The sequence below is a fragment of the Aquimarina algicola genome, from assembly GCF_006443095.1.
Classification (GTDB): Bacteria; Bacteroidota; Bacteroidia; order Flavobacteriales; family Flavobacteriaceae; genus Aquimarina; species Aquimarina algicola.
This window is the reverse complement of record NZ_VFWZ01000011.1, coordinates 229,841-277,159: the sequence shown is the minus strand read 5'-3', so window position 1 is coordinate 277,159 and position 47,319 is coordinate 229,841. Positions and strand designations below refer to the sequence as shown.

At 32.6% G+C, this 47,319-nt stretch carries 44 protein-coding genes, 1 tRNA gene and 1 rRNA gene; 24 read left to right on the top strand and 22 right to left on the bottom strand.

Annotation, left to right across the window (positions count from 1 at the left end; translation table 11 throughout):
* Positions 1–87 (top strand): 5S ribosomal RNA (gene rrf, locus FHK87_RS25830); the annotation flags it as partial.
* Positions 88–407: 320 nt separating this feature from the next.
* Here rrf and FHK87_RS25825 read toward each other — a convergent pair.
* Entirely contained in the window at positions 408–1,550 is a 1,143-nt protein-coding gene (locus tag FHK87_RS25825; protein WP_140597778.1) for an acyl-CoA dehydrogenase, read from the bottom strand.
* 464 nt (positions 1,551–2,014) lie between these two features.
* On the opposite strand from FHK87_RS25825, the gene FHK87_RS25820 reads away from it, so the two are divergent.
* The 8 genes from FHK87_RS25820 to FHK87_RS25785 all read left to right on the top strand — a co-directional run bounded on the left by FHK87_RS25820 (position 2,015) and on the right by FHK87_RS25785 (position 8,799).
* The gene (locus FHK87_RS25820; RefSeq protein WP_140597775.1) at positions 2,015–3,241 is read left to right on the top strand and encodes a Glu/Leu/Phe/Val dehydrogenase dimerization domain-containing protein; all 1,227 of its coding nucleotides are present in this window, start codon (positions 2,015–2,017) and stop codon (positions 3,239–3,241) included.
* A gap of 26 nt (positions 3,242–3,267) precedes the next feature.
* Entirely contained in the window at positions 3,268–4,737 is a 1,470-nt protein-coding gene (nhaB, locus tag FHK87_RS25815; protein ID WP_140597772.1) for a sodium/proton antiporter NhaB, read from the top strand.
* 76 nt (positions 4,738–4,813) lie between these two features.
* Positions 4,814–5,500, top strand: a complete 687-nt coding sequence (locus tag FHK87_RS25810) for a MotA/TolQ/ExbB proton channel family protein (RefSeq protein WP_140597794.1) — start codon at positions 4,814–4,816, stop codon at positions 5,498–5,500.
* A gap of 1 nt (position 5,501) precedes the next feature.
* Positions 5,502–5,894 (top strand): ExbD/TolR family protein, encoded by a 393-nt coding sequence (locus FHK87_RS25805; RefSeq protein ID WP_140597770.1) that lies wholly within the window; start codon positions 5,502–5,504, stop codon positions 5,892–5,894.
* Positions 5,895–5,896: 2 nt separating this feature from the next.
* Positions 5,897–6,784 carry an energy transducer TonB gene (locus FHK87_RS25800; RefSeq protein WP_140597791.1) on the top strand — a complete coding sequence of 296 codons (888 nt, stop codon included), beginning with the start codon at positions 5,897–5,899 and terminating at the stop codon, positions 6,782–6,784.
* 16 nt (positions 6,785–6,800) lie between these two features.
* Positions 6,801–8,018 (top strand): bifunctional folylpolyglutamate synthase/dihydrofolate synthase, encoded by a 1,218-nt coding sequence (locus FHK87_RS25795; protein WP_140597769.1) that lies wholly within the window; start codon positions 6,801–6,803, stop codon positions 8,016–8,018.
* A gap of 87 nt (positions 8,019–8,105) precedes the next feature.
* Positions 8,106–8,180: transfer RNA gene (locus tag FHK87_RS25790), tRNA-Val, on the top strand.
* 202 nt (positions 8,181–8,382) lie between these two features.
* Complete coding sequence (locus tag FHK87_RS25785; protein WP_140597768.1) at positions 8,383–8,799, top strand: DUF983 domain-containing protein; 417 nt, start codon at positions 8,383–8,385, stop codon at positions 8,797–8,799.
* A gap of 118 nt (positions 8,800–8,917) precedes the next feature.
* Here the strand turns inward: FHK87_RS25785 and FHK87_RS25780 are convergent, their stop codons facing one another.
* Positions 8,918–10,195 (bottom strand): UDP-N-acetylmuramoyl-tripeptide--D-alanyl-D-alanine ligase, encoded by a 1,278-nt coding sequence (locus FHK87_RS25780; protein WP_140597767.1) that lies wholly within the window; start codon positions 10,193–10,195, stop codon positions 8,918–8,920.
* A gap of 78 nt (positions 10,196–10,273) precedes the next feature.
* Positions 10,274–11,950, bottom strand: a complete 1,677-nt coding sequence (gldJ, locus tag FHK87_RS25775; protein WP_140597766.1) for a gliding motility lipoprotein GldJ — start codon at positions 11,948–11,950, stop codon at positions 10,274–10,276.
* Between the two features lie 694 nt (positions 11,951–12,644).
* On the opposite strand from gldJ, the gene porV reads away from it, so the two are divergent.
* The 8 genes from porV (at position 12,645) to FHK87_RS25735 (ending at position 24,056) form a co-directional block, all read left to right on the top strand.
* Positions 12,645–13,793 carry a type IX secretion system outer membrane channel protein PorV gene (porV, locus tag FHK87_RS25770; RefSeq protein ID WP_140597765.1) on the top strand — a complete coding sequence of 383 codons (1,149 nt, stop codon included), beginning with the start codon at positions 12,645–12,647 and terminating at the stop codon, positions 13,791–13,793.
* 103 nt (positions 13,794–13,896) lie between these two features.
* Complete coding sequence (cdd, locus tag FHK87_RS25765) at positions 13,897–14,379, top strand: cytidine deaminase (protein WP_140597764.1); 483 nt, start codon at positions 13,897–13,899, stop codon at positions 14,377–14,379.
* Positions 14,380–14,527: 148 nt separating this feature from the next.
* A complete protein-coding gene (gene pdhA, locus FHK87_RS25760; RefSeq protein ID WP_140597763.1) occupies positions 14,528–15,529 on the top strand; it encodes a pyruvate dehydrogenase (acetyl-transferring) E1 component subunit alpha in 1,002 nt (333 codons plus the stop codon).
* 3 nt (positions 15,530–15,532) lie between these two features.
* Positions 15,533–17,158, top strand: coding sequence for a pyruvate dehydrogenase complex dihydrolipoamide acetyltransferase (locus FHK87_RS25755; protein WP_140597762.1), 1,626 nt, complete (start codon positions 15,533–15,535; stop codon positions 17,156–17,158).
* 85 nt (positions 17,159–17,243) lie between these two features.
* Positions 17,244–18,215 (top strand): M20/M25/M40 family metallo-hydrolase, encoded by a 972-nt coding sequence (locus FHK87_RS25750; protein ID WP_140597761.1) that lies wholly within the window; start codon positions 17,244–17,246, stop codon positions 18,213–18,215.
* Positions 18,216–18,268: 53 nt separating this feature from the next.
* Positions 18,269–18,949 carry an SDR family NAD(P)-dependent oxidoreductase gene (locus tag FHK87_RS25745; protein ID WP_140597760.1) on the top strand — a complete coding sequence of 227 codons (681 nt, stop codon included), beginning with the start codon at positions 18,269–18,271 and terminating at the stop codon, positions 18,947–18,949.
* Between the two features lie 257 nt (positions 18,950–19,206).
* Complete coding sequence (locus FHK87_RS25740) at positions 19,207–22,491, top strand: SusC/RagA family TonB-linked outer membrane protein (protein ID WP_140597759.1); 3,285 nt, start codon at positions 19,207–19,209, stop codon at positions 22,489–22,491.
* 11 nt (positions 22,492–22,502) lie between these two features.
* The gene (locus tag FHK87_RS25735; protein ID WP_226294427.1) at positions 22,503–24,056 is read left to right on the top strand and encodes a SusD/RagB family nutrient-binding outer membrane lipoprotein; all 1,554 of its coding nucleotides are present in this window, start codon (positions 22,503–22,505) and stop codon (positions 24,054–24,056) included.
* A gap of 119 nt (positions 24,057–24,175) precedes the next feature.
* Here FHK87_RS25735 and FHK87_RS25730 read toward each other — a convergent pair whose 3' ends face one another.
* The 3 genes from FHK87_RS25730 to FHK87_RS25720 all read right to left on the bottom strand — a co-directional run bounded on the left by FHK87_RS25730 (position 24,176) and on the right by FHK87_RS25720 (position 27,064).
* A complete protein-coding gene (locus FHK87_RS25730; protein WP_140597757.1) occupies positions 24,176–25,474 on the bottom strand; it encodes a serine hydrolase domain-containing protein in 1,299 nt (432 codons plus the stop codon).
* Positions 25,475–25,751: 277 nt separating this feature from the next.
* On the bottom strand, positions 25,752–26,216 hold the full coding sequence (locus FHK87_RS25725) for a hypothetical protein (protein ID WP_140597756.1): 465 nt from the start codon (positions 26,214–26,216) through the stop codon (positions 25,752–25,754).
* The gene (locus tag FHK87_RS25720) at positions 26,213–27,064 is read right to left on the bottom strand and encodes a hypothetical protein (protein ID WP_140597755.1); all 852 of its coding nucleotides are present in this window, start codon (positions 27,062–27,064) and stop codon (positions 26,213–26,215) included. Before FHK87_RS25720 ends, FHK87_RS25725 begins: the two co-directional genes overlap by 4 nt.
* A gap of 196 nt (positions 27,065–27,260) precedes the next feature.
* Between FHK87_RS25720 and FHK87_RS25715 the strand changes: the two genes are divergently transcribed.
* The 5 genes from FHK87_RS25715 to FHK87_RS25695 all read left to right on the top strand — a co-directional run bounded on the left by FHK87_RS25715 (position 27,261) and on the right by FHK87_RS25695 (position 32,006).
* Positions 27,261–28,118 carry a DUF4349 domain-containing protein gene (locus FHK87_RS25715; protein ID WP_140597754.1) on the top strand — a complete coding sequence of 286 codons (858 nt, stop codon included), beginning with the start codon at positions 27,261–27,263 and terminating at the stop codon, positions 28,116–28,118.
* A 162-nt stretch (positions 28,119–28,280) separates the two neighbouring features.
* The gene (locus tag FHK87_RS25710; protein ID WP_140597753.1) at positions 28,281–28,877 is read left to right on the top strand and encodes a SprT-like domain-containing protein; all 597 of its coding nucleotides are present in this window, start codon (positions 28,281–28,283) and stop codon (positions 28,875–28,877) included.
* A gap of 20 nt (positions 28,878–28,897) precedes the next feature.
* Entirely contained in the window at positions 28,898–29,464 is a 567-nt protein-coding gene (locus FHK87_RS25705) for a hypothetical protein (RefSeq protein WP_140597752.1), read from the top strand.
* A gap of 13 nt (positions 29,465–29,477) precedes the next feature.
* The gene (locus FHK87_RS25700) at positions 29,478–30,554 is read left to right on the top strand and encodes a mannose-1-phosphate guanylyltransferase (RefSeq protein ID WP_140597751.1); all 1,077 of its coding nucleotides are present in this window, start codon (positions 29,478–29,480) and stop codon (positions 30,552–30,554) included.
* 6 nt (positions 30,555–30,560) lie between these two features.
* On the top strand, positions 30,561–32,006 hold the full coding sequence (locus tag FHK87_RS25695) for a DUF389 domain-containing protein (protein WP_140597750.1): 1,446 nt from the start codon (positions 30,561–30,563) through the stop codon (positions 32,004–32,006).
* Positions 32,007–32,133: 127 nt separating this feature from the next.
* Here FHK87_RS25695 and FHK87_RS25690 read toward each other — a convergent pair whose 3' ends face one another.
* Positions 32,134–32,370, bottom strand: coding sequence for a hypothetical protein (locus FHK87_RS25690; RefSeq protein WP_140597749.1), 237 nt, complete (start codon positions 32,368–32,370; stop codon positions 32,134–32,136).
* A gap of 182 nt (positions 32,371–32,552) precedes the next feature.
* The gene (locus FHK87_RS25685; RefSeq protein ID WP_140597748.1) at positions 32,553–32,792 is read right to left on the bottom strand and encodes a hypothetical protein; all 240 of its coding nucleotides are present in this window, start codon (positions 32,790–32,792) and stop codon (positions 32,553–32,555) included.
* A 266-nt stretch (positions 32,793–33,058) separates the two neighbouring features.
* Between FHK87_RS25685 and FHK87_RS25680 the strand changes: the two genes are divergently transcribed.
* On the top strand, positions 33,059–34,366 hold the full coding sequence (locus FHK87_RS25680) for a dicarboxylate/amino acid:cation symporter (protein ID WP_140597747.1): 1,308 nt from the start codon (positions 33,059–33,061) through the stop codon (positions 34,364–34,366).
* 253 nt (positions 34,367–34,619) lie between these two features.
* Here FHK87_RS25680 and FHK87_RS25675 read toward each other — a convergent pair whose 3' ends face one another.
* From FHK87_RS25675 to FHK87_RS25615, 13 genes are all read right to left on the bottom strand, one after another.
* The gene (locus FHK87_RS25675) at positions 34,620–35,585 is read right to left on the bottom strand and encodes a DUF6843 domain-containing protein (RefSeq protein WP_140597746.1); all 966 of its coding nucleotides are present in this window, start codon (positions 35,583–35,585) and stop codon (positions 34,620–34,622) included.
* 206 nt (positions 35,586–35,791) lie between these two features.
* Positions 35,792–36,313 carry a flavodoxin family protein gene (locus FHK87_RS25670; RefSeq protein ID WP_140597745.1) on the bottom strand — a complete coding sequence of 174 codons (522 nt, stop codon included), beginning with the start codon at positions 36,311–36,313 and terminating at the stop codon, positions 35,792–35,794.
* A 74-nt stretch (positions 36,314–36,387) separates the two neighbouring features.
* Entirely contained in the window at positions 36,388–36,708 is a 321-nt protein-coding gene (locus FHK87_RS25665; RefSeq protein ID WP_226294426.1) for a winged helix-turn-helix transcriptional regulator, read from the bottom strand.
* A 160-nt stretch (positions 36,709–36,868) separates the two neighbouring features.
* Positions 36,869–37,822 carry an XAC2610-related protein gene (locus FHK87_RS25660; RefSeq protein WP_140597743.1) on the bottom strand — a complete coding sequence of 318 codons (954 nt, stop codon included), beginning with the start codon at positions 37,820–37,822 and terminating at the stop codon, positions 36,869–36,871.
* A 225-nt stretch (positions 37,823–38,047) separates the two neighbouring features.
* Positions 38,048–38,512, bottom strand: coding sequence for a RidA family protein (locus FHK87_RS25655; protein WP_226294425.1), 465 nt, complete (start codon positions 38,510–38,512; stop codon positions 38,048–38,050).
* Between the two features lie 42 nt (positions 38,513–38,554).
* On the bottom strand, positions 38,555–38,992 hold the full coding sequence (locus FHK87_RS25650) for a cupin domain-containing protein (protein WP_140597742.1): 438 nt from the start codon (positions 38,990–38,992) through the stop codon (positions 38,555–38,557).
* Positions 38,993–39,138: 146 nt separating this feature from the next.
* Entirely contained in the window at positions 39,139–40,125 is a 987-nt protein-coding gene (locus FHK87_RS25645; protein WP_140597741.1) for a GNAT family N-acetyltransferase, read from the bottom strand.
* A gap of 62 nt (positions 40,126–40,187) precedes the next feature.
* Positions 40,188–40,556: a hypothetical protein gene (locus FHK87_RS25640; protein ID WP_140597740.1), complete on the bottom strand. Its 369-nt coding sequence runs from the start codon at positions 40,554–40,556 to the stop codon at positions 40,188–40,190.
* Positions 40,557–40,958: 402 nt separating this feature from the next.
* The gene (locus tag FHK87_RS25635; protein WP_140597739.1) at positions 40,959–41,195 is read right to left on the bottom strand and encodes a hypothetical protein; all 237 of its coding nucleotides are present in this window, start codon (positions 41,193–41,195) and stop codon (positions 40,959–40,961) included.
* Between the two features lie 13 nt (positions 41,196–41,208).
* Complete coding sequence (locus tag FHK87_RS25630) at positions 41,209–41,859, bottom strand: hypothetical protein (protein WP_140597738.1); 651 nt, start codon at positions 41,857–41,859, stop codon at positions 41,209–41,211.
* Positions 41,860–41,944: 85 nt separating this feature from the next.
* The gene (locus FHK87_RS25625; protein WP_140597737.1) at positions 41,945–42,304 is read right to left on the bottom strand and encodes a hypothetical protein; all 360 of its coding nucleotides are present in this window, start codon (positions 42,302–42,304) and stop codon (positions 41,945–41,947) included.
* Positions 42,305–42,393: 89 nt separating this feature from the next.
* A complete protein-coding gene (locus FHK87_RS25620) occupies positions 42,394–43,158 on the bottom strand; it encodes an ABC transporter ATP-binding protein (protein WP_140597736.1) in 765 nt (254 codons plus the stop codon).
* Positions 43,158–43,895 (bottom strand): MlaE family ABC transporter permease, encoded by a 738-nt coding sequence (locus FHK87_RS25615; protein WP_140597735.1) that lies wholly within the window; start codon positions 43,893–43,895, stop codon positions 43,158–43,160. The genes FHK87_RS25620 and FHK87_RS25615 overlap by 1 nt, the downstream gene beginning before the upstream one ends.
* Before the next feature lie 113 nt (positions 43,896–44,008).
* On the opposite strand from FHK87_RS25615, the gene pafA reads away from it, so the two are divergent.
* Positions 44,009–45,649 carry an alkaline phosphatase PafA gene (pafA, locus tag FHK87_RS25610; protein ID WP_140597734.1) on the top strand — a complete coding sequence of 547 codons (1,641 nt, stop codon included), beginning with the start codon at positions 44,009–44,011 and terminating at the stop codon, positions 45,647–45,649.
* A 558-nt stretch (positions 45,650–46,207) separates the two neighbouring features.
* Here pafA and FHK87_RS25605 read toward each other — a convergent pair.
* Positions 46,208–47,272, bottom strand: a complete 1,065-nt coding sequence (locus FHK87_RS25605) for a flavin monoamine oxidase family protein (protein WP_140597733.1) — start codon at positions 47,270–47,272, stop codon at positions 46,208–46,210.
* Positions 47,273–47,319: the final 47 nt, after the last annotated feature.

Genomic DNA, 47,319 nt, shown 5'->3' with positions numbered 1-47,319 from the left:
GCTCACCTCTTACCATTCCGAACAGAGTAGTTAAGCCCGTTAGCGCCAATGGTACTACAATCGTGGGAGAGTAGGTCGCCGCCTTCTTCAAAACCCTTCATTACTTAAAATGAAGGGTTTTTTTTAGTTTATACATTTTTGTTAGAAGATGATAAAGTTGATTTTATGACACTGATAGCAAAGCCTGAATAAAATAGATATTAAAGAAGATTCATTTGGCGCATGTAATTACGTATTATCAATACCATGCGTATCGACAAGATAATGGTCTGTGATGAATTTGATTTATTTTTAAAATATTTTATACTACCGAGCGAGTGCTATCTATAATGATTATTTTATATATAATACTAATAAAAAAAGCTGCCTTTATATAGGCAGCTTTTCAAATATTAAGTTCAATTTTCTTAATCTTTCAAAATACTTCTGGAGATCACAATTTTTTGGATTTCACTTGTTCCTTCATAGATTTGAGTAATTTTTGCATCTCTCATTAATCTTTCTACATGATATTCTTTTACAAACCCATTACCACCATGAACTTGTACAGCTTCTACAGCCACTTCCATTGCTACTTCTGAAGCATAAAGTTTTGCCATTGCTCCAGACAGATCATAGCTTTCATTGTTATCTTTATCTAATGCAGATTTGTATACGAGCATTCTTGCAGCTTCAATTTTGGTGTGCATATCAGCTAATTTAAAAGCAATGGCCTGATGATTCATAATCTCTGTTCCAAATGCTTTACGAACTTTAGAATATTCTTTAGCTAGTTCATATGCGCCTGCTGCAATACCAAGTGCTTGAGCAGCTATACCTATACGACCACCGGCAAGGGTTTTCATGGCAAATTTAAAACCAAAACCATCTTCACCAATACGATTCTCTTTAGGAACTTTGACGTCATTAAAAATAAGTGAGTGAGTATCACTACCACGTATTCCTAATTTGTCTTCTTTAGGGCCTATCTCAAAACCTTCCCATCCTTTTTCAACGATAAAAGCGTTGATTCCACGATGTTTTTTTTCTCTATCGGTCTGTGCAATTACAAGATAGTAATCTGCGGTTCCTCCATTAGTGATCCAGTTTTTAGTTCCATTTAGAATATAATGGTCACCTTTGTCAATTGCAGTAGTCTTTTGCGAAGTCGCATCACTACCTGCTTCCGGTTCAGATAAACAGAAAGCTCCAATAGACTCTCCTGTGGTTAATTTTGTAAGATATTTTTCTTTTTGTTCAGGTGTGCCATATGTATCTAGACCCCAACATACCAAAGAATTATTTACGGATACAATTACAGAAGAAGAAGCATCTATTTTTGATAATTCTTCCATTACCAATACATAAGAAAGAGTATCCATTCCGCCTCCTCCATATTCAGGAGAAGCCATCATGCCTAAGAAACCAAGTTCTCCCATTTTTTTTACCTCTTTCTCAGGGAATTCTTGCTTATTATCTCTTTCGATAACTCCAGGTAATAATTCAGTTTTTGCAAAATCACGAGCAGCGTCTCGTATCATTAATTGTTCTTCAGATAATTTAAAGTCCATATTTTTTTATTATTTACTGTGCGTGCATAACACGTAATTTGTACTTTTTTGTAAAAAAAAATCGATATAAGATCTATTTTTTTATTAATCCTACAAATATAAGCTATAAAATAATAGTTTTACTGTTTTTTTTCTTTTTTGGTAAAATCGTTGAAAAAATGAAAATGCGTACTACTTTTTTATGTTAATAACGTAGTTCTGACAATCTTTGTTTTTGCGGTAGTGAGCTGTTATAATGCGGTTAATAATTTTGTTTTTATTTAAGCTTTAGAGATATTAAGTTTTTTATATTTGTCTGAATACATTAAGATCCGAATTCAATTTATTGTAATACTTCAATAATATGACTCAGCGTTGACCTTCGTGAAGAAGGGAATATATAATTTTTATGAAAACAAGAAATAGAAATAGTGTCACTTTCTGTGTCAAGCGAAGTCATTAACTCAATAGATTGAAAAAAGATAATGAAAGAATTATTAAAAAAATACGAACAAAAAAAACCTGAAATAGTTTTTAATTGGAAAGATTCAGAAACAGAAGCTGAAGGCTGGACAGTAATCAACTCATTAAGAGGAGGCGCAGCCGGTGGAGGAACAAGGATGAGAAAGGGGTTAGATGTGAATGAGGTGGTTTCTCTAGCGAAAACTATGGAAGTAAAGTTTACCGTTTCTGGTCCAAGTATAGGGGGTGCAAAATCAGGGATTAATTTTGATCCAGATGACCCAAGAAAAAAAGATGTGCTAAAAAGGTGGTATAAAGCAGTTTCCCCTCTTTTGAAAAGTTATTATGGTACTGGGGGAGATCTTAATGTTGATGAAATTCATGAAGTAATCCCTATTACAGAAGAATGCGGAGTTTGGCATCCTCAGGAAGGAGTGTTTAATGGTCATTTTAAACCTTCAGAGGCAGACAAAATCAATAGGATAGGTCAATTACGACAAGGGGTAATTAAAGTTTTAGAAAATACTACATTCTCTCCTGATGTATTACAAAAATATACAGTAGCAGATATGATTACCGGGTATGGTGTTGCAGAAGCTGTTAGACACTATTATGATATTTATGGTGGAAATCTAAAAGGAAAAAGAGCGATTGTTCAAGGTTTTGGCAATGTTGGATCTGCAGCAGCTTATCATTTATCAGAAATGGGAGCAAAAATTGTTGGGATTATTGATCATGTTGGTGGTTTAATAAATGAAGAAGGCTTCTCTTTTGAAGAAATTAAACAATTATATCTTGACAAAAAAGGGAATAAGCTTTACAGTGAAAAACTTATTCCTTTTGAAGAACTAAATGAAAAAATATGGTCATTACCTACTGAAGTTTTTATGCCATGTGCAGCATCTAGATTAATTACCAAAGACCAAATCACAAAAATGATAGATGCAGGACTAGAGGTAATCTCTTGTGGGGCAAATGTTCCTTTTGCAGATACAGAAATATTTTTCGGTCCTATTATGGAGTACACAGATAATAAAGTTAGTCTTATTCCTGATTTTATTTCTAATTGTGGTATGGCCAGAGTTTTTGCATACTTTATGGAGAGAAAAGTACAAATGACTGATGAAGCAATATTTATGGATACTTCAGAGACCATAAAAAAAGCAATTCAACAAATTTATAATATTCAAACATCTAAAATTAACATAAGCAAAACAGCTTTTGAGATAGCCCTTAATCAGCTGTTGTAATATTAATCGCATAATTAAGTAAAACAATGTTCAAGTATTTTTTAGGCAATAGTCCGAAATGGTTTAAAGCAGTCATGATTGGCTTCTTAATTTTTAATGTGTTTTCTTATTATATATTAGGCCCGACGATTACGGCCTGGTTATTTATCGGAGAGTTTATTTTTACACTAGCTATGGCACTTAAGTGCTACCCTTTGCAATCTGGAGGGTTGTTAGCGATAGAGATTCTAGCTCTTAATTTGACTACACCCAAAAATGCATACCATGAGGTGGATCAAAATCTAGAGGTTGTACTTCTATTGGTATTTATGGTAGCCGGGATTTATTTTATGAAGCCCTTGTTAATGTATCTATTTAGCAAAGCATTTATAAAAATCAAATCCAAAATGATATTATCCTTGCTATTTGTTTTTATGGCTGCAGTGCTTTCTGCGTTTTTAGATGCGCTTACTGTTACAGCCGTTTTAATTAGCGTTGCGGTTGGATTTTATGGGGTATATCATAAAATTCATTCGGGATCAGGAGATTATGATGAAAGTGGTGTGCTTGATAGGAAAGAATTAAGCGGCGAGACTTTGGAACAATTCAGAAGTTTTTTAAGAAGTTTAGTAATGCATGGAGTAGTTGGTACTGCTCTTGGTGGCGTTTGTACTTTGGTAGGAGAGCCTCAAAACTTACTAATTGGTGAGCGAATGGGATGGGATTTTATAGAATTTTTCTTAAAAATGGCTCCTATATCACTTCCAGTATTAGTAGCCGGATTAATAACTACTATGGTGTTAGAAATGACTGGAGCATTTGGCTTTGGAGCTAAACTACCTGAAGTCGCTAGAAAAATAATAGAAAACTATACAAAAGAAGAAGATGCTAATCGATCAGATGCTGCAAAATTTGGATTAGTAGTACAGGGTATTTCTGCGATTCTTTTAATTATAGGTTTAGCTTTACATCTTGCTCCTGTTGGTTTTATTGGGTTGGCTTTAATCATCATACAAACTGCATTTATGGGAATTACAGAAGAACATCATTTGGGTCCTGCGTTCGAAGAAGCTCTGCCTTTTACAGGGCTATTAGTTGTTTTCTTTGTGATTGTTGCTATGATCCATGATCAACACTTGTTTAAGCCGATTATTGATTGGGCATTGTCTTTGGATACAGACTCACAACCTTATATGTTTTATCTGGCAAATGGAATTTTATCTATGATTAGTGATAATGTATTTGTAGCTACTGTTTATATTGGAGAAGTAGAGCAAGCGTTCAAAAATAGTGTGATTGACAGGGCACAATTCGAAAAACTAGCTGTAGCGATTAATACGGGTACAAATTTACCAAGTGTCGCAACACCAAACGGTCAGGCAGCATTTTTATTCTTACTTACCTCTTCACTAGCTCCTTTAATAGGATTGTCATATTCTAAAATGGTGAAAATGGCTTTTCCTTATACTATAGTGCTTGGAGGTATTGGATTGTTGGGAATATTGTATATATTGTAAATTGAAATACTTAACCTACAGAATTAACGTTACTATACTAACACTAAATTAACAAAATCAAATGACGTATTTATTTATGCTGGGTGCTTTAGCCCAAAATACCCCCAAGGTAGAAGAAGACCTAGAAGAAAAGAGCTTATCCATTATGGATTTGCTATTTAGCGGAGGAACTGGAGCGGTAATCATTATATCCATACTTTTTGTATTGCTTTTTGTAGCCGTTTACATTTATTTTGAAAGGTTATTTGCTATAAAAGCAGCATCAAAGTATGATGAAAGTTTTATGAGTAAAATTAGAGATAATGTTGCCAATGGAAAAATAGAAGCAGCAAAAATACTATGTGCTCAGACAAACAACCCGGTAGCTCGATTAACCGAAAAAGGAATTTCGCGGATTGGCCACTCTTTAGAAGACATAAATAAAGCTATAGAAAATGCAGGTAGATTAGAGGTGTATAAACTTGAAAAAAATGTAGGTATTTTGGCAACGGTTGCAGGTGCTGCACCTATGATTGGTTTTTTGGGTACAGTTATTGGTATGATTATAGCGTTTCATAACTTGGCTTCAAGCTCTGGTACTGCTGATATGGGAGTATTGGCAGAAGGGATTTATACAGCGATGACGACCACAGTAGGAGGATTAGTTGTTGGTATAGTTGCTTATATTGGATATAATCATCTTGTTGTTCGTACGGATAAAGTGATTCACAAAATGGAGGCAAACGCAGTAGATTTCCTAGACTTGTTAAACGAACCAGTTTGATATGAATTTAAGAGGAAGAAATAAAGTGAGTCCGGAATTTAGTATGTCATCAATGACAGACATTGTATTTCTGTTATTGGTTTTTTTCTTATTGACATCTCCGGCGATTACTCCAGAAGCTTTGGATTTGATTTTGCCTAAAGCCAAAGGAAAGAGCTCTAATGTTCAAAATATATCTGTTAGCATTACCAACAAATTACAATATTATGTAGATGATGAACGGATAAGTCAAAGTAGGCTTGAGTCAACATTGCTGTCTCGATTACAAGGCAAAAATGACCCTACTATTATTCTAAGGGCTGAAGAAGGAGTTCCTATAGAGAAAGCCGTAGGAGTAATGGATATTGCTAATAGGAATAAGTTTAAAGTGATTCTGGCGGTAAGGCCCGAATAATGATGATTAAATTTGATACTAAACATAAAAGAAAATCCTTGGTGTTGACAATTATTGTTCACATAGGGATTATTTTTTTATTATTTTACCTGAGTTTAAGTTATTTAAAACCCGAAGATGAAGAAGGGGGGATCGCTGTAAACTTTGGTACTACTCTTACAGGTTCCGGAAATGTCCAACCTAATCAACCTATTAAAACATCTCCTAGAAATACAGCTCCCGAAGCTTCTGAATCCGTTCCCGAAGAACAAGTAGAGTCACCAGAAATCAAAGATGAAGTTATTACTCAAGACACAGAAAATGCTCCTGTAATAGAAAAAAAACCTAAGAAAAAACCGGAAAAAAAGGTTGAGAAACCTAAAAAAGATCCGACAAAAGAGCAATTGGTTAAGAATTCTAATAATACATCTAAGCAGAAAGAACAAAAGAAAAAAGCTGATCCTAAACCAGATAAATCTACTTTAGATATCTTGAATAGTTTTTCTAATGGTCCAAAAAATAATGGAACGGCCAAAGGGGGTGAAGGTAATGATAATTCACCTGGGGATAAAGGTAGTCCCAATGGCGATCCTAATGCGCGATCTTATTATGGGACAGGAAAAGGGTTAGATGGAGATGGAAACTATCGTCTAGGAGGTCGTAAGGCCTTGAATAAAGAAAAAATTGTTCCGGATTGTAATGAGTTTGGTATAGTGGTAGTAAAAATTGAGGTAAATCAATCAGGAAAAGTAATCAGAGCTACGCCCGGAGTGAAAGGAACTACAAATAGTGCTTCTTGCTTGATGGGACCGGCAAAAAGAGCTGCGCTTGCTACACGATTTAATAGCGATACTAAAGCACCTACAAAGCAAGTAGGAACAATTGTTTATCAATTTAAACTCTCAGAATAATATATAAAATTTGAATATGAATTACAGGGAAACTCTTGATTGGATGTTTGCCCAATTGCCAATTTATCAACGACAAGGGGCAAAAGCATATAAAATTGATCTCACCAATACAATTGAGTTAGCAAGCTACTTACAAAACCCTGAAAAAGAATTTAAAAGCATTCATGTAGCCGGAACAAATGGAAAAGGATCTACTAGTCATATGATTGCTTCTGTTTTACAAGAAGCAGGGTACAAAGTCGGTTTATATACTTCACCACACTTAAAAGATTTTAGAGAACGCATTAGAATTAATGGCAATAAAGTATCTGAGAGTTATGTAGTTGATTTTATTGCAAAACATAAGCACTACTTTGAAACTCATCATCTCTCTTTTTTTGAAATGACAGTAGGTATGGCTTTTCAATATTTTGCAGTATCAGAAGTAGATATCGCAATTATAGAAGTTGGTTTAGGAGGAAGACTTGATTCTACCAATATCATTACTCCCGAAGTTTCTATAATTACTAACATAGGACTAGATCATACCCAGTTTTTAGGAGATACTTTAGAAAAAATAGCTGCAGAAAAAGCTGGGATTATCAAAAAAAATGTCCCTGTTGTTGTGGGTAGGGTAATTCCTGAAACAGAAAGTGTATTCAAAGAGAAATCAAAACAATATAATTGTGATTTATATTTTGCTGAGAAATATGATGGAAAGCTTTATACCTCTGATTTAAAAGGCGATTACCAAAAAGAGAATATAAGGACATCTTTACAAACTATTAGATTGCTAAAAAATAAGGGATGGGATATCGATGATTCTGCTATTGAAAAAGGATTAGGTAATGTAGTTTTGAATACAGGATTGCTTGGAAGATGGCAAATACTTCAAAAAGAACCAAAAGTTATTTGTGATACAGCACATAATGAAGATGGCTTATCGGTAGTATTAAAACAGTTGCAAGAAGAAAAATTTGATAAACTTCATGTCGTATTAGGGGTAGTAAATGATAAAGATTTAGATCCTATTTTATCATTATTTCCTAAAAATGCTTTGTATTATTTTACTAAACCAGACATCCCAAGAGCAATGGACGAAGAAAAATTAGAAGAAATTGCAAAAAAAAATAATTTGTCAGGAAAAAAATATTCTTCTGTTAAATTTGCGTATGATGCTGCTTTACAGGAGGCTATAAAGAATGATTTGATTTATATAGGAGGCAGTACATTTGTTGTAGCAGAAATAATTTAAAATTTCTTTAAAAATCTTTTGGTAGACTATAAAACTGTGCTATATTTGCATCCGCAATCAGGAACAAGGATTGTGAAAAAAACATAGGGGCGCGTAGCTCAGTTGGTTCAGAGCACTTGGTTTACACCCAAGGGGTCAGGGGTTCGAATCCCTTCGCGCCCACTTCGTTAAAAACCTGAAGATTAATCTTCAGGTTTTTTTGTTTTTACTAGATTTAAGTATACAATTAATCATTTTGTTGACTAGTCTAACAGTGCTAAAAAATCATTGTTATTTATAGAGTACTTTAAATTTATATTGAGATCATTTTCTTATTTTTAATATCTTAAATATACAGTATCTTTATAATACCAAATCCATTCTTATGTTTGCCAAAGGAAACAAGTTGTATAGTGTTTTTAGAGGAGTATGTCCAAAATGTCATAACGAGTCTATGTATGTAAATAAGAATCCATATTTTACAACAAAGCTGTTTCTTATGCATTCTCGATGTTCTCACTGTGATACCAAGTATAAAATTGAACCTTCGTTTTTCTTTGGTGCAATGTATGTGAGTTATGGTATTGGAGTTGCTGTTGGGGTGGCTTGTTTTGTTATTAGTTATCTTTTCCTGAATTTAAGTTTACTAACATCTTTTTTTGTGATAACTGCAGTTTTAATACTGTTATTTCCGATTATAGCAAGGTTAGGCAGAAATGTATGGATTAATCTCTTCATGAAATATGATGCAGCGTTGGATCAGAAAGAGACACATACAAAGACTACAGGAGTTGTAGAATAAAAAATATAATTTACACATTGAAATTTGAAGGATGAATAGCGGAAGTGAGCGTCTAAATTTACCATACGTTATCTATGTATTTGTATCCAGAAAAACAAAAAGTAAATACAATAGTACTTTAAAAAAGGTCTAAAATACGTTCTAATTTCATTCCTCTTGATCCTTTGATTAATATTGTTGATTTCTCTGAATTCAAATAAAACTGACTTTTGAAATCATCATATGATTCGAACTTTTTAATACGAATATCGGTAGTTGATGTTTTGTAAAAATTACTTCCTATTAAGTAAATGTTATCTGTATTTGTATTATTGATTAGGCTAGCTATTTTTTGATGTTCAACAGAAGCTTCTTCTCCTAACTCAAACATATCTCCAAGAAATACAATTTTGTGCGATGCATTTAATTGTTCAAAATTTTTGATCGCAGCCTCCATACTTGAAGGGTTAGCATTATAAGCATCTAGAATGATAGTATGTTTTGCTGTTTGTATAATTTGCGATCGGTTGTTTTTTGGAGTATAACCTTCAATAGCTTTTTTGATGTTCTCTTTGTTTATATCAAAATAAGAACCAATAGTAATGGCAGCAGCTATATTAGAGAAATTGTATGCTCCAATTAAATTGCTTTCGATTGTGATGTCGTTAAAAGAGATGGTGACATTAGGATTGGCTTCAATAAATTTTACACAAACATTTCCGGTATTAAATTCAGAGAAGGTATAAGTGCTGATATCTTTAGAAGCTTCAACTAATTTTTTGTCCTCTAAATTGAGAAAAACTATTTTGTTGTTCTTTTTCAAGTGTCGATACAGCTCTGTTTTGCCTTTTAAAACACCTTTAAGGCCACCAAATCCTTCTAGATGTGCTTTTCCTATATTGGTAATGAAACCATAATCAGGCATTGTTATATTGCATAATAATTCTATTTCTCCCTGATGATTAGCTCCCATTTCTACAATTCCGACCTGAGTGTCTTTGGACATAGATAATAGTGTAAGGGGTACACCAATATGATTGTTTAAATTACCAATTGTTGCAGTTGTATTAAATTTTGAAGATAATACGCAATTTATGAGTTCTTTGGTAGTTGTTTTTCCATTGCTTCCTGTTAATGCAATAATAGGAATATCTAAATATTGTCTGTGATAAGTAGCAAGCTTTTGGAGTGTGTCTAAACTATTACTTACTAAAATATGGTTGTCAGTAGTTTTGTGTTTTTTATCATCAATTACGGCATACTTGGCGCCAAGTTCTAGAGCTCTATCAGCATATGTATTACCATCAAAGTTTTCTCCTTTCAATGCAAAAAAGATAGCATTTTGTTCTATTTTTCTTGTATCGGTTGATATTCCGTTACTTTTTAAGAATAATTGGTGTATCTGGTGTATAGTCATTAAAATCAGTAAAATTAAAAAGCCCTACAAATATATGCAGGGCTTTTCTATATAACGAACTTTAGTTAATTTTTAATATTATCTTCTTGGTTTCTGGTGTCTTGGTGTTTTTTGTTTTTTCGCTTTTGTTCCTACTCTAGACATCGCGTTTCTGAAACCAATATAATCTGTAGCCATATCCTGAGGTAAGAATCTTCTTTGTGCAGGATCTAACCAATAAGCTCTATCTTTCCAAGAACCTCCTTTATATACTCTTACTTTGTCATCAACAATAGTAGTTCTTTTGCTCGATTCGTCGTATCTCCTATCCATTTTAGTGCTATCTTCTTCATTAGGCCCTACGTAATGTATTGGAGCATTGTACATTCTTCGATTAGGAAGATTTTCTTCTTGATAACCTTCATAATATCTAGAAGAGCTTTTGTCTCCGTCTCTGTAGTTTCTATTATCACTATCCGTGAAGTTAGTTCTCATATAAGTTTCATTTTCATCAATAGGAACTTGTAAGATACCACCAGGAAGAACACGAGCTATAATTTTTCCATTACTCAATGTATCATAAACTATAGAGTCAGTCATAACTATTTTTACCGTTCCGTCTGGATTGATAGCGTTTTTTGTATAAACATTTCCTCTATAATAGTTGAAATCATTGTATTCGTCGTCTACGATAGGTCTGTAAACATCTGCAACCCATTCTGCTACATTTCCAGCCATATCATAAAGACCATAATCATTTGGATCATATGATTTTACTGGAGCAGTTATATCAGCACCATCATCACTCCATCCTGCGATACCACCATAGTCACCATCTCCTTGTTTGAAGTTGGCTAATTGATCTCCTCTAGTTCTTCTTTTTCCAGATCTGGTATATTTACCATTCCAAGGGTATTTTTTTCTACCTCTATAAATATTATAACTTCTTATTTCTACAAGTCCTAAAGCAGCATATTCCCATTCTGCTTCCGTTGGTAGACGATACTTAGGTAATAACAACCCATCTTTACGTTGAATGTATAGACCTGTAGAGTCATTTGTTTTAGAATATCTTTGAGAAGATTTTCCTCCTCTTATTGCTTCGTCGTTACCTCCATATGTTTGTGAAGGTGCATTTAAATAAGTTTCTGTATCAAAAGTACTTTCTGCAGAAACATCTTCAAAAGGTGCATTTTCCTTTATTACTTGTTCTTCTTCAAGTATTCTTTCGTTTACACGATTTGTTCTCCAGTTACTAAATTCTACTGCTTGAATCCAATTCACTCCAACAACAGGATAGTTTGCATAAGCGGGATGACGTAAATAATTATTAGTCATCATTTCGTTAAAACCAAGTCTGTTTCTCCAAACTAGTGTATCAGGTAAAGCACCATAATAGATGTTCTTGTATTTTGGTTCAGTTGGTGGATATACACCTTTTAACCAATCCAGATATTCAAGATACATTATATTAGTAACTTCGGTTTCGTCCATATAGAAAGATTGAACGTGTTGTTGGGTTGGGGTGTTATTCCAATCGTGCATAACATCGTCTTGAACACGACCCATAGTGAAGGTACCACCTTCAATAAATACTAATCCAGGTCCAGTTTCTTGCTCTTTGTAATTTGTTGCTACTTGAAACCCGCCATCTTTGGAGTTGTATTCCCAACCTGTAGCTCTCGAATTGTTCCCATAATCATTCTTAGAACAACCAAATAATAAAACACTAACGGAAAGTGCCATTAGTGACTTAAAAATAAACGCGTTTTTCATAATCTTAAGTTCGTTAAAGTAGAAATTAGGGCTTGCAATATAGTAATAAACGTTAAACTTACCCTAAATTTTTTTAATAATTATCAATTCGCAAATGTTTTTTGCGGATTTATAACGACTTTGGATTAACGGAATTATTTTAAATTTATTATTTTTTTTAAGAAAAACAGTGGGGTTATCACTTGTTTTTGATCTTTTTGTTTTTTCGAAAGTGGTCTTAAGTTGCTTATAAATAAGGGGTTGCCTGCTTTTGAGGTGTTTTTTGCTTTTTGGGTTATGTTAAAGAAATTTATTAAAATCTTTTGCTTTCTGGAAATTTAAAAGGCTTTAGAAAAAAAAGATTAAAAAATATTTTTAGAGTTTAATATTTTTTGAAATCAATATGAGATTAGTCTACTTTTTTATTGATCCATACTTGTAAATGGTTATGTTTTTTGTGTAAAAATATTAACATATACTTTTGATTAGAGTTGTTTTTTAACAGATACTTTTTGGATGGAAAATTTTGTAGAAATGGCTTCGTTGGTTTGTAACTGCCTTATTTTTAGGCAGATATTTGTTTATGAGAATCTTATGGAAAAATTATAACATATTTCTAAAATTTGCGTTAATCAATCAATGAGTAAAAAAACTAGAATCAATTACTCATAATCACTAAATAACTATATATTTGTCAAACTCAATTTTATTAGGCATGAAAAAAATATTTATTCTTGGTCTTGTTTTTTTTACACTTTTTAATTCCAGGATAAAAGCTCAAGAAAACCGCGCAATAACCACTGCCGTACCTTTTTTATTAATAGCAGCCGATGCTAGAGCAGCAGGTCTTGCTGATCAAGGAGTAGCAACATCAGCTGATGCTTTTTCTCAACAATGGAACCCGGCTAAATACGTTTTTATTAGAAATAAGCAGGGGGTAGGAGTGAATTATACACCATATTTAAGTGATCTTGTAAATGATATTTTCTTAGGGAATTTAACATATTATAATAGACTTAATGAACGAAGTGCCGTTGCAGCCAGTTTTAAGTATTTCAGTCTTGGTGAAATTGAGTTTAGAGAAAATGCTACCGATTTAGGTTTGATACAGCAGCCCAATGAATTAACTTTCGATCTTACATATGCTTTGAAATTAAGTGAGACACTTTCTATGTCTGTAACCGGTAGGTATTTAAGATCGGATCTTAGATTGCAAGGAACTGGTGATGATGCTTCTGCTGGAAGTGGTTTCGGTGTAGATATAGCTGGTTTTTACAGGAGTGATGAAATTGCTTTTAATTCTTTTAATGGTAGATGGAGAGCAGGAGCAGTAATTTCTAATATAGGTCCTAAGATAAGCTATGACGACGCTGGACAGGAAAACTTTATACCAACAAATTTTAAATTGGGTGGTTCTTTTGACTTTATTTTTAACGAAGATAATATAGTAACACCTTCTATAGAAATAAACAAATTATTAGTGCCTTCTCCGCAAGATTTTGATGGAGATGGAGATATTGATGCAGAGGATAATGAAGAGTATCAAGATATAAGTTCTTTTGGAGCTATATTCTCTTCTTGGGGAGATGCAGATGGTGGATTTAGTGAAGAGCTAAAAGAAATTACCTGGGCATTAGGAGTAGAATATAAATATCAAGACGTTTTTGCATTCAGAACAGGATATTTTAATGAATCTGAAGAGAAAGGTTCAAGACAATTTTTATCTCTGGGAGCCGGATTTAAGTATAACACGGTGAATCTTGATGTTTCGTACTTATTTTCTACTGCGGCAGTTAGAAGTCCATTAGAAGGAACACTTCGTTTTGGTGTTTCATTTAATTTTGGAGATAAATATTATGATTAATGTATTAATATATTAAGATATATAGAAGTAAGTGTCAAACATATTGTTTGGCACTTTTTTTCTTTTGCAAGTCAAGCTTTTTTGAGTAATATACTAAAGGATAATGAAAGAAATTGAAATAAAATCGGTATTACAGGTTTATGATTCGTTTGATGATCTTTCCAAAGATGTTCAAGATTTAATGAAGCAATCAATCATGATCAGAGATAAAGCATATGCTCCTTATTCTCAGTTTTTGGTAGGAGCAGCAATTTTATTAGAAAATGGTGAGGTAGTTTTAGGTAATAATCAGGAAAACGCAAGTTATCCATCGGGGCTATGTGCAGAAAGAACTGCTATTTATCACGCAGGAGCTAATTACCCAGGAGTATCTATAAAAATGATGGCGCTTACAGCAAAATCTTTAAAACATAAGCTGGAATCTCCTATACCTCCCTGTGGAGCTTGTAGACAGGCGATAGCAGAATATGAGCAAAAACAGGATGCTCCTATAGAAATATATTTTATGGGAGAAACAGGAAAAGTTGCAAAATCTTCATCATTATCTAATTTATTGCCACTTATTTTTGATAATTCATATTTATAACGTTTTCGTTGATTTTATGACCAAACTGTTTTTTGATTAATTTCTAATATGTTATTTTTGTTTTTCGATCTTTTTAAAAACTACAAGAAATAGTAATTGAAAAAGGTTGTTATATCTATTTTTAGACACACATCAGTACAATTTATAAATGAAGAAGATAACAAAAGATGTCTACCTTAATTGGTATGAAGAAATGCTTTTCTGGAGAAAATTTGAGGATAAATTAGCTCAAGTTTATATTCAACAAAAAGTTAGGGGATTTTTACACCTGTATAATGGTCAAGAGGCTATTTTGGCAGGAGCACTCCATGCAATGGATCTTACCAAAGATCGTATGATCACTGCTTACCGTAATCATGTTCAGCCAATAGGAATGGGAGAGGATCCCAAGAGAGTAATGGCAGAATTGTATGGTAAAGGCACAGGAACCTCTCAAGGTTTAGGAGGATCTATGCATATTTTTTCAAAAGAACATCGATTTTATGGAGGTCATGGTATCGTCGGGGGGCAAATTCCTCTGGGAGCTGGTCTTGCTTTTGCAGATAAATATCATAAAAGAGATGCTGTTACATTAACTTTTATGGGGGATGGGGCGACAAGACAAGGTTCTTTGCATGAAACTTTTAATCTTGCTATGTTGTGGAACTTGCCTGTAGTATTTTGTGTTGAAAATAATGGCTATGCAATGGGAACTTCTGTAGAGCGTACTGCTAATCATACTGATATCTGGAAATTAGGTCTTGGATATGAAATGCCTTGTGGTCCTGTAGATGCTATGAATCCTGTAAAAGTTGCAGAAGCTTTTGATGAAGCGATTACAAGAGCTAGAACCGGAGGAGGTCCTACATTTTTGGAACTGAAAACATATCGATATAGAGGTCACTCTATGAGTGATGCTCAAAAATATCGTACAAAAGAAGAAGTAGCAGAATATCAAAAAATAGATCCAATCACTCAAGTTTTGGATATTATTAAAGAAAAGGAATATGCTACAGAAGATGAAATAAAGATAATAGATAAGAGAGTAAAAGATAGAGTTGCAGAATGTCAGAAATTTGCAGAAGAATCTTCATTCCCTGAAAAGAATGTAATGTACGATGTTGTCTATGAGCAAGAAGACTATCCATTTTTATCACACAAACCACAATAAATTATGGCTACAGTAATCAATATGCCGCGATTAAGCGATACAATGGAAGAAGGAGTTGTCGCGAAGTGGCTAGTGAATAAAGGAGATAAAATCAGTGAAGGCGATATACTAGCTGAAATAGAGACCGATAAAGCTACTATGGAGTTTGAGTCTTTCTATGAAGGGACTTTGCTTCATATTGGTATTGAAGAAGGAGAAACAGCTCCGGTTGATAAGCTGCTAGCGATTATTGGAGAAGAAGGAGAAGATATTTCTGATTTGCTTAACGGAAGCACATCTGCAGTGGCTAAAGATGTTGCTCCAGAAGAAGAAGTTAGTCAGGAAACATCAAATACTACTGGTGTTGCGGCTATACCTGAAGGAGTTGAAGTTATCACAATGCCCAGGTTGAGTGATACTATGGAAGAAGGAACAGTAGCAAATTGGCTCAAAAAAGTAGGAGATGCTGTAGAAGAAGGTGATATACTAGCTGAAATAGAGACCGATAAAGCTACTATGGAGTTTGAGTCTTTCTATAATGGTACACTTTTACATATCGGAATTCAGGAAGGCGAAACGGCACCTGTAGATGCTTTACTTGCAATTATAGGACCTGAGGGAACAGATATATCGGGTATAAAAAATGGTACTGTAACCTCTGCTTCATCGAGCGCAGTTTCAGAACCTGCTACAGAAACAAAATCAGAGACAAAACAAGATACTACTCCGACATCAACAAATAATAATGGAGAAAGAATTTTTGCTTCTCCATTAGCAAAAAAGATTGCTGCCGACAAAGGAATAGATCTTGCACAAGTTATAGGAACGGGAGATAATGGACGCATTGTAAAAAAAGATGTAGAATCATTTACACCTTCTGCTTCTGCACCAATATCAGATACTCCTGTAGTATCTTCTAAGGAAACTACCACCGAAGTTCCTGTGCAAACATTTACTCCTGCGGGAGAAGAAAGTTTTGAAGAAGTAAAAAATTCTCAGATGCGTAAAGCAATTGCCAGAAGTCTTTCTGCTTCAAAATTTACAGCTCCTCATTATTATCTTACTATCGAAGTAGATATGGAAAATGCAATGGCCTCCAGAAAGAATATTAATGCTCTTCCTGATATCAAGGTTTCATTTAATGATATGGTAGTAAAAGCATGTGCTATGGCGCTTCGCAAACATCCACAGGTAAATACAAAGTGGACAGACGAAAATACGATATATGCCAAGCATATAAATGTTGGAGTTGCTGTTGCAGTGCCTGATGGATTAGTGGTTCCTGTTTTGCCTTTTACAGACCATATGTCACTTACACAAATAGGAGCAAAAGTTAAGGATCTAGCGGGTAGAGCTCGTGATAAGAAATTAACACCACAAGAAATGAGTGGTAGTACTTTTACAGTGTCAAATTTAGGAATGTTTGGGATACAAGAATTTACTTCGATCATCAATCAGCCAAATTCTGCTATTTTATCTGTGGGGGCAATTGTAGAAAAACCTGTAGTAAAAAATGGACAAGTAGTAGTAGGAAATACAATGAAAGTTACCCTAGCTTGCGATCACAGAACTGTTGACGGAGCAACTGGAGCGCAATTTTTACAAACATTAAAGCAATATCTCGAAAATCCGGTTACTATGCTGGCATAGTTAGAAGAAACCATAATAAATATTCATAACTAAATCCTGCTTCTAATGAAGTGGGATTTTTTATCTTTATCTCAAAACATTGATCATGATAAAGCATTTTTTTTACATTTTTATAGTAGTATTATTTGTGAATTGTAAACAAGATACTACAGCTCAAACCAGTGCTAATACTTCTCAAGAAATTACTTTAGAAAAGACAGATTCTAAATATGTTGCAGAAATTATGAATTTTTTAGCCAGTGACGAACTCGAAGGGCGAGATACTGGTAGCAAAGGACTCGAAAAAGCAGCAGAACGTATTGAAGAAGAATTTAAAAAATATGGAATACCTCCTTATTTTGATACTTATAGAGATAACTTTGATGCAAAAGGAGTTGCAACATACAATGTTGTAGGGTATCTCAAGGGTGTTGATAAGGAGCTTTCAAAGGAGCTTGTGATTGTAGGAGCTCATTTTGATCATATCGGAAAAGGAAAAGAAGTGAATAATGATACTATAGCCAATGGTGCTAATGATAATGCAGCGGGAAGTACCGCTGTGCTTGCTTTGGCAAAGCAACTGGCAAAACTTAAAAATAACAAGAGAAGTATTCTTTTTGTTCTATTTGGAGCAGAAGAAAAAGGATTGCTGGGGTCCAAACATTTAGCAAATGTGTTAAAAGAAAAAGGTGTTGACTTATATACAATGGTTAATTTTGAAATGATAGGAGTTCCTCTAAATGCGAAATCTTACCAAGCGTATATAACTGGATATGAGTTGTCAAATATGGCAGATAAAATAAATGAATATGCAGGGAGTGAGCTTGTAGGCTTTTTGCCAAAAGCAAAAGAATATCAATTATTTAAAAGAAGTGATAATTACCCTTTTTATCAAGCCTTTAAAGTACCTTGTCAAACAATCTCTACCTTTGATTTTACTAATTATGACTATTATCATCATGTTGATGATGAGGCATCTGAAATGGACTTTGAATTTATGACTAGCTTAATTAATAGTTCTGCACCTGTTTTAATGAAAATAGCAAATTCTCAAACAAAAGAAATTACATTAAAATAATGTGCTGAAAAGATAAATGTTTCTGATTTAACAATAAACGATTGTCATTAAATATGAAAAACATAATTATTACCGGAGCAAGTAGGGGCATTGGTTATGAGCTTGCAAAAGCGTTTGCGTCTGATGGGCATAATATTTTGGCTTTATCCAGAAATGAAAAACCCATTTTAGAACTTCAACATAAAAACATACATACGTTTTCGTTTGATATTTCAAATCAAGAAAGCCTTAAAGAAATGACAGCGTATATCAATAGAGAATGGCGTCAAGTTGATATACTAATTAATAACGCAGGTAAATTGATTAATAAACCATTTGAAGATCTTTCCGTAGAGGATTATATAGATGTATATAAAGTAAACGTTTTCGGAGTCGCAGAAATTACTCGTCTGGTCTTACCATTCATGCAATCAGGTAGTCATGTGGTAACAATAAGTAGTATGGGAGGAATACAGGGGAGTATGAAATTTCCTGGCCTTGCAGCTTATAGTTCTAGTAAAGGTGCGGTAATTACATTAAGTGAGTTATTGGCAGAAGAATATAAATATAAAGGGATTGCTTTTAATGTATTGGCGCTAGGTGCTGTACAGACAGAAATGCTCGAAGAAGCTTTTCCTGGATACCAGGCATCTGTAACTGCAATAGAAATGGCAAATTATATTAAAGGGTTTGCACTAACAGGAAATAAACTTTATAATGGCAAAGTTCTTCAAGTGTCGAGTACTACTCCTTGAGTTGTAATTTCTGTGAAAAAATTAATCATTTTGTGATATTATTTCACAAGTATTAATTGTTTGTTAAGGAGTACTTTCCTTATTTGTTAATTTATTGAAGATATTGTCTTATAAATGTGATACTTATTGACTAAAAAAGTCATTGCTTATTTATTTAGTTAACTAACATAAGGTTAACAAAAGGTTATGTTTTTGTTAGTAGGAGTGTTGTTTTTTTTTATTCAGTTTTAACTAACTAATAAATAAACAATATCATAATGAAAATGGTCACTCAACGTGCCCTAATGCTCTTTATTGCATTAGTGGCACAGCTAGCCTTTGCGCAAGAACGAACTGTAACCGGTAAGGTTGTCGACGACAACGGATCTCCTCTCCCCGGTGTGAATATTATTATCAAAAGTACCAGTAACGGAACCCAATCTGATTTTGATGGTCTTTATACTATTGAAGTTTCAGATGGTGATGTGCTGCTTTTTAGTTATTTGGGGTTTACAACTAAAGAAGTACCCGTGGGAACAGGATCTACATTAGATGTTCAACTAGAACCTTCAGCCTCTCAATTAGATGAAGTAGTAGTAACAGCTCTCGGTATTACCAGAGAAAAGAAATCTTTAGGGTATTCTACTCAAGAAGTCAAGCAAGAAGATATTAATACTACAAAAACAGCTAATTTTTTAAACAATTTGTCTGGGAAAGCTTCGGGAGTACAAATTCGAAGGAATAACAACCTGGGAGGATCAACTAATATTGTAATTAGAGGGTCTACTTCATTAGGAAATAATAACCAGGCATTATTTGTAATTGATGGTGTGCCTATTACAAACCGTAACACCAATACTCGTTCTCAGGAGCAAGCGGGTTCGGGGTATGATTACGGTAATGCGGCTCAAGATATCAATCCAGACGATATAGAGTCTATTAATGTCTTAAAAGGAGCGGCAGCTTCTGCTTTATATGGTTCTAGAGCTGCTAATGGGGTTGTTATTATTACAACTAAAAAAGGAAAGAAAAGTTCTGGTATTGGAGTCACTATTAATTCAGGGATTACTGTAGGCTCAATTGATCGATCTACTTTTCCTAAGTATCAAAAACAATATGGTGCAGGATATGGGCCTTTTTATGGACCAAGTGGAAATGAATTTTTAGATAGAATTGATATCGATGGAGATGGTGAACTTGAACTTGTAACACCATTATCAGAAGATGCTTCATATGGAGCAGAGTTTGATCCAAATTTACTAGTGTATCAATGGGATGCTTTTTATCCAGAATTAGATAATTACCAAACAGCAACACCTTGGGTTAATGCAAAGAATGGCCCAATTGAATTTTTTGAAACCCCATATACGCTTACAAATTCAATTTCTTTGGATAAAGGATTTGAGAATGGAAGTTTTAGATTAGGGATCAGTAATTTTGATCAAGAAGGATTATTGCCCAATAGTAATCTTACACGTAATAATTTTACACTTAATGCTACATATAAGTTTACAGAAAAACTTACAGCTACCGGATTTGGTAATTTCATTAGAACCGATGCGCTGGGTCGTAACTCAACAGGGTATAATGATAATATTACCGGGATGTTTAGACAATGGTGGCAAACCAATGTTGATATAAAAGATCAGCGAAACGCTTATTTTTCTACCGGACGTAATATTACCTGGAACCCTAAAGGGGTTAATGATACAGCACCAATCTATTGGGATAATCCTTATTGGACACGTTATGAGAACTTTCAAAATGATGAGCGTAATCGTTTTATAGGAATTGTATCCTTAAATTATAAGGTTAATGACTGGTTAGATTTCTTAGGTCGTTTTGCCGTAGACAATTATGATGAATTGCAGGAAGAGAGAAGAGCTGTAGGTAGTGTGCCTAATGCCTTTGGGATTGGTACAGGTGGAGATGATCGTAGTCTTGGTCGTATCAATTCTGAATCAGGATATTCTAGAAGAAATATTGTTTCATCAGAATACAACTATGATTTTATAGCGAATTTTAATAAAGATATTTCTGAAAAATTTAATGTTAAAGGACTAATAGGATTGAATATTAGACGTTCAAAATTCAAATCTATATTTAATGCAACTAATGGAGGTTTAGCAATTCCGGGAGTGTATTCTATACAAAATACCACTAACCCTCTTTTGTATCCGACAGAGATAGAATCAACAGTTGGTGTAGACGGTTTATTTGCAAGTGCATCTTTGGGATATGATAATACATTCTTTTTGGATGGGACTATTCGTAGAGATAAATTTTCAACATTACCAGAAGATAACAGTACTGTATATTATCCATCAGTATCAGGAAGTTTTCTCTTTTCAAATTTATTTGAATCAGAAAGTATTTCATTTGGTAAACTACGTCTCAATTACGCAGAAGTTGGTAATGGTGCCCCTTTTGATAGAGTGGAAGATACCAAATCGATCAATGTTGCTTTTAATGGCGGAAGTGCAAGTGTAAAGGACAGAAAAAACAACCCGGATTTAAAAGCAGAAAGAACTGCAAGTATAGAGGCAGGTTTAGAAATGTCTTTTGTTTCAGGAAGATTAGGATTTGACGTTTCATTATATAAAACCAATACAACAGATCAAATTTTGTCGTTACCAGTAACTACAGCTACAGGTTTTTCTACAAGACTTATCAATGCAGGAGAAATAGAAAATAAAGGGATAGAGGTGTCTGCATTTGGTAAAGTGATTCAAAATGATAATTTTACTTGGGAAGTAAACTTAAACTGGAGTAAAAATGAGAACGAAGTAGTATCGTTGTTTACAGATGCTAATGGTAATGAAATTACGAACCTTCAATTAGGAAGTTTTCAAGGAGGAATCACAATAAATGCAACCGTAGGTCAACCCTATGGAACAATTCAAGGAACTGATTATACCTATGTCAATGGAGAAAGAGTTGTAGACCCTACAAATGGTCAGTATATCAAAACAACAACATCTGATAAAGTAATAGGTAATGTTAACCCAGACTGGGTTGGAGGTATTAATAATAAATTCAGATACAAGAATATAGGATTTAGCTTTCTAATAGACGTGCAAAAAGGAGGTAGTATTTTTTCTTTGGATCAATACTATGGTTTGGCTACTGGATTATACGAGGAAACAGCATTTATTAATGATTTAGGAAACCCGGTAAGAAACTCATTAGCAGATGGAGGTGGTTTTATCAATCCGGGTGTTAATCCAGATGGAAGTGTAAATACAAGTCGTATCAGGGCAGATCGTTTTGGTGCTTTTGGTTATAGAAGAGGTTTGCCGGATAGCGCATTTGTATACGATGCAGGATTTGTAAAATTAAGAGAAGTTACACTATCATACGACCTTCCAAAGAAATTTCTTAAAAATACATTCTTGAAGGCTACAACATTCAGTTTTATTGGTTCTAACTTATGGATTATAGATAAAAGCTTGCCGCATGCCGATCCAGAATCAGGGTTAGGATCAGGTAATTTACAAGGGTATTCTACAGGATCATTGCCTACAACAAGAGATTTTGCGTTTAATGTCAAAGTACAATTCTAAAAAATATAATGATGAAAAATATAATTTATATACTGTTGACTATTTTAGTTACGGTTTCTTGCTCCTCTGATATCGAGGACTTGAATGAAAATGTAAAGGACCCGATAAATGTACCGGGGGCAGCTTTGTTTACAAGTGCTCAAAAAAGCCTGGTAGATCAAATGGTAAGTACCAATGTGAATAGAAATATCTTTAGGTTGATTATGCAGCAATGGACAGCAACTACATATACAGATGAAAGTAATTATGATATTGTAACTCGAACAATACCCGAGAGCCAGTGGGATGCGCTATACAAGGATGTACTAAAGGACCTTGATGAAGCGTATACTGTAATAAATGAGCAAGACGTATTGCCGGGTGAAGATCCACAAGTAAAAGCAAACCAATTAGCGATTATAGAAATACTTTCTGTATATACTTTTTCAACGTTGGTTGATACATTTGGAGATATTCCTTATTCTGAAGCATTAGACATTGAAAACCTATTACCTAAGTATGATAACGATCAGGAGATATATACTAGTTTGATTACCAGATTAAATAATGCAATTAATGATTTAGATGAAGGGAGTAGTAGTTTCCCGGCTTCTCAAGATAATATGTATCTGGGAGATGTGTCTAAGTGGATTAAATTTGCTAATTCTTTAAAACTAAGAATGGGAATCACAATATCTGATGTATCTTCATTATCAACTCTGGCAAGAACTATGATAGAAGAAGCAGCACCTAACGTAATAAGTAGTAATGAATATAATGCAACATTAAAATATCTGTCTTCTACACCAAATACTAACCCTGTTTATGTAGATTTAACATTAAGCGGGAGAAACGATTATGTAGTGACAAATACAGTTGTGGAAGCAATGCAACCTAGAGATTATGAAAGAATAGAAGATACAAACGGAGATGGAACAATTGATGAAAGTGATAGAGAAACCGTTGTGCCAGGTTCAATTGAGTATACAGATCCTAGGATGAAGTTTTATTTTGAAGACAATATTGATGCCGATCCATCTATAGAACAAATTGTTTACTTAGGAGGAACTCCTGGTTCTAATAATTCGTTCTCTAATTTTACACATATTAGTCCAGGCATTGGAAATAATCCGACATTAGAGGGTATTCTTATGGATTATTCAGAAGTCGAATTTTTACTGGCAGAAGCCGTAGAAAGAGGCTTTGCAGTAGGAGGTACTGCAGAAGAACATTATAATAATGCAGTAACCGCTTCTATAGAATATTGGGGAGGTACTTCTGCAGAAGCTTCTGCACATTTAGCATTGCCGGCAATCGCTTATGCTACTGCTTCTGGTGACTGGAAAGAAAAAATAGGAAATCAAAAATGGATTGCGTTATACAACAGAGGTTTTGAATCCTGGAACTCTTGGAAATTATTAGATTTCCCCACTTTGCCTGCTCCAACAGATCCTGTATCAGAAACGCCTGTAAGATATACGTATCCTATAGTTGAACAAACCTTAAACGGAGATAGCTATAATGCTGCAGCTAGCGCTATCGGTGGAGATGCTGTGACGACCAGAATTTTTTGGGATGTAAACTAATCAACCTGCCAATACATAAACAAACCAATTAAAAAGGTGTGCATTTGCACACCTTTTTCAATTTTTTTCATAGCAATGAAAAATACACTAATACATAAAGTAATTATTACACAAACTGATTATTGTATATTATTTACAACAGCCAGCATTTCTTCTTGTTCAGACATTTCTAAACTATTTTTTATAATGTTTTCCAAATCAGGAATCACTGTTCTGGCTAATTTTGTAGGACTATTAAATAGTACTGTTATTCCCAATTCTTTTTTAGGGAAAATAGCAATTTCACTTCTGAAATTATTGACATAACCTCCATGATGAATCATGGTATAGGTGTCATTATCGTCAGCATTTGAAAATGTATGTAATCGCCAACCAAAACCATAAGAAGAAGAGATATGTCCGGGCCATTTTTGATAATATTTATAACTTTTTGGAATCTCTACAGCTGGAGTAAATACTTTTTGTAAAATGTCATTTTCAATTATTTCAGGGTGTTGTCCTAGTAATAATTTCATCCATTTTCCCATGTCTGTAGCACTGGCATTAACACCTCCCGCTGCTATAGCATTATAATACTTTTTGTTGAAAGCAACAGGTCTCCATCTTCTATATTTAAGACGGTGAGGTCTTGCTACATTATCAGCTTTTATCAAAGATTCATAGTCAGTAGAAGCAGATGTCATATGCAGAGGATCAAAAATCTTTTCCTGTATTGTTTCACTGAATGTTTTTTGAGTAACTTTCTCTATCATAGCACCGCTTAAAGCAAAGGCAGCATTTTGATAACTGTATATTTTTCCTAATTTGCCCTTAGGTCGTATTGTTCTGAATTTTTTAGAAATATCTTCTATAGACAATCCTTTTTCGACAAGATTAGTAAAACTATGATAAGGAAGCCCTGTAGCATGTGATAATACATGTGAAACAGTTACACTATTGGTTCGTTTTGTATTCCCAAACCTGAAGTCAGGAAAATGATCAACGATTTTTTCATTCCAATCAAGGAGTCCTTCTTGTACCTGAATCCCGGTAAGAATACCTGCAAATCCTTTAGAAACAGATCCAATTCTAAATATGGTTTCTTGATCTATTGTCTCAGAGTTTCTGATGTTTCTTTTTCCAAAACCACCAGCAAAAATAATAGAATCACATTTTACGATTGATACTGCAGCACCAACAATTTTGCGATTGCGTATAGCTTTTTCAAAATATTCATTTAACGCCTGCTCTAATTTCTGTTTTTGAAAATCATTGATAGCTGGAGTATTTGGAAGATCTATCACATTTTGAGGAGGCGCGGCGTAGGCTTGTATCTCTTTAGATAAATCAGTCTTATTTTGTACTTTTTTTGCTGAAATTAAAAAAAAGCATAGGACAATGGCGGTAATAACGGGGGGGATAATAAAACGCTTTTTCATAGTAGGTTAGCTCGATATAGATTCTTGTTATAAAAACATATGAGTTTGGGTGATATCATATATTCTTTTGGGGACAGAATCGTATTTCTCTAATTTAAAATGATTTGAAGTTTGGGGTTATATTTTATTTAACAGATACAAATATAACGATTATATGCATAAATAATCGTTGAAATGCATTTTTTTATGTTAAAATTGAAATATTGACGATTTTACTGTCTAAAAATAGGAGTGATGTGATGAAAATATAGCAATAAGAATATTACTAGATTCTTTATTAGTTTGATCTATCCATTTGCTCAAAAGAGACTTTGGTATTTTTTATTTGTTCTCCTTCAATTTCTATTTGTGTAGAAGTAATAGTTACCAAAATTGTATCGATCGTGTTTTTGTATGTGACTTTTACGGTCGCTTTTTTTATCGAGTCAGAAACAGTTTGAAACGAATCGATAAGGTTAATTTTTTCTATTTTGGTTTCTTTTGTGGATAATGAGTCCTCTTTTTTGATGGATAGATTAAAATTAGGATGGCTAGTAAGCAAGACCTGTTTATCAATATATTCTTGAAGTTTTTGCTGTATTAAAAGTTCATAAGCATCATTTTCTGATATAAAAGCTTCTTCTGTTTCGCTATGCTCTAAAGTTACTTTGTCAGATTCCATTTCCATCCGTTTATGAGCATTATTAGAACAACTGCTTATAAATATGGCGATCGATATGATAAATAGAAATCTTATTGTCATGACTTTACTTTAAATTTGAGTTTAACAATCTTTCCATTTATTTTTTGGGATGCTATGATTTCAATATTTTTTAAAGACTCAGTAGGCGTAGTCAATAACTCAATAAATTTATTTTTTTCATACACTTCTATACCCAATCCATATGGCAATACCTGAAAAATAGTAGCGTCATTTGCAATAAGTTTGGATAATTCATTTTTCCTGTTTTTCCAATCTTCTATTTTTCCATTGGCATAATAATGTAACATTAATGCATAATCATCAGTTTGGACTTGTATGTTTTCTAAATCTTTTTGGGAAGTTGTCCTATATATGGTATCTGTTTTATGATAAGGTGATTGTACAATAAAATGAACAAATTTGTCTTTTGTTTTCCATGTGAAACAGCCTGTACTATCACTTTTGATATAAAATGGGGATTCACTATTATTAAGTATTGTAATTGTTAAAGGAGTTTTGGTTATAGGTACATTTCTATCGGGGTCTATAAAACAAAATTTGAAGGTATTCTCGTTTGGAATGAATAGGTATGCAATAAAAATGATGGCAGTGAATGTACATACAATCCAAATCCATTGCAATGAAAATTTATTTTTGGAACCTTTTTTAGAAGATTGAGGAGAATGATTGATTTTAAAATCATTCCAATTTTCAAAGTCACAATATTTAGCAAGAAGGTTTAAAATATCTATTCTTGGAAGTTTTTTTGGTGTGTTTTTAAAATAACTATAAAAAGATTTTTCACTGATGTTACCTTTTACTTTTTGCTGTAAATCTTCTTGAAATGATACAATATCTTGCCCTTTCCATTCAGAAATATTAATGCTGGAAGCAGTATTGTTTTTCAAAAATTGTTTGCTTACAATCTTTTTTAGCGCATTGAATAATATTTTTTCTTCTTCAGTAATGATTGTTTAATTTTTTGATAAACAGTGTTTTGTGATTTGTAAAATGTTTTACAAAGCCTTTACAAAGTATATACAAGCCATATGTAAAGACAACTTTTAAGTTTGTTTTCAATACTAACGATATAAAAATATAGAAATGAAAACAATCGGTTTAACAAGTATAAGCAAAATAAGTTTAGTAGCAATCTTTATGATGATATCATGTTCTAATCATCGACAAAGTTCTGAACCATTATCAGAAGACATAATTTTAGAAGAGTCAACAGAAAAAGCGCTTCTTAATACTATTGAAGTAGAGGAAACTCCATCGACAGGCAATGATGATGCGATAACCAGTCAGCAATTAAAAATTATCAAAAATGCGGATTGTAAAATTAAAGTAACCAATGTAAAAGAAACAACACGTTTGGCAAAGGCTTTAGCTTCAAGGTATAAAGGATATATTTCTCAAGAGAAGTATACCAATACGAATTATACAAAAGAAAACTTTTTTACAATTAGAGTTCCTAGAGATCACTTTGACACGGTATTAGATAGTATTACTGACACAGCAGACTTTATAGATTATAAAAATATATCTACGCTAGATGTAACCGAAGAGTATGTAGATGTAACATCAAGATTAAAAACAAAATTTGAAGTAAAAGAGCGATATGAATCTATTTTGAGAAATAGAGCTAAAACTGTAAAAGATATTTTGCTTGCAGAGGACAAGCTTGGTGATTTACAAGAAGAGATAGAATCCTCACAAGGAAGATTGAAATATTTAAGTAATAAAGTAGCGTATAGTACTATTCAAATGAATGTATATGAAACGGTGATACCAGAAGAAGAACCTGAATCGTATACGCCTAATTTTTTGGATAAAGCTACAAAAGGATTAAAGTTTGGCTGGTCTATTATAGAAAATCTTACGTTGTCATTATTTTACATCTGGCCTTTAATACTTTTAGGAATAATGATATTTATTTACTTTAAATGGATAAGAAAATAAATTTATATCTAAAGATAGTTACAATAAAGCTAAGTGCTTCTGCACTTAGCTTTAAAAATATATGGGATGTTTTTATACATCGTTTTATTGTCAGAACCTCTTTTACCAATACTAATATAAATATTGCTTTAAGAACATTATCTTATTTCGTATTTTGCGACAATGAAGGAAATATTGTCAAGATACATTCCGGAACGTGCACTAGTACCTGCATTTGAATTGATCGTAAAATACAATGTGCATCTCAAAATAGTAAACGAAAGAGTGACAAGGCATGGCGATTATAGAAAAATGCCAAATGGGCAACATCAGATTACAGTAAATGCTTCGCTCAACCAATATCGTTTTTTAATTACTTTAATTCATGAGATAGCACATTTGGTCGCTTTTGAGAAATATGGCAGATATATAAAACCACATGGTGTAGAGTGGAAACGTACTTTTCAACAGCTTATGGTACCATACATTATTCCTCAAATATTTCCACAAAAACTTTTGCCGGTACTGGCGAATCATTTTAAAAACCCGAGAGCAAGTAGTGATACAGATGAGAAATTATCTTTGGCACTTAAACAATTTGATCCTGTAAATGATAAAAATTATATTTTTGAGTTACCTTTAGGAAGTACATTTAGATTATACAACGGTAAAATTTTTAAAAAAGGAAATAAAAGAGTAAAACGTTACGAATGTGTAGAGATAAGCACAGGTAGAATCTATCTTTTTAACCCTAATGCAGAAGTAGAGTTATTACATTGAACTAAATTATGAGATTTTTAATGAATAGAATAATTGTATTATTTATCCTATCGATACTATTAGGCTGTAGTAAAGATGATGATTCTCAAACATCTGAAAGTAATATTGATAGTGAAATTATCGATGAAAATCTTGAAGGTGCGCAAAATATATTTTTAGCAACAGGTATACAATTAAAACAAAGCCGTAATGATGCTCCTCTAAAATATGGTAATCCTAATATAAAAATGAATGGGGTTATTATCTCTCCTAATCCGGTAATCGGAAACTTTATGATAGAAACTATTAATTCGGATAACATAAATTCTATTTGGATTCTCAAAGCTAAACCCGAAAAAAAGTATCAAAATGAGAATTTTGAAGAAATATTAAGAACGGTTAGTTATAAAGATAATGTTCTAAACGATGCAGCTAAATTAAGTGTCAAAGACCTAACTGCAAATAATGTACTTGTCAATGTAGAGGATTTGGAAGCAGGATATTATAGAGTTTTTATTAAAGTAGGAGAATCACTTAATTGGGATAATATATATATAAATGGTGAAGGCGCTGATTCGCCAGAGGAGATAGTATCTCCTTGGGAATAAATAGATAAGAACTATGAATAAAAATCACTACGCAATAGTAATGGCAGGAGGGGTAGGCTCAAGGTTTTGGCCTGTGAGTACTACAACATTCCCAAAACAGTTTCACGATATGTTGGGGACAGGAGAAACACTAATCCAGAGAACGTTTTCCAGACTGTCAAAACGTATTCCTAAAGAAAATATTCTTATTCTTACTAATGAACGTTACACCGATTTGGTATTAGAACAGCTTCCTGAAGTTTCTTCAAAACAAGTTGTTGCAGAACCGGCAATGCGAAATACCGCACCTTGCATTCTATATGCAGCCCTAAAAATACAAAGAGAAAACCCTGATGCTTTAATGGTGGTTGCGCCTAGTGATCATTGGATAGAAGATGAAAAAGCATTTTTAGATAATCTGGAAAAGAGTTTTGATGCCTGTGCAAAAGAAGATATTCTTATGACTTTAGGAATACAACCCACTTTTCCTAACACAGGGTATGGATATATACAATACCATAAAGAAGCTTCTCCAATTAAAAAAGTTGCTAAGTTTACAGAAAAACCAAACTATGAAACTGCAAAACAATTTTTAGACAAAGGTAATTATTTATGGAATGCAGGCATTTTTATATGGAGTGTTAGTAGTATTATACATGCTTTTACAAAGTTTCAAAAAGAGATGATGATTCTGTTTGAAAAAGGTAAAAAGGTATATAATACCAAAGATGAAAAAGAATTTATCAATACTCATTATGCACTTGCAGAAAATATTTCTATAGATTATGCAATTTTAGAAAAGGCAGAGAATGTCTTTGTATTGCCTGCAACCTTTGATTGGAATGATTTGGGTACGTGGGGGTCTTTGTATGACAAATTAGAAAAGACATCCGTAAACAATGCTATTGTAAATGCAAGAGTTTTGGATGAAGATGCATCAGGAAATATGATTAGAACTGCCAACAACAAAATAGTAGTCGTAGATGGTTTAAAGGACTATATAATAGTAGATAAAGAAGACGTATTATTAATTTATCCCAAAACAAAGGAGCAGGAGATTAAAAATATACGTAAGGAAGTTGAAAACACTTTTGGAGAACAATATACCTAGAATACAATGGAGGAAAATACCAATCAATCTAATTCAAACCAAGAAGAAGTTAAAGAATCTGTAAAAAGAGATGCAAGAGGTCTCTTTGCTAGTGTTAATAAATTTCTGAGAGAACTACTAGATATCAGATCAGAAACAGATAAAGATCAAACGATAGAACATGTAAAAAGTGATATTCCTTTCAAAGGGCATAATGCATGGATTCTAATTTTTTCTGTATTTGTAGCGTCTATAGGACTCAATGTTAGTTCTACAGCAGTAGTAATAGGGGCCATGTTAATATCTCCATTAATGGGACCAATTGTGGGTGTAGGTTTATCTATTGCAATTAATGATATTGATACTTTAAAAAGGTCATTAATTAACCTTGGTGTAATGGTAGGATTAAGTGTAATTGCTGCTACCTTGTACTTTTGGGTATCTCCTCTTACTGAGCTAACTCCGGAGTTAGAATCACGTACAGCACCTACAATATTAGATGTATTGGTAGCAGTATTTGGGGGATTGGCATTGATTGTGGCAAAATCCAAAAAAGGAACGATGGCAAATGCTATCGCAGGAGTGGCTATTGCTACAGCTCTGATGCCTCCATTGTGTACAGTAGGATATGGGATTGCAGAGTGGCGAATAGAATATGCGTTAGGAGCCTTATACTTGTTCTCTATTAATGCCATATTTATTGCGCTTTCTACATTTATTGTAGCAAAACTATTACGTTTTCCGATGCTACGATATGCGAATTCTGCAAAAAGAAAGCGTACAGCTCAGCTAGCATCCCTATTGGCAGTATTAGCTATGATTCCTGCTTGTTATACTTTTTATGTAACACTAAAAGAAAGTAATGCTGCGCGTGACTACAAAGCATTTAAAGAAAATGAAATAGATGCTAATGAAAATTTATACTTAAGAAAAGATTTTTATGATTACAATAATCAATCTATAAAGCTATACTTTGATGGAGAAATCAATAAAGCTACTGTTAGTGATCTACAGAATGAAATTAAAAAATATGAAAGCATTCAAGATTTTACTTTAGCTATCAATGGTAATAAATCAAGAGGAATTGATCAAATATCCAAAGCATATGATAGATCCATAGAACAATTGAATAGAGTTGAAAAAGAGAATGAAAGGCTATTAGGCGAAATCGAAAAGTTAAAGATCAAACAAGTTATCTTAGAAACTCAACTTACAGAGGCCAATAAAGAAATACCTAGCAATACACCTCCATTTAGTAACATTGCCAAAGATGCAAAAATACGTTTTCCTGATTTGCAAGAACTTGGCTATGGAGAAGTGCTAAAATCTAATTTTCTAAAGGTTGATACAATACAAGTTATTTTTCCGAGATGGAAATTTCAAGTATCAGATAGCTTAAATACAAAAAGAATAAATGAACTACAGGAATGGATTACTACTGAATTAAAAGTAGATACTCTATATGTAGAATAATAAAGGATGACTTTAAAAAAATATTTAGTTTAACGCTAGTTTCAAATTACTTTATTCCTAGTAAAACTGAAATTGCGTTAAACTAAATAATATTAAGTCTGGAAATTATGTTGTTGATGTGTATATTTTAGATACAGCATTTTTCAGGTTCTCCAACACTATTTTGTTGTATAGTTCCAAAACAAAGTTCTCCTGAACTTCCAAAAACAATGCAATAACTATTGTCGACATCTACGTCTGTCATTGATGCATCAAAACAACGCCCTATTGGACAACCGGATGAAGTGCTTCCTCCGTTAATTTTTTGCTGTGATGTTTTTGATAATTGCTGAACACCTGTGATTTTTAAAATCGATTTTTTCATAATGATAGGTTTTAAAAGGTTTACTTAAAGATACAACAAGTAGAGTATGCCATAAAGCTTTAAAAATAAAATTAGTTTAACGCTAACTTTTTGTATAAGTACAAAAAATAGTAATTGAGAGTTAGCGTTAAACCAATTTACATGGTAAAACAAGAAATAATCGTTTTACTCATTCTTTGAATTTAGAAGCAACACTCATCACGACCGCTAAAAGGATTTGGTCTTATTCTACCACGACACTGTTGACCAGAAGTTCCGATAATAATACAAACATTATTATTACTGTCTATTAGTGAAGGGCTAAAACAACATCCTACTGCTGGACAACCTGATGATGTAAATGTATCTCCTCCATTGATTTTTAACTGTGATGCTTTTGATAATTGTTGAGCACCTGTAATTTTTAAAATCGACTTTTTCATTGTAATAGGTTTTAAAAGGTTTATTTAAAGATAGTTATAGCATTTTTTAAAAAGACGGTTCAAAAAGTTAATGTATTTTAAAGTTTTCCTAAAAACCAACTTGTAATGAAAGTTGAGAATACATTTTTATCAAAGGGAAAAGTATGAGATGAGGTATCTCTTGATAACGTTAATTACAAAACTGTTAACAATTATCATATTGTATACATGATCTATTTTGAATAGGTTCGTGATATAGAAACAGTCATTCTAACTATACATATTATATGATAGAAATTGTATCTCTCAATGAATTGACATCGCATTTACGAAGGCTCACAAAAGGTAAATTATGGCTTCAAGTCATCATTGCATTACTATTAGGAATCGCAGTGGGTGTCATATTGAATCCATCATCTGGTATGGTATCTTCGACATTTAGTCAATGGTTAGCGAATTGGTTGGATCTGCCGGGTAAAATATTTTTGAGATTAGTTCAAATGGTAATGATCCCGCTAATATTTGCTTCGATAATATCCGGTATTGTAAGTAATAATACTCAGGATTTAAAAACAATGGGCTTACGACTATTTTTATATTTTGTAGCGACAACTACAATTGCGATTGGGATAGGAGTTGTATTAACATTGTTTATGCAACCCGGAGTATTGATCAATGAGTTAGGTGGGCTACCTGGTATCGAAACCGGAACAATTGAAACAGATCAAAATGTTCCTGATTTTAAAAGTATCCCTGATACAATTTCAAATCTTATTCCTGATAATCCTTTAGAATCTATTTTATTAGGAGAGATGCTAGGGGTTGTTATTTTTACTATTATTATTGGGGTAGCTATTACACAGTTAGAAAAAGAAATGTCTATTCCTATTATTCGTTTAATTGAGGCTATTCAAAAAATATGTATGATAGTGGTCTCTTGGGCCATGTTATTGGTTCCTATTGCTGTTTTTGGATTAATAGCTGCATTATTATCAGATTTAGGATTTGAAGTATTACTCGGTCTCGGGTATTATATAGGAGTAGTAATTCTTGGTTTGTTTTTACTTTTGTTATTTTACATGATTGTATTAGTTCTCATAGGTAGAAAACATCCTTTTCGATTTCTTCAAGCAATACGAGAACCTCAATTATTGGCTTTTTCTACTGCCAGTTCTGCTGCTGTAATGCCCCTATCCATGAAAGTAGCTGATGAAAGACTTGGTGTATCTTCAAATATCAGTGATTTTGTTATTCCTGTTGGAGCGTCTATTAATATGGATGGTACAGCACTTTTTCAATGTATTTCTGCAATTTTTATTGCACAAGCTTATGGTTTTGAATTATCGTTGCTTAATTTACTATTGATTACCATTACAATAGTTGGTGCTTCTATCGGTACTCCTGCTATACCTGGAGGAGGAGTGATTATTTTGGCGTCTGTATTGCAGAGTACAGGGATTCCTACAGAAGGGCTTATTGTTATTATAGGTATTGATCGTATTTTGGGAATGTTCAGAACAACAGTAAATGTTACCGGAGACCTAGTTGCGTGTGTGATTTTTGATAGGTGGTTTGGAAAAAAGCAAAAAGTGTGAGCAAATATATAAGATGATTATAAAAGTTAGTAAATCGATTCTTTATGCTTATAAATTCGAAATTTATTTTTTTTGAATTATTGTTTTCTATTTTTAATTGTTATTAACATCAAAAAATGACTATTAGAGCATATCAAAGTATATTATTTTACGTTCTGATTTTTGGTAATCTAAAGACAGGGCTAAAATTAATATAGATAGTGTTTCTTTCGAATTATCTTAATCGATACTAAAATACTATTGTCTATAGATGTTATTGTGCTTTTTGTTTTTTTCTATAATCTTTTACCGAAGCTCTTGTTAAAGAGTCAATTCGTTTTTCTTGTGCTGTATATTCTTTATTTGTAAATTCATTCGAGGAACCACTGTGAACATAAAAATCTGTAAAATGTATCGCCAATGGAGACTCACTAGAACTACTTCCGTCCGGCATTGCTCCACCAATACTACCTGATCCACTAAGTTGTACTCCTCTTGATTGATCCTCATAGCCATTGTTACGGTTTGCTATTGTTCGATTACCATTACTATCGACAAAATAATATTCATGGTCAATGATCCCAGCCTTAAATTTGGGCTTTATAATTAGCAAACCACTATTTGGTATTTGTAGTACTCGTCTACCGTTTTCAATAAGTGGATTAACACCACATTCTTCTCCATACACAATTCTTATTTTTCCTGCATAATTATCAGGAATCAAAAATGTTTCCGGTTCAGGCCTAGTTAAATATGCATTCAAAAAGGATATCATATGCATTCCTATAATAGTTAAAATTATTGTGATTGGAAGAATAACAATTTTAAGGAGGGTTTTGATAGGCTTAATTTTTTTTATAATCTTAAGTAAAAATAAGTCTAGAAATAACAGTTGAACAAATGTGCCAACTATCCAGAGATGAAATATAGGTAAAGAGAAGGCATTAATCCAAGACCCAAGAAACATAGAAACTAAATACACAAATGCAAAAGGGATCAGTATTGCAGTCAAAATTATAAGCAATAGTCTAAGTATTCGATTTTGTGTTCTAAAAAGGGTAAGTATGTTCTTACCACTAACAACAAGTCCTGTTGAAAGGGGAATTGTCCAGAACAAAAGCGGATATATGTCATTGCTTCCGAACCAATCTTGAAAAGATAATACTACTAATGTTCCTATTAAGCATGTAAGAATATTAAGTAGTCCACTTAAAACCTTTATGATAATTGACCTTTTCATTTAGATGGTATATGTAATTTGTTACTGTAAAAAATATTAATATTACTTTTTGATTTTTCTTTGAATTAATTATTAACTTTTCTTCAAATAAGTGCCTTGTTTTACCAAAAATATAATAACCATTTGTTTACCATATAGTTGCTGTAATTATATAGAATGTGTTGTAAAGATTCTTTCATTTCAGACTTTCTATTTTTACTTTAATGTTATGTAATATTGTTTATTCTTTTCTCTATAAAAGTATTCAATTCATTTTTTAGAGTCTCAGAAATTGTTTCATTTTCTATCCAAGTATGGATATTACCGAGATAATGCATGCCGAGATAGTTTGCACTTTCTACAAAAGGCATTTCAAATCCATTTTTGATTGTAGAGTCTGATCCACAACTTATCATTGCCATTGCTTTTCCTCTTAGTTTTCGTCCGATTTTCTTTTCGATTGTTAAGCAGTCTGTTATTCGGTCAAAGAAATTTTTCATGATTCCACTCATAGAATACCAATATACAGGAGTTGCAAAAATTATGATGCTATATTGATCAGCTATTTCTTTTATTAAAGGAAGAAAATCATCATTTTGATTTTTAGAATCATAGTCAAATCCACTAAATCGTTTTAATTTTAAATCTATGATATCAAAATCAGTCTTTTTTTGAACAAAAGAAACAATTTTGTTTGTGTTTCCATTGCTTCTAGAACTACCTTGTATTATTACACCTTTAGAACTCATAATGTCTATTTTGTTATTACAAGGTTAAAGCTATTTGATTTCCTTTATTTTTCAAATAAGGGGTAAATTATGCCCTATTCTAATTTGTCACCAAACTTTGAAAGTTCTTGAAAAACAGAGGAAAGTTGTGTGCCTAAATATGTTATAGAATACTCAGTTTTTTTAGGAAATTGATGAAAATCTTTTTTTTCGATCAGTCCATCTTCTATCATCTCTCTTAACTGTTGTGTTAATGATCTTTTAGAGGCTTCGGGTAGTCCTTTTTGTATATCACGTAGTCTTAAGTTCGTTTTTAAAAGTTGGCTTAATATTGCAGGTTTCCATTTCCCAGAAATCACATTTAATGTTTTTTCTATAGCACAATCATTTTTTAGTGGTGTTTTTCGTTTGTACAAAATATATTTTTTAAATGTTGTATAATAGCCTAATATATGAGTAGTAGCGGACTTTAAAACGCTAGATTTTCTATTAAACACAAACCTTTTTTAGATTGACTAACTTTTATTTTAGCGACTGAATTATTATTACTTATAAATCGTGTTAGCAATAGTTATTTCAATTCCAAAAACTTTCATAGACTTTATTCATTTCGTCATCAGTAAAATTTGAATCAGGTTCGTCTATTATTGTTTTTAATTCTCCGTGAATTCTCTTTTTTAAGATAACTTTTCTTTGATATTGCTTATCTATTGTCAAACTTTTAACTAATTCTATTTTATTATTCTTCCATTCATAAGCATCTGTATAATGGATACTAGAACTTCCTCTGTTGTGACTAATCATTATCTTATTAATTGTATCTACTCTAAAAGATAAAGCATTTGCTATATTTTCATATTCTATATTTCTAAGAAACTTTTTCTCTACTTTATCATAAATATAATAATTAGCGCTATAAGACATGTATGGTCCATTAGTTCCTGTTGAAAAAGATAAATCATTGTGATGATCAAAATTATAATCCTCACTATAATTAAAATACAATTTATCTTTGTTATAAAAATAAAACGCATCTGATTTAATTTGTTGAATTTCTTTTTTTGATGCTTTATCTTTAATCGTTATTGTGGATTTTCCATAATGAGTTCTTGAATTCCAATCACTAACTTTTATTTCAAATAGGTAATCACCAATAATTGTATCTTTTTTTAAGGTTATAAGTTTAGGGTATGCTTTTAAATATTTTTTGAAATAAGTGCTGGAATCAATCTCTTGTAATGTTAATTGGTAATAATCATTCAGTTTAATTTTAATTTCCTTATTCCCAATTATTCCATGTGCCTTTTCTATTCTTTGTTCTTCGTAGGTGAACTCAATGATAGAATCTTTAATTGTTCCCTTTAAAATAGATGAGCTATCCCGAATAAATCTGATATTAGTAACTTTTCCCTTTAAAGAATTATTTTTAGTTTGAAATTCAAATATCATGTATTCATCATGACAACATTTACGTGTTCCTAAAAAGTATTTTCTCTTGCTTAAATCAAAACTTGTTGATTTGTTTTCCATGTTTCGTTGGCAACTCACAAGCAATATTAAGAATAGGATACAAATGTTTTTCATTAATAGTTTTGCTAGACGTTTCTGTAAATATTCCATACTTTAAGATAATAAATTTCCAACCTTAGAACGTAAAACTATATTTGAATTTTGAGAAAGTCTGACGATCTTGTGTATGAGTAGTGGTAGATTTTTAATCACTAAACCTGCATAATGTAACGAATAGTTTTATGTTTATTTTTTTATTGTGAATGAAGTGGTTAACCCCACGCTAAAGTTTCTTGGTAATTTATGAACTCCAAAAATAGAACGAGAGTGTTCTCCTTTCTCTTCGAGTACTTTTACAAATAAATTAGATGCTCCGTTAACCACTTTTGGTGATTCGTCCCAATCTTCACTTGACTGGAAATAAGCGTCAATATGATTCAACCCAATTATGTTGTCAAATCCAACCTTTTTGTCCATTTGAGCAAGAACATTTAACGCACATAATTCCATTGCCTTGTAGCCTTGTTCAGTCGTGATTTCATTTCCCAATCTGCCTTGATGCAAGTATTCTTCATTGAGTATAGGGAATTGAATGGCGACATAAGCAATATTTTCTCGAATGTTCACAGAAACATAATTTCCGCCTGGTGTTGAAACATTTGGCAGTTGTAATCCTAACTTGGTAAGATTTTTTTTCGGGTTTATATTCATTTCCTCAGTTTGATTTTCTTAATCGGTTACATAAGCTCCTTTTTAAAGGAATTTAATTTTGTGTTCAACTCCAATTTTAGCTTTTTCTTCCGTAGTAGCATGTAGACCAATTGCATTCATTTTGTTAAAGAATTCCTCAAAATTTTTACCCGGGATTACATAGTTAAGTACTTTGGCTGTTTGATTTCCAGAGGTTTTGATTCCATGTTGTATCCCTCGCGGTAGATATATGATATCATCTTTTTTTGCCTGTATCGTTTTGTCTCCTAAGATAAGCTCTACTTTGCCTTCTAAAACATGAAATATCTCATCTTCTAGTTCGTGAATATGCAGTGGTACTATGCTATCTTTTGGCATGATACCTTCTACAAGATAAATGTCGCCATCTGTTTCTTTGGTACTTAATATTACGTTTCTTAACCCTCCTAAAAAACCATCAGACGGGTTATGAATTGATGATACTTTTGGTGTTTTTTTCATGGTTTTCACTATAAGTTATCTTGATGTTTGTCTAACAAATTGTAATATTTTTCCATTGATCAACTCGATTGAAACAGTATCTTTTTCTATTTTTTTCATTCAAAAAGTGTTATACCAGTTTGAATATAAATAGTTGATTGTTTTTACTACAGATTACGGTGTTGTATCCAGTTTTCCTTACTCGTTTTATAAATATACTCTTTAGAATTGGTCTCTTCAGAATGAATGATCTTATCGTATGACATGTGTTTTTCTAAAATTTTAATAGAACCTTGATTTTCTTCCATTACATATGCATAAAGTTCATCATAGTCCAAGGTTTCAAAACAAAAATCAAATAATCGTTCTGCAATTTCTCCTCCATAGCCTTTACCCCAATATAATTCTCGTAATCGATAAGCGATTTCTTCTTCGTTATTTTTATTTAAGTATACTCCACAAATCCCAATAAAAGTATTAGTTTGTTTTTCTATTATTGCCCAGATTCTAAACATTTTTTTTCTATCCTCATAATACCCAATAAATCTTTCTAACTCTTTTTTGGCCTCTTCATAGTTCATTTCGGGTTTGATATATTGCATTACATTTGGATTGCGTTGCATATCATAAAAATCATCCAGATCTTCGAGGCTTAAGTGTCTTACAAAAAGTCTTTTGCTATCAAAAAGATGTGTTTCTTCTAAATTAGGATTATTTTTTGCCATAATTGGCATAAATCGATTTGGAATTGATGTCTTTTTGAGGGCAATGGTATTAAAATCATACTTGTTGTAATATGATTCGGCATTAGGGTCTGCATCTAGTACAATTCTCTCCTTTGATATTGGTTTTACCCTTTCTAAAAAGTCTGTCATCATTATATTTCCCATTCCTTGACCAATGAATTCTGGATGTACAAACAGGCTGTCTAATTTCAAATTTGGACCTTGTTGTTTATAAGAATAAAATCCTATTATTTGATCATCTTTCCATAAATTAAAAACACTATTCTTTTTAATATGATCTTGTGTAATCGTTAATTCATCTTTCCATTCTTCTAACTGTTCTTTTTCATATCCCCATATTGCTTTTGATCCCCTCATTACCTCTGTCAATACTTCATGATCTTGTACTGTTGCTGCTTTAATTTCCATATAGTATCATTATATTAATTTTAAGCTGATTATAGCTGCTCAAAAAAAGTTCGTAGTCTATTTTATACTTTCTTGTGTTTCGTTTTTACTTTTTTATACTCTTTTAAATTCTGAATAAACTCTTCAAGTTTAATTTCAAAGTTTCTTTTTGTCATGCTAATTGAAGAAATTTTGTTTGAATTGTCATTCCAATTTGCAGGAAATTTGGTTGAGGCTTTTATTTCGTAAATTCCTTGTCCTTTTTTTCTTGTTCCTTCAAACATCGGATCAACTATAAAGCATAAATAGAATGATATTTCAGGGTTGTGTTTCAGTTCAAGTTTCCAATGTTCGTCATCCCACCATTCGTAGTTTGAGTCTATAGATGATATTTGCCAATTATCTTTCTTTAATCTTTGCTCTATTTGATATTTATATCCGGTTTTTTTCAATTTTTCTTTTATGTCTGATTTTTTTTAGAAAAGTCAGAAAATTTATGCCTTTGTTACACTCAGAGCAGTATTTTGTTTTTTGAAAAGATGGATTTTCTACAGAGGATATGAATTTAAAGTTTTTGTAATCGATTCGTTCATTGTCTAAAAAGCCCCAATATTCAATTCGATATGAACCAGAATCTACATCACAAAAATCACATAATTGCAATTTAAGCCCACCATAAACTTCATAAATAGTGTATTTATGAACTCCATCTTTGAAGTGATAATTTCCTTTTCTAATACCCCACAGTCATCACATGGAGCAAAATTTTTTACTTCTAGGTTTGAATGACATATAGGATATTGTTCTGTTTTCATTTTTTCAAATTGTTATAAACGTTTAATTTAAAATGTGGTTTAATACATTTTTAGAACAAATTCATCAAACAATCGTTGTTCTTTTTGTTTGTCTTCACTCATTTCAGAAAGTTTTAAATCACTCATTCCTCGTGGTGAATAAAAATAGGTTTTCCAAATAGGTCTATGTTTTATAAAAATATATTTTTCGCCCCATTCACCATCTTTATAGATTCCGATCCAAAATTTTGAGATGATTAAAATAATTACTGCTAAAATTATGATCTTTTTTCTCATTGTTTTGCACTTATTATTGTTGAAGTTTTTGAATCACATTTTGCGGAGCATAATGAATCTCCATACCATCTGCTATTTGTGATCTGCATTTGTCTAAATATACCTCCCATATATCTTCGCTTTTAGATGCTAAGAATTCGTAATCTAAGTAAATTTTATTTTTTCTCAGTTCAATAAGTGTCGCTTTTGAATAATCTTTTGGATGTAACAAACAAGTAACTGTTTGGAGTCTAATTTGCGATATAAAATCTTTAAAAGTGCATGTTGGATTATCAAGTTTGTACTTCATCCGATCCTGATCAACGATATCCGATACATGAAATATGTGAATAGAATTATTCAAATTGTTGTATAGAACTATTTCTGAAGCACCATATAAGTATCCCATCGGAATAAAATCTATTGGGACTTCTGATCGGAATTCATTTTCAAAATTGACAAATCCTTCATCCAGATCAAGAAATGAAAATGGTCTTTCATATTCTTGATCATCACCACTAATGATTAATTCTGCAGGGACTGCTAAAAGATCACTCCCAAATACGTTGTATTTATGGATTTCTTTCAAGATTTTGGGTAATGTTGACTTCTTTTCCTCGCTGAGTTGAGAGTGTAATCCGAATTCTCCTAGTTGAAACTCAATATCTTCAAATATTTCCTTCATTTTAAGTTTTATTAATAGCTGATTGTCACTTATAAGATTTGAAGTGACAGAATGATAGCCATGCTTTCATATGTTTTTAATAGCTTCAAGGTATAGCGTTCAAAAACATTCTGTATTCGTAATAAAGAATCAAAATTGTGATTACTCCTATAGCCAATTGTATGAATTTATTATTCTTTAAGAGAGCAAAGACATATCCTACTGTCAAAAGGATTAATGAACTTCCATATCCTATGCAGTATTTTATAAAGAACTCTTCTGTTTTCATGTACCAAGGTATAGGTATAGCATCAGCACCGAGCATGAAACTATATTCATAATTGCCGTTTATGGCTTCTTTAGCACTTATCAAATATTCAATTCCAAGAATTAAGATTATAAGAACAGGTAAAGCAATCAAGTACAGACTTCTTTTTATAATTTTTTCTGAATTTAATGTAATCATAGTACACCAAAAGCAATATATTCTTTATGTTTTTTATAAAGATAGTTGTTTATTAGATTGTTAAGGCTACTCATTTTTGAGTAGTGGTATTACAACCCTTTTAACTGTGCTTCTCGCACTTTTTTGAATAGGTTTGAAGAGTATACAAATTCTGTAACAGCCTGGTTATCGGTTTTGAAGATCTGTGTTTTATCACCTTCCCATTCCAGATATCCATTTTTTAAGAAAACGATTTTCTCACCGATTTCCATTACAGAATTCATATCATGCGTATTGATGATAGTGGTAATATCATATTCTTCTGTAATCTCTTTGATGAGATTATCTATGACTATCGCTGTTCTGGGGTCTAATCCTGAATTGGGTTCATCACAAAAAAGATATTTTGGGCGCGTTACAATAGCACGTGCAATAGCAACACGTTTTTGCATTCCCCCACTAATTTCTGAAGGAAGTTTATTATTAGCATTTTCAAGATTTACGCGATCAAGTACTTCATTAACTCTGTCGAGCATTTCATCTTTTTTCTGTTTGGTAAACATCATAAGTGGAAACATCACATTTTCCTGTACGGTCATAGAATCAAACAAAGCACTCCCTTGAAAAACCATTCCCATTTGTTCTCGCAAATCTCTCTGCTCTTGCTTGTTGAGGTCAGAATAAGTACTACCATCATAGCAAATAGCTCCTTGTTCAGGAGTAAATAGCCCAAGCATGCATTTTAAGAATACAGTTTTACCACTACCACTTGTACCAATGATAAGGTTGGTCATTCCACGAGTAAAGGTAGTCGTGATCCCTTTGAGAATCTGTTCTCCATTAAACCCTTTATGTAAGTTTGTTACTTCTATCATTAGCTCAATAATAATTGGGTGAGTATATAATTAGATATAATAATAACAACCGTAGTCCATACAAAGGCAGAGGTACTGGCTTTTCCTACTTCTAGTGCGCCACCTTTCATATAATATCCATGAAAAGAAGGAATGGTAGCTAACAGAAAAGAAAACAGAAATGTTTTGATAAATGCATATACCAGATGATATGGAATAAATTCTTCTCTTAATCCCGTAAGAAAATCACTGCTGGATAAAAAGCCGCCATATATCCCGGCAACATAAGCACCAAGAATACCAGTAAACATTGCTATGGCAATAACAAATGGATAGGTTAGCATTGCAATGATTTTTGGAAATATCAAATAATTAAGAGAGTTGATACCCATTACTTCTAATGCATCAATCTGTTCTGTTACCCGCATCGTACCAATACTGGATGTAATGAAAGATCCAACTTTACCTGCCATAATTACAGAAATAAAGGTTGGGGCAAATTCAAGGATTACCGATTGTCTTGAAGCAAACCCTATAAGTTTTTTTGGAATAAGAGGGTTTGTAAGATTCAAAGCAGTTTGTATAGCTACAACGGCACCTATAAAAAAAGCAAGAAATACCGTTATCCCCAAAGAGCCAATAATAAGATCATCTATCTCTTTGAATATTAAATTTCTGATCACAGAACCCTTTGTCATTCTGCTAAAAACACCTTTCAACATCAAAAAATAGCGACCAATATCTTCTAAATAAAACATTCTTTGTAATTAGAAAGGCTAAAATAGAAAAAAATATATCGTAAGCATTTAACCTTTCATTAAAGTTTTACATTTGCACAAATAGTACATTAGCGATTCAAATTCATAATGACATGACAAAAAAAGTAACTTTTCTTATTACTTTCTTGGTAATAACAATCTCTGGTATTGCACAAGACAAAGTTAAATTAAACTCTTCACCAAAGCTTGTCGTTGGTATTGTTGTTGATCAAATGCGGTATGATTATCTTACCAGGTTTTATGAACGCTTTGGAGAAGGTGGTTTTAAAAGAATGATAAATGATGGTTTTAACTGTAAAAATAATCATTTTAATTATGTGCCAACTTATACGGGACCAGGGCATGCATCTATTTATACGGGAACTACACCTCAAAATCATGGTATCATTTCTAATCATTGGTATAATAAGTTTGAAAACAAGACTGTATATTGTGCAGAAGATGATTCAGTGATTTCTGTTGGATTAGAGACTGATATGGGAAAAATGTCTCCAAATCGAATGAAAACGTCTACAGTTGCAGACCAAAACAGATTACATACTCAATTACATGGTAAAACTATCGGTATAGCCATAAAAGATAGAGGGGCTATTCTACCAGCAGGTCATACAGCTAATGGTGCATATTGGTTTATAGGAGGGGATCAGGGAAAATGGATTACGAGTTCTTATTATACAAACCAATTACCAGATTGGGTGCAAAAATTCAATGATTCTGATCAAGCAGCTTCTTATTTAAAAGAATGGAATACACTCTATGATATTAGTACATATCGTGAGAGTGGTCCTGATAAAAATGCATTTGAAGGTGGTTTTAAGGGAAAAGAAACAGCAACTTTTCCTTATGATTTAGCGACATTGAAAAAAGAGAATTCCGGTTATAGCATTATAAAAAGTACTGCTTTTGGAAACAGTTTGACTGCAGATTTTGCTATCGCAGCTATCGAAGGCGAAGCACTCGGAAAAGATAAAATTACTGATTTTTTGACGGTTAGTTTTTCTAGTACAGACTATGTAGGGCATAATTTTGGGGTTAATTCTAAAGAGATTCAAGATACCTACTTGCGATTAGATCAGGATATAGAACGATTATTAAAAACTCTTGACTCTAAAGTAGGTAAGGGGCAATACACTGTTTTTCTTACTGCAGATCATGGCGCAGTTCATGTACCTGCATATCTACAATCGGTTAAGATTCCAGCAGGATATTTTGATAGAGATGCCTTTGCAGAGCATATCAAAACTTTTGTAACATCTACATTTAAAGTAGAAGGTTTAATAAAGAATATTTCTAACCAACAAGTATTTTTTGACTACGAAGTATTAAAGAAAAACAATATTTCTTCTGAAACTCTACAAGAAGCCGTAGCGCATTTTATATTACAACAAGATCAGGTGGATAAAGTGTTTACCAGAAAACAATTAGAAAGCACACAATACACGATGGGTATAGCAAGTTTGATACAAAAAGGGTATAATCAAAAGAGAAGCGGGGATGTAGTAGTTGTTATGGATCCCGCAACGATCTCTTACTCAAAAACAGGGTCTACTCATGGCAGTGCATTAATTTATGATACACATGCGCCTCTATTGTTTTTTGGACAAGGAATCAAAAAAGGAAGTACAACTCAAAAAACATATATTCCGGATATTGCTCCTACAATATCCGCACTATTAGGAATTACTTTCCCTAATGGAACTACAGGAGATGTTTTGTCTTTTGTGTTAGAATAAATAATATTAGGATAAATTATAAAAAGTCGAGGTACAATATATTCCTCGACTTTTTTGATGCCTAATGATTTTTTGACATAGTAAATATCAGGATTATACTAATCGCAAAAATGAATTAAATAGAATCACAGACACACCCAAGTCTTGAGTCATAACAACCATCATTTAGTAGTTCTCTAGAGCAGGCTCTCCATAATCCTCCATGAATCGACTTTTGTTCTTTCTTGTTTAAAGGTGTACCTATATTTGAAATATTTTCTAACATAATTTAATTGTTTATTAATTATAAATACTATGAACATTTATTGACACTCATAGTTTATGTCTCATCCTTCGCGAAAGAATAATATGGATATAGCTTTTATTATAGAAACAACGATTTGCTTTGTTATAATGAAGCATTACCAAAAAATAATTACCATAAGCAAATAAAGTGATGTTTTATGTAAAAAAGTAATTGCTTAGACAGCAGGGAGGTTCACATACAGTATACATACTCTTTTCTATACAGATAAAAGAAAATTATGATCAGATGTACTGCCAGTTATGAAGAATAATCTAAAGAATATATTTCAATTTTTGATATATAAAATTGGCACTTAGGACAGCACCTTCCATATATCCTCCATATAGAGGAGAGGTCTCTGTTCCTGCAATATAAAAGTGATCATCAAAGAAACCATTTTGGTATATCTGATGACCATTATTTTGGTGAGGTAATATATATTGTTCTTTAGGATATGAAGTATATATTTCGTTTGTCCAAAGTAATTCTTCGTAGGCGAGATAATTTTTGGCAACTTTACCAAATAATTTTTCTAGCTGAAGTAAGACTTTTTCTTTTCGTTTTTCTTTTGGTAGTAAGTAAAGTCCTGATTGTAAAAATCCTTTTAAAGCATATTTATCATTTTCATAGCTAGAGTGATCATAGAGCTCTGTAATAGGACCAACATTACTAAATATAGTTCCGGAATAGTTCATCTCTTTCCAGAAAGGATTTTGGTATGAAACCCCAAATTTTATAGAATCTTCCATCCAAGTATGAGTTTTGCTTGCTATTGCATTTACACTTTCAGGTAACTGAGGATCGAATTGTATAGAATTGATGAGTAGAAAAGGGGGCAAGGTAGAGATAACATATTTGGATTCAAATTCTTCATGATTATCTGATCGTACTGTAAACTGATTTTGTTTATTATATGATATAGATACTATTTTTTTATTGAGAATGAGTTCATTTGATTCTAATGAGTTGGCTAGAGTATCAATCAAGGTACTTGTCCCACCTTGTATTCTATAACTCGCTTCTTGATTTGAAGGCAACTCTATTTGTTGAGGTGGAGCAGTAGAAAGTGGCTCAAAGAGGGCGATTCCTTTCATATACTGTTCGAATACAGAAATATCGAGGTCTTCTAATGTATGCATTAACTCTTTATGTTGTTTTCCAAGCCATGTTGCACCCATTTCGATTGGGGTTTGTTGCTGAGAATTGATGGTATGTATACGGCCACCAATTCGATTTCTGGCTTCAATAACTTTAAGAGAAACACCTTTCTTTTTTAATTTATGCGTTAATAGCAACCCCGTGAGCCCAGCTCCTATAATTAATATATCTGTTTTCATAAAGGTAATGTAATAAGAATACCCTAAAAAGATTTATGAATATGTTT

Coding starts and splice junctions, on each gene's coding strand:
- FHK87_RS25825 (WP_140597778.1), bottom strand. CDS start 1,550: ATGGACTTTAAATTATCTGAAGAACAATTAATGATACGAGACGCTGCT.
- FHK87_RS25820 (WP_140597775.1), top strand. CDS start 2,015: ATGAAAGAATTATTAAAAAAATACGAACAAAAAAAACCTGAAATAGTT.
- nhaB (WP_140597772.1), top strand. CDS start 3,268: ATGTTCAAGTATTTTTTAGGCAATAGTCCGAAATGGTTTAAAGCAGTC.
- FHK87_RS25810 (WP_140597794.1), top strand. CDS start 4,814: ATGCTGGGTGCTTTAGCCCAAAATACCCCCAAGGTAGAAGAAGACCTA.
- FHK87_RS25805 (WP_140597770.1), top strand. CDS start 5,502: ATGAATTTAAGAGGAAGAAATAAAGTGAGTCCGGAATTTAGTATGTCA.
- FHK87_RS25800 (WP_140597791.1), top strand. CDS start 5,897: ATGATTAAATTTGATACTAAACATAAAAGAAAATCCTTGGTGTTGACA.
- FHK87_RS25795 (WP_140597769.1), top strand. CDS start 6,801: ATGAATTACAGGGAAACTCTTGATTGGATGTTTGCCCAATTGCCAATT.
- FHK87_RS25785 (WP_140597768.1), top strand. CDS start 8,383: ATGTTTGCCAAAGGAAACAAGTTGTATAGTGTTTTTAGAGGAGTATGT.
- FHK87_RS25780 (WP_140597767.1), bottom strand. CDS start 10,195: ATGACTATACACCAGATACACCAATTATTCTTAAAAAGTAACGGAATA.
- gldJ (WP_140597766.1), bottom strand. CDS start 11,950: ATGAAAAACGCGTTTATTTTTAAGTCACTAATGGCACTTTCCGTTAGT.
- porV (WP_140597765.1), top strand. CDS start 12,645: ATGAAAAAAATATTTATTCTTGGTCTTGTTTTTTTTACACTTTTTAAT.
- cdd (WP_140597764.1), top strand. CDS start 13,897: ATGAAAGAAATTGAAATAAAATCGGTATTACAGGTTTATGATTCGTTT.
- pdhA (WP_140597763.1), top strand. CDS start 14,528: ATGAAGAAGATAACAAAAGATGTCTACCTTAATTGGTATGAAGAAATG.
- FHK87_RS25755 (WP_140597762.1), top strand. CDS start 15,533: ATGGCTACAGTAATCAATATGCCGCGATTAAGCGATACAATGGAAGAA.
- FHK87_RS25750 (WP_140597761.1), top strand. CDS start 17,244: ATGATAAAGCATTTTTTTTACATTTTTATAGTAGTATTATTTGTGAAT.
- FHK87_RS25745 (WP_140597760.1), top strand. CDS start 18,269: ATGAAAAACATAATTATTACCGGAGCAAGTAGGGGCATTGGTTATGAG.
- FHK87_RS25740 (WP_140597759.1), top strand. CDS start 19,207: ATGAAAATGGTCACTCAACGTGCCCTAATGCTCTTTATTGCATTAGTG.
- FHK87_RS25735 (WP_226294427.1), top strand. CDS start 22,503: ATGAAAAATATAATTTATATACTGTTGACTATTTTAGTTACGGTTTCT.
- FHK87_RS25730 (WP_140597757.1), bottom strand. CDS start 25,474: ATGAAAAAGCGTTTTATTATCCCCCCCGTTATTACCGCCATTGTCCTA.
- FHK87_RS25725 (WP_140597756.1), bottom strand. CDS start 26,216: ATGACAATAAGATTTCTATTTATCATATCGATCGCCATATTTATAAGC.
- FHK87_RS25715 (WP_140597754.1), top strand. CDS start 27,261: ATGAAAACAATCGGTTTAACAAGTATAAGCAAAATAAGTTTAGTAGCA.
- FHK87_RS25710 (WP_140597753.1), top strand. CDS start 28,281: ATGAAGGAAATATTGTCAAGATACATTCCGGAACGTGCACTAGTACCT.
- FHK87_RS25705 (WP_140597752.1), top strand. CDS start 28,898: ATGAATAGAATAATTGTATTATTTATCCTATCGATACTATTAGGCTGT.
- FHK87_RS25700 (WP_140597751.1), top strand. CDS start 29,478: ATGAATAAAAATCACTACGCAATAGTAATGGCAGGAGGGGTAGGCTCA.
- FHK87_RS25695 (WP_140597750.1), top strand. CDS start 30,561: ATGGAGGAAAATACCAATCAATCTAATTCAAACCAAGAAGAAGTTAAA.
- FHK87_RS25690 (WP_140597749.1), bottom strand. CDS start 32,370: ATGAAAAAATCGATTTTAAAAATCACAGGTGTTCAGCAATTATCAAAA.
- FHK87_RS25685 (WP_140597748.1), bottom strand. CDS start 32,792: ATGAAAAAGTCGATTTTAAAAATTACAGGTGCTCAACAATTATCAAAA.
- FHK87_RS25680 (WP_140597747.1), top strand. CDS start 33,059: ATGATAGAAATTGTATCTCTCAATGAATTGACATCGCATTTACGAAGG.
- FHK87_RS25675 (WP_140597746.1), bottom strand. CDS start 35,585: ATGAAAAGGTCAATTATCATAAAGGTTTTAAGTGGACTACTTAATATT.
- FHK87_RS25670 (WP_140597745.1), bottom strand. CDS start 36,313: ATGAGTTCTAAAGGTGTAATAATACAAGGTAGTTCTAGAAGCAATGGA.
- FHK87_RS25660 (WP_140597743.1), bottom strand. CDS start 37,822: ATGGAAAACAAATCAACAAGTTTTGATTTAAGCAAGAGAAAATACTTT.
- FHK87_RS25655 (WP_226294425.1), bottom strand. CDS start 38,512: ATGAATATAAACCCGAAAAAAAATCTTACCAAGTTAGGATTACAACTG.
- FHK87_RS25650 (WP_140597742.1), bottom strand. CDS start 38,992: ATGAAAAAAACACCAAAAGTATCATCAATTCATAACCCGTCTGATGGT.
- FHK87_RS25645 (WP_140597741.1), bottom strand. CDS start 40,125: ATGGAAATTAAAGCAGCAACAGTACAAGATCATGAAGTATTGACAGAG.
- FHK87_RS25635 (WP_140597739.1), bottom strand. CDS start 41,195: ATGAGAAAAAAGATCATAATTTTAGCAGTAATTATTTTAATCATCTCA.
- FHK87_RS25630 (WP_140597738.1), bottom strand. CDS start 41,859: ATGAAGGAAATATTTGAAGATATTGAGTTTCAACTAGGAGAATTCGGA.
- FHK87_RS25625 (WP_140597737.1), bottom strand. CDS start 42,304: ATGATTACATTAAATTCAGAAAAAATTATAAAAAGAAGTCTGTACTTG.
- FHK87_RS25620 (WP_140597736.1), bottom strand. CDS start 43,158: ATGATAGAAGTAACAAACTTACATAAAGGGTTTAATGGAGAACAGATT.
- FHK87_RS25615 (WP_140597735.1), bottom strand. CDS start 43,895: ATGTTTTATTTAGAAGATATTGGTCGCTATTTTTTGATGTTGAAAGGT.
- pafA (WP_140597734.1), top strand. CDS start 44,009: ATGACAAAAAAAGTAACTTTTCTTATTACTTTCTTGGTAATAACAATC.
- FHK87_RS25605 (WP_140597733.1), bottom strand. CDS start 47,272: ATGAAAACAGATATATTAATTATAGGAGCTGGGCTCACGGGGTTGCTA.